This window comes from Pseudoalteromonas sp. APAL1 (genome assembly GCF_021532475.1).
In the GTDB taxonomy this organism is placed as follows: Bacteria; Pseudomonadota; Gammaproteobacteria; order Enterobacterales; family Alteromonadaceae; genus Pseudoalteromonas; species Pseudoalteromonas lipolytica_C.
Genome location: NZ_JAKGAW010000002.1, coordinates 57,672 through 115,342 on the forward strand (window position 1 = coordinate 57,672; position 57,671 = coordinate 115,342).

Here is a 57,671-nt window from a genome sequence, read left to right on the forward strand (position 1 = left end):
ATTTTAGCTGCCGTTGAAGAATGGCCACATATCCCAGTTGTAATGCATCAAGACCACGGTACATCACCGGGTGTATGTCAGCGTTCAATCCAATTAGGCTTTTCATCAGTAATGATGGATGGCTCATTAATGTCTGATGGTAAAACCCCTTCAAGCTACGAATATAATGTTGATGTAACACGTCAAACAGTTGAAATGGCGCATGCTTGTGGTGTGTCTGTTGAAGGCGAGTTAGGTGTTTTAGGTTCACTTGAAACAGGTGAAGCAGGTGAAGAAGATGGCGTTGGTGCAGAAGGTAAACTGTCTACGGATCAAATGCTAACAGATCCAGAAGAAGCGGCTGACTTCGTTCGTAAAACGAAAGTGGATGCACTGGCTATCGCTTGTGGTACATCACATGGTGCGTACAAATTCACTCGTCCACCAACAGACGATATCTTAGCGATTGATCGCATCAAAGAGATCCATGCCCGTATTCCTAACACTCACTTAGTAATGCATGGTTCGTCTTCAGTGCCACAAGAGTGGTTAGAAGTGATCAACCAATACGGTGGTGAAATCCCTGAGACTTATGGTGTGCCAGTAGAGCAGATCATCGAAGGTATTAAGTACGGTGTTCGTAAAGTAAATATCGATACCGATCTTCGTTTAGCATCAACAGGTGCAATTCGTCGTCACTTAGCTTTAAACCCTGCTAACTTCGATCCACGTAAATACTTAGCAGAAGCAACGAAAGCAATGACTGAGATCTGTGTTGCTCGTTACGAGGCCTTTGGTACTGCGGGTCAAGCGGCTAAGATCAAGCCTATTTCTTTAGATGATATGCACCTTAAATACTTATCGGGTGAACTTGATCCACAAATCAAGTAATTGATAATAAGTTGAAAAAGCCGGCTTTTGCCGGTTTTTTTATACCAATTCGTTTAATTAAGTGGTCTATTTTGAGGCAATAAAACCTCGTTGATAACAAGGCAAAAATTTCGCTATTTAGTTGTTCTAAATGAGAAATTTTTAACGCAGGTAGCGACAGGTTTTATCCTTCAAAATGATTAAGTATTATTGTGGATTGGTATTACCGCCTTGATCAAGGCGGATCAGCGATTTACTTACTCATGCACCTCAGGATCAGTGTTTTACTAACCTTGGCTTTCACGGATCATTATTTTACTAGTTGTAGACTGATCAGGGGCTTTTCTTTGTTCACCTTTTAAACAATGTGCTGATCGCCCTAACATTAAATCAACAAGTTAACGTACTCTCTAAGTAAAAAACTGATCTGTGATTGATCAACTTAGTAAAAACCTGATCCTGATCTGATTTAGTTGGTAGATCAGTGATCCGTGATTTTTATTTGAAATATTCTCTCCTTGCCTTGACCAAAAGCCCTTTATGTTCGATTTTTAAGTTACTGCTTAAATTAAGGATCGCTACCATGAAAAAACCTGCCATGATGTTGTCGAGCTTTGCTATGTGCTTTATTTCCTTTCATAGTGCTGCCGAAGCAGTAGATGTATATGGACGGGCTCATTTAGGGATTGCTAACAGCGACACTGGAAATGGCAGTGAAACTTCCATAGAGAGCTACAACTCACGAATGGGGATCAAAGGTAGTGGTGATATAAGTGATGGTTTAAAAGCCGTATATAAATTTGAATTTGCGGTTAATGCCGCTGATCAAGACAGCGATGGTAAAACTGAAGAGAATATTACCGCACGTAATCAATATGTAGGTTTACAAGGCAGTTATGGGCAAATTGTGATAGGCCGTCATGATACTGCGTTGAAGGTCGCACAAGGCAAAGTTGATTTAATGAATGACTTTAATGGTGATATTAAGGCTTTGTTTAATGGTGAAAACCGTCTTGGTGATGTGCTGCATTATAACTCACCAATAGTTGGTAATATGCAGTTTGTAGTGACCTATATTGCTGAAGATAACTCCAAACAAAATGATGAAACAGGTATTTCTGCAGCGATAACATATGGTGATAGCAAGCTTAAAAAAGCGCCTTATTTTGTAAGTGTTGCCCACGACAGTAAAGTAGCAGGTTACGATACAACACGGTTTACTGCGCAAGGTAAATTAGGTGAGCTAACCTTAGGCGGTATGTATCAACAAAGTGAAAAAGTATCGGGTTCAAACAAAGAAGATGGCTTTTTAGTCAGTGCCTCTTATAAAATTGATAAATATAAATTACTCGCACAATATCAAGACTCTGATGGTGACTTTGGCAAGCTCAAAGATTCAGGCAGTGGTACCTCAGTCGGTGTGGAGCGAAGCCTGTCAAAACAAGCACGTATGTATATGTGGTATACGCAATTTTCACTAGATAATAATTCTGATGAAGATCATTTAGCAGTCACTTTAAGGTATGATTTTTAGCCTGAAAAGGCTGTTTTTTCCTTAAAATTGCTTATTTTTACGCTGATTTTTTTGAAGTTTTTGAATTACTCGTTAGACTTTCATAAAAATGTCATACTTAGTCATAATAATGAAACCAGTTCGCTAACGTAAGAGATAAATTGGAATGTCACGTAAAGTACTAGTCGTCGATGACGAAGCGCCTATCAGAGAGATGCTGGTTTTTGTTTTAGAACAAAATGGTTTTCAAGCAATTGAAGCAGAAGATTATGACTCTGCTATTGAAGCGATGGTTGAGCCATACCCAGATATGGTTTTATTAGATTGGATGTTACCTGGTGGTAGCGGAATCCAAATCGCTAAAAAGTTCAAGCAAAATGAATATACTCGTCAAATCCCTATCATAATGCTGACAGCGCGCGGTGAAGAAGAAGATAAAGTGCGCGGATTAGAAGTAGGTGCTGATGACTACGTAACAAAACCTTTCTCACCAAAAGAATTAATGGCGCGTATTAAAGCGGTTATTCGCCGTGTTTCACCTACTTCATTAGAAGAAGCTATTGAAGTTCATGGTTTACGCCTTGACCCAATTTCACACCGTGTAACATCAGAAGGTAGTGAATTAGATATGGGACCAACAGAATTTAGACTACTGCATTTTTTCATGACTCATCCTGAACGTGTTTACAGCCGTGAACAATTACTTGATCATGTATGGGGAACAAATGTATACGTAGAAGACCGTACTGTTGATGTGCATATTCGTCGTCTACGTAAAGCGATTGCACCATTGGGGCATGACCGTTTAGTGCAAACCGTTCGTGGTGCAGGCTATCGTTTTTCAAGTAAATTATAAGTGTCATAGGAATGACCTTAACAAGCTAATTTACATACTTAAGGTAAAGTGAGTGTATGTATCGAGTAGTGAATAAACAGGCGTTAGCAAAACGCCTGTTTATGTATTTCTTACCCTTGTTATTAGTTGGCGTACTTGTAGGTGCGCCTTTTTTGCTTTTATTTTTAGGCTCTTTTGCACTTCTAATTTGGCATTATCATCAATTATATCGCCTCAGCGATTGGCTCCTTAATCAACGTAGTTTTAACCCACCTGAAGGGGAGGGAGCGTGGGAGCAAGTCTTTGAAGGGATTTATCATTTACAACATCGTAACCGTAAAAAACGCAATGAACTGGCAGATTTAATACGCCGTTTTCGAGATGGTGCTGAAGCGGTACCTGATGCCGTTGTGGTACTACAAAAAGATCTCAGTATTATATGGTGTAACCAGCTAGCACTTAAAGTGTTAGGGCTACAATGGCCGACCGATCATGGGCAACGCTTAGATAATCTTATTCGCGATCCCAAATTTGCTAAGTATATGCACAAAGCCTGTTTCGATGAACCGCTCGAGCTTGATGGTGGCCACAGCTACGATCAAACTCTAGAGTTTCGTGTTATGCCTTATGCAAGTTCGCAGTTGATGATGGTAGTGCGTGATGTCACGCGCTTAAAGCAACTAGAACAAATGCGAAAAGATTTTGTGGCTAATGTGTCTCATGAGCTAAGAACACCGCTTACGGTGGTAACCGGTTACTTAGAAATGCTTGATTCAGAAAGCCTGCCACCTCCTGCAATGTGGCACAAAGCGCAAACGACTATGCTCGAGCAATGTAAGCGAATGGACAGCTTGGTTAATCAATTGCTGTCGCTGTCGCGGATTGAAGGGGCGCGTCGTCAAGATAACGACAAGCCTGTCAATGTACCGCAGCTGCTTACCTATATTCAAACTGAGGCACAGTCACTAAATCAAGATAAAGGTCATGAACTGATTTTTAACATTGATGCCAGCCTCGATATAAAAGGTGCTGAAGATGAATTGCGTAGTGCCTTTTCTAACCTTGTTTTTAATGCCATTCATTACACCAAGCCTGGCGGCAAAATCGTGGTTGATTGGCAGCGTAAAAATGACCAAGCTTTATTTAGTGTGACCGATAATGGCGATGGCATTGCCGCAGAGCACATAAACCGCTTAACGGAACGTTTTTATCGTGTAGACAAGGCTCGTAGCCGCACTACTGGTGGTTCTGGCTTAGGTTTAGCTATTACAAAACATGTACTTACACGTCATGACAGCCGTTTAGATATTCGCAGTCAATTAGGAAAGGGTTCAACTTTTTCGTTCGCATTTGGTAATGAAAAAATCGTATCGATAGTAGAAAAAATTGAAAAAACTGCAAAGTCATAAAAATGTCATTTTAGAGTAATCTAACTGTCATCTAGTGTCATTAGAGTAGACCGCAGTTAGGAAATGGGACGAACAAATCGGAGTAACCCCTATGAAATTCAAAAATCTCGTTGCCGCAATGGGTGTGGCTGTAACAACATTTGTATCAGCACAAGCAGCTGCAGTAGATAAAGATATGCCTGAGTACACAAAAACAAGTGGTATCTCTGGTAACTTCTCATCTGTAGGTTCTGACACGCTTGCAAACATGATGACGTTCTGGGCAGAAGAGTACAAACGCTTCTATCCAAACGTGAACATCCAAATTCAAGCAGCGGGTTCTTCAACGGCTCCACCTGCATTAACTGAAGGTACAGCAAACTTCGGCCCTATGAGCCGTCGTATGAAGTCAAAAGAAATTGAAGCATTCGAAAAACGTTACGGCTATAAGCCAACTGAAGTACGCGTTGCAATCGATGCACTTGCTGTATTCGTACACAAAGACAATCCAATCAAAGGTTTACGTATTGACCAAGTTGACGCGATTTTCTCTTCTACACGTAAATGTGGTGCTGAAGCAGAAGTTAACCGTTGGAGCGATGTTGGTCTAGAAGGCGATTGGGCTGCAAAAGATATTCAGCTTTACGGTCGTAACTCAGTATCGGGTACTTACGGTTACTTTAAGAAAAAAGCACTTTGTAAAGGTGACTTCCGTAATAACGTAAACGAACAGCCTGGTTCTGCATCTGTAGTACAGTCAATCTCTTCGTCAGTGAACGCGATTGGTTACTCAGGTATCGGTTATAAAACATCAGGTGTACGTACAGTACCACTTGCTAAGAAAGGCGATAACTTTGTTGATGCAACATTAGAAAACGTAGCAACAGGTAAATACCCACTATCTCGTTTCTTATATGTTTACGTGAACAAGCACCCTAACAAGCCTCTTGCACCAATTGATGCAGAGTTCTTAAAAATGGTGTTATCTGTAGATGGTCAAAAAATTGTTGAGAAAGATGGTTATGTGCCACTTTCAGGCAAAATGGCAATGGCTGAACTTAAAAAGCTAGGCCTTCTGTAACAACCATACAGACATAGCTAAGAAAACCGCTCATTGAGCGGTTTTTTTTCGTTTAGCTTTTGGCAAAGAGCTTGGCTTTAATACGTTGCTGAGCAATACGTACTTGCTTACGCTTTTTACCCGAAGGTGCCTTAAAGCTTTGAATTGGCATTACCGTAGGGTATTCATTCGGTAATGCAGGAACACTAAAGTCAGCATGTTCATCTTTTGGTAAACCAATTTCTTGTTGGTGTACACGAAGTGCCGCTAAAGTATCATCGTTTTCAACTTCACTTGGGCATAAAAATAAACCCATTTTACGCATTTTAACACCTAAGCCGATGCTACTTGAGTAGCGTACAATCGGTGCAGCCAAAATAAGACCCACTAAAATAGGTGATAACCACCAAAAGAAGGTTGGTGTGAAGTAGTAAGCGACGCCTCCCCAAATAATTGCGGTAATAGTCGAAAATAACGTATAACCAATCGCTTCTTTCCAAGGCACCATGCGGCCTTCACGAGGCTGTGCATCCCAACTGACTTTTTTACCCAAAAATACGCATACTACAAAATAGCTATGAAATACCATCATTAGCGGTGCAATCACAATCGCAAAAATGGTTTCGATGACTGAACCTGCAATAAGCTTCATGGTGCCGCCAAAGGCTTTGTTACGGTGTACCAAAGTTACAATAACACCCATTAATTTTGGCAGTAACAACAGCACGGCAGTAATAAATAATAACGAATCAATTAAATCTGTTTTGGCAATTTGCCAAGTAGGGAAAAGCTGATAAGCATGGTTAAAATACACGTCACTATTCAGCGCACGAGTCACCGCATCTAAGGTACTTAATGCCAGCATAGATAACCAAATTAACGATGAGATATAGGCTGTGGCACCAAATAAAAAGTGCATTTTACTCATTAGCTTAAGGCCAGATTTAGGCAATAAACCTAAATGCTGGATATTACCTTGCACCCAACGTCTATCACGAATCGCATAATCAAGAATATTACTTGGTACTTCTTCGTAACTACCTTCAACATCGCTCAGCAGTAACACATCCCAGCCACTACGATGAAGAAGTGAAGCTTCGACGAAGTCATGACTTAAAATCTCACCACCAAATGGGGCATTGCCTTTTAAAACTGGCAGACCGCAGCATTTAGTGAATGCCTCAACGCGAATAATGGCGTTGTGACCCCAGTAGTTTGCTTGGTTTGTTTGCCAAAAAGCAGAACCGGTTGCTAGCATCGGGCTATATAAAATTGAGGCAAACTGTAAAAAGCGACCAAAAAACGTGTCTTGGCGAACTGGAATTGGAATAGTTTGGATTAAGCCTGATTTTGGATTACTGATCATGCTAGCAGTAAGCTCGAGCATACACTGACCCGTCATAATGCTATCGGCATCAAGTACAATCATGTGATCGTATTGGCTACCCCAACGTTCACAAAAGTCGGTTAAGTTACCTACTTTACGGTGTTTATTGTCTTCACGGCGACGATAAAAGGTATGCTTTGCTAAATCACCTAAGCGTTTAGTGAGTGCATTCCATGCTTTAAGTTCATTACGAGCAATTTCAGGGTCTTGCGTATCACTAAGCAAGTAAAAGTCGTAATGTGGCATCTGCCCTGTTTTTGCCAGCGAGCGAAGGCTAACTTCAAAACCAGCTATCACACGTTCTGTATCTTCATTGTAGATAGGCATAACAATGGCTGTTTTAGTTTGGCTTAAGGCATGCTGATCAATCTCGATTGGTTTTTGACGTTTTAAGGTCAACGGGTCAATACGAAATAATTGCAGGATGAAGCCCATACAGCCACTACAAAAGGCTGTAACAATCCACGCGAAGGTGACTGTAAATAATGCCAGTAAAGCGTACTCAAGCGGTGTCATGCCGTTAGAATTTAAAATATCGAACATGATCCACACGCCATAGGCGGTAATGGTGAGCGCTAGGCTCGAAAAAAGCCAAGCGCGTGTTTTTTTGAACGGCATTGCTGTTGCTTCTAATGCTTTACTATTGGACGTCGTTTGGATACCAGACATAGCTCCATACCTCGCTGATTTCTTTGTCACGTAGTTTTAACGATAAGCGCATATCTACAGGCTTATCTCCCTCTGGCGCCACTTTAAAGGCTACGCGCCATCCTTGATTATTTGGTAACTGCTGCACAGTTTTATCGCTCACTTGACCTGATGACAGGGTTAAATCGGCCATCATGGCAAAATTAGCTGAAAGTTGATTGATGTTTTCACCACTAAAATCTACGGTAAATTGACGATGACTTTTCGGTGGCGGATTCTTCTCACCCGGAAGTGCAGCACTACCAATTCGGGTTCTTAACACACTCGCTTTATCTTGAGTTGCAAGCGTGGCATTGAAAGTTGAAAGCTTGTAACTAAAGCTTAAGTTGTCACCGGCTTTCATTGGCTGCTCTGGCACCCAATAGCTAACAATATTGTCGTTGGTTTCTGTATCTGTTGGGATCTCAACTAACTCAACGCGTCCTTTACCCCACGCACCAAGTGGCTCAATCCACATGCTCGGACGATTATGGTAATGTGCCTCGGTATCAAGGTAGTTATTAAAGTCACGGTCTCGTTGCGCTAAACCAAAGCCTTTTGGATTATCGTAGCTAAACGAAGTAACGCTTAATTTTTTTGGGTTATTCAGTGCACGCCAAACCCATTGACCTTGTTCTGATTGCATCAAGAGACCATCAGAGTCATGCACTTCTGGGCGGTAATCATCAAGAAACTTGGTACTGTTTTCACCGTGATAGAACATGCTTGTTAAAGGGGCAATCCCAAGTTTTTTAATGTCTTTACGAGCAAAGATCTGCATCTCGGTTTTTACTTCAGTATTGGTAGAAGGTGTTAATTCAAAGCGATAAGCACCTGATACTGATGGGCTGTCTAATAGGGCATAAAGCACGATAGTGGTATCTTCGGGTGCTGGTTTTACTAACCAAAACTCTTTAAACACTGGGAACTCTTCACCTGAATTCAAGGCAGTATCAATAGCAAGACCGCGGGCTGAAAGACCATATACTTGATGCGGGCCTACTAAACGAAAATAAGAAGCACCTTGAAATACTGCAACTTCGTCTTTGTACTCATTATTATTGAGTGGAAAATGCAAGCGGAAACCTGCATGACCAAGTTGTGTATTGGCAATTGCTTTACTGATCTCTTGTTCTAATGGTGCAGCGGTTGCATCGTAACGATAGTAATCTGTTTTAAATGGTAAACTCTTTACTTCAGCATTTTGCTCAACAGTATTAATAGCAACCGGTGAACGGTATAAAAAGCCTGGGTGGAATAACTGCACTTCATACAGGCTTTGATCTTTCCAAATTGCTTTATCAGTACGAAAACGGATTGCACGATAATCTTGATAGCCGATGCTTGTTAATGCTTCAAGCTCTAAATCTTTTGGTGCAACATACGGTTCAGATGCTAATTTCTTTGCGCGAGCCTTGATGACTTCAAATAGCTTTTCTTGAGGAATCGTGATCATTGCAGGCTTAAGCTCAACAGCAGTATTATCCTTTACTTGCTGTTTTTCATTTTCGGTAGCTTGAACCTTGACGGCTGTTTGTTCTGTTTCAGTCGCTTTTGGCTGGTCTGGGTCTTCAATAGCGTAACTAGTACCTGCACTCATGGCTAATAATACGCCCAAGAAGGTCTTCTTTTTGACAGCGCTGAAGAGCTTAGTTCGGGTTTCTGGTCTCATTCAATTTTCCTTTAGCCGTAAATCACGTTAATTCATTCATATCTCTTAGCAATTACTGAACCCATAATAAAAACTAATATTCTCAATGGCTTTGAGTTCGTACAGTAAATGCGAGTTGGTAAAAATTTGAAATTAGTGAGAAACAATTACACGGTTGCAGTTGTTTATTCGTCACCAATATGGAGAAGTTTAATGAACGAAAGCTTGCCCTAATATGAATAGCTTAAAGGACGAACAAAAATATGAACAAAATTACCATAGGCTTAATTGTGAAAGCGAAATTGTAATCGAGGAGGGGAGTGCAGGCACTGAAGGTGTTTTCAGTGCCTCGAAAAATCAGCTTATTTAACTTCACCTAATTTTTCTGCATTGGCTTTACATTGGTTGTAAGCTTCAATGCACTTGTTGCTACAGACTTTATGAACTAAGCCATCAGCCGTGCTTTGTTGTTCACAGCTTGCTTCGCATTGATAGTTTTGCTGAGCACATTGCTGCATTTCTGGATTGTCAATTTTGTTTGAGCAGGCAGACAGTAATGTCATAGCAAACAATGTTGCTGCAATTGCTGGTAGTTTTTTCATGCTTATCCCTAGTTTATGTCTATTCTTTGCAATCCATCTTACCCAGATTGTTGCTATTTAATCCAGCTCAACTTGTAAATTGTCAATTAAACGCACTGTACCTAAATAGGCGGCAGCTAAAATAACAAGTTGTTTATCAGCCGCGGTGGCTGGTTTTAGTGTTGAGCGCTCTGCAATCGAATAATAGTCAGGTTTTAGTCCTGCCATTTCGAGCTGAGTTTTTGCATCAGCCTCAAGTGTTGCGATGTCTGCGTTACCTTGTTTGAGTGCTGTTGCTGTATTATTTAGCGTGGCAAACAGCACTTTTGCGGTGTCTTTTTGCTCATCAGATAAATAGCCATTACGAGAGCTCATGGCAAGCCCAGATATTTCGCGACAAGTAGGTACGCCAATAATTTCAACTGGAATAGATAAATCGCGCGTCATGGTTTTAATGACTTGTAGCTGCTGAAAATCTTTTTCACCAAAACAAGCAAAGTCAGGTTGAACCAAATTGAATAACTTAGTAACAACCGTCGCAACACCTTTAAAGTGACCAGGACGTGAGCCACCACAGTAACCCATAGACACACCCGGTACATCGACAAAACTTTGTTCGCCTAAACCATTCGGATAAATAGTCTCAACAGAAGGGGTAAACACAATGTCAGTACCAAGATCTGCTAAACCTTGCTTGTCTTCGTTCAACGTACGTGGGTAGCTATCAAGGTCTTCATTGGCACCGAACTGCATCGGGTTTACAAAAATACTTACAACGACTTTATCAGCCAGTGTTTTGGCTTTTTCAACAAGTGAAAAGTGGCCTTGATGTAAATTGCCCATGGTTGGCACAAGCGCAATGCTCAGGCCTGCTTGACGCCATGCTTTTACTTGGCTGCGTAACGATTTGATTTCAGTGATTGATTGCATTTATTTAAACTCGTGTTCGGCACTTGGGAAAGCACCACTTTTTACATCTTCACAATACTTTTGCACTGCTGCTGGCATATTGCCTGTCTCTAATAAAAAGTTTTTTGAGAACTTAGGAATATAGCCTGCTGAAATGCCAACTAAGTCGTGCATTACTAAAATTTGTCCATCAGTTTGATTGCCAGCACCAATACCAATAGTTGGAATGCTTAGTTCATCAGTAATACGCTTAGCAAGCTCACTTGGTATGCATTCTAATACGATAAGTTGCGCGCCGGCTGCTTCAAGGGCTTTTGCATCACTGACCATTTTATCAGCTTGAGACTGCTCGCGGCCTTGAATTTTAAAGCCACCAAAAACATGGACAGATTGCGGCGTTAACCCCAAATGACCGCAAACTGGAATACCTTGTTGCGTCATAGCCTTGATGCTGTCGTGCAGCCACTCACCGCCTTCAAGCTTGATCATATTAGCGCCTGCACGCATTAGCTCTGCAGCATTTTTACACGCATCAGTTGGGTTGGCATAGGTCATAAATGGTAAGTCAGCAATCACAAACAATTCACGGCTACCGGCACGTACGCAGCGTGTATGATAAGCAATCTCACTGTTGGTTACTGCTAATGTGTCATCACCACCTTGCAATACCATTCCTAAAGAGTCACCGACTAAAATCACCTCGACGCCATTATCATGAAACAATTTAGCAAAACTGGCATCGTAGGCTGTTAATGCGGTGATTTTTTGTTGTTCTTGTTTCATTTTATTGAGAGTTGAAACGGTGATTTTAGACATAATTTCCTCTAAGGCTTTGCCTTGGTTGATTACTGCTGAGGGAGTTGTTGTAAACCGTTTAAAGGCAACGTTTTTGTTATATCAGCAAGTGATTGATTGTTCGGTAAAATGAGTGATGGCGCGATTTCAAGTAGCGGATACACCACAAATTCTCGCTCTGTTAGGCCGTAATGAGGCACGGTTAGGCGAGGGGTGTCGATCACATCATTGGCGAACAATAAAATATCTATATCAAGGGTACGTGGACCCCAGCGTTCTTCTTTACGTACTCGACCATGTTCAAGTTCAATAGCTTGAGTTAAATCAAGTAGCTGTTCAGGTTGTAATGCTGTTTTAACACAGGCTACGGCATTTACATAGTCAGGTTGATCCTGTGGTCCCATAGGTTTACTTGCGTAATCGTGCGAGACACAGACAAACTCAACTTCCTTTAAGGCTTTTAACGCTTCAACGGCTGCATGAATTTGTTTACGTGGCGCATTTAAATTAGCGCCTAATCCTAAATAAACCGTGTTCATACTTAATCAGCTTTTTTCTTGCGAGGGCGGCGGCGACGCTTCGGCCCACCTTGATGGCCGAGGTTTTTAACCATTTCTTTTTGCCCGTTGATGTCTTGGCTTAGGTAGGTTGTCCACCAAGTTGCCAGCTCTTCGTGCTGCTCTTCACCAGCTTGAACTCGAAGTAGTAAGAAGTCATAAGCTGCTTTAAAACGTGGTTGTTGCGTTAGCCTGTAGGCGCGCTGACCACCTCGTTTATCAAGACGTTGCTGAATATGCCAAATATCACGAGCACCTAATGTAAAGCGTTTTGGTACTGCAACATGTTGCGCGTTCTCACTGAGTACTTTATTCATTGCTTGCGCAAATGCATCGTATTCTGACAGTTGGTCGCGCTGTTGTAGTTTCTTCGCAATATTAAGTAGTGGAAACCACAATATAGCGGCAAAAATAAAGGCCGGAGTGACTTTTTTATCGGCATTAATACGCTTATCTGTGTTTTTAAACATTTGCAGAATAAACGCATGCTCAATGCCATCTGGGTTAGCATCTAAGATTTTATCAAGCGCAGGAAAGAGCGCTTTGAATAACCCATATTGGCGGAGCATTAAATAGTTTTCTTCTGCTTTGCCGTTTAAGAACAGTTTAAGTGACTCTTCAAATAAACGCGCTGGCGGAATATGATCTAGTAAATTAGCAAGGCCTTTAATGGGTTTTTCTGTGGCAGGCGCTATGCTCATGCCCAACTTTGTTGCAAACCTAACCGCGCGTAACATACGCACAGGGTCTTCACGGTAACGGGTTTCTGGGTCGCCAATCAGCTCGATTTGCTTCGCTTTTATTGCGCTGATACCGTTAGCGTAATCATAAATGCAAAAGTCGTTAATCGAGTAGTACAGTGCATTTATTGAAAAGTCACGGCGTTCAGCATCTTCTTCAATACTGCCGTAGACATTATCGCGCAGGAGTTGCCCGTGTTCGCTTGATTGGCTTATTTGATTTTTACTTTCATCCGCTTCATGGTGACCACGCATGGTAGCAACTTCGATGATTTCGCGACCAAACACAATATGCGCTAGGCGAAAGCGACGGCCGATTAGTCGACAATTACGAAAGAGTTTTTTAATTTGCTCAGGCGTTGCATTAGTTACAACATCAAAATCTTTTGGTTGCTGGCCTAACAATATATCTCGAATACAACCACCTACTAGATAGGCATCAAACCCACCTTCTTTAAGGCGGTATAATACTTTGATTGCATTTGGGCTAAATTGTTTGCGTGAAATACCATGTTCACTGCGCTCGATCACCAAAGGTAACTCGCTCGTTTGTACAGCATTACTGGATGTCGTGGCATTTGGGCCAATAATCTGCCGACAAAATTGAAAAAGCTTGGAAATAATAATCTGTCTCCTACGACGCGGACTCTGCGACTCATCAAGTATAGCGCTTGTTTGTTACTTCGCCGATGAGAGATTGACTCGATAACGGAGTGTTTAATATGACGCTAAAGCAAGGTGTTGATGAATCGTACACTTTGGGTCGCTATCATATACCAGCGTGGCTGAAAAATTAAGTTACTCTACCTTTAAAATTGGCAATTTATTTTGTAATAGTAAGAAAGTCACAAAAAGCTGAGTTAGGATCCTCACTAACTTGGATTTCTAGGCTCTTAGGAACCAGTTCCATACGATAGGTTTTAATTGCCCACTCAAGCATTTGCTCAATGCTTAACGAGAGGATGGATGCCTCAGGCTGTAATCCTAAAAAGCGCAAGGCATCAAACAGTGCAGGTTTAGGATCTTTTTTAGAAATGGCCGGCGCATAATTTTGTTTTGACAATTTAAAACCCGGTTTTGCAACCGCAAGGGGTAAATGTGCATACTGCGGAGCCGGTTGATTAAGTTGCTTAAATAAGCTTAGCTGCCTAGCTGTGGGCTCAAGTAGATCCGCGCCGCGAACAACATGAGAAATACCTTGTGCAATATCATCAACAACCACAACCAGTTGATAGGCGAATAATCCATCACTGCGTTTAATTAGATAATCTTCTTGTGCAAGCTGGTTGTCTACATGGATCTCACCTTGAATTAAATCATCATAGTTGCTGGTAGCAAATTGCTGGGTTAAACGCAGCGCTGAATCAGCTAAAGAATGATTTTTATGTCGGCAATGACCTTGGTAAATGCCCCCGATAGCTTTAATTTCTTTACGGGTGCAATGGCATGCATAAACAAGGTTTTGAGAAATGAGTTCATCAACAATAGCTTGGTACTGTTCATGACGTTGGGTTTGGTAGATTACGCTTTCATCCCAGTGCAGGCCGTAAGCCTCTAGGGTGTGTAATATGTCGTCGCTAGCACCATTTACAACACGCGTTGTGTCGATATCTTCAATGCGTACTAACCATTTTCCTTGATTGGCTTTTGCATCAAGGAAGCTCCCCACAGCCGCTATAAGTGAACCAAAGTGCAATGGCCCCGAAGGGGATGGCGCAAAGCGGCCACGATATTCACGCTTTTGCGTATTAACGGCTGTGGTAGGCATGGGCTAATTAAGCAAATGGGTGTAATTAACCGCGTCCAGATTGTTTTTCTTTAATTTCCGCAAGCGTTTTACAGTCAACACATAAGTCTGCTGTAGGACGCGCTTCTAAGCGGCGGATACCAATTTCGATACAACATGATTCACAAAAACCAAAGTCATCTTCTTTGATTAGTTGAATCGTTTTTTCAATCTTTTTGATCAGTTTACGTTCACGGTCACGAGTACGAAGTTCTAATGAGAATTCTTCTTCTTGTGCTGCACGGTCTACTGGATCTGGAAAGTTAGCTGCCTCGTCTTGCATATGCGATTTAGTGCGGTCAACTTCGTTACGTAAATCATTACGCCAAGCTTCTAAAATTTTTTTGAAATGAGCACGTTGTGCTTCATTCATATACTCTTCACCTGGCTGTTCTTGGTATGGTTCCAACCCGGCCTGAGCCAATAACCCTAGTCTTTTTTGGTCTGGCATAACTTTCTCCTAAATCCTTAATATTTTGCCCAGCGTTAGCCGGCGGCTATAAATAGCAGAATCATTAGATTGAGGCAAATTTATTTTAGCTTAATTTATATGCCTCGACCCCTGATTGCATAAATTGCCATGAGTAGAGCCACTACTCATAATTTTAATAAATTTGCTAAGTTATATAGGCAAAAAAAAATAATACAACTTAAATCGTGTTTTTTATTGTCATTTTAGTAAAAGAGTTGGTTAGCTCAGAAAATCACATTTTTCTTGCAGTTTAATTTCTTCAGCAGAAATTTTTGCTTTGTAAGCAATGACTTCAACACCATTTTCTATTGCATCTGTTAAAAGCTGAGCGTATTTAGGATCGATATGTGCAGCCGCACTTACTTGGTTGATACCTTCATGTAAAACGGCAAAAAATAGCACTGCACGATACCCTTGCTGCGCCATCTCTATTAACTCTCGAAGATGTTTTTGGCCTCGCTCCGTTTTTGCATCCGGAAAATAACCTTGTCCAGATTCTGGTTCTGCTTGCGAAAGCAATGTCACTGATTTTACTTCTACGTAGCAGTGGGGTTTGTGTTCATCTGTTAATAAAAAATCGATACGACTATTTTCTTGGCCGTACTTTACTTCTGAGTTTAGGGTTTGATAGTCAGCAAGCTCTTTAATCACCCCATTTTGCACTGCCTCGTGGACAACTTGATTGGCAATAGCGGTATTGACACAGATAAGCTGATTAAACGTGTTTTCAGTTAATTGTAAAGAGTGGGGATACTTACGTTTAGTGTTGTCACTCGTTGAGTAATAAGCGTTAAAGCCGGGTTCTGCACAACCAGTCATTTTACCAGTGTTAGCGCAGTGAGCGGTAAACTCGTGACCACAAGGCGTTTTTAAATCAGCTAAGAAGCGCTTATAGCGCTTGAGTAAAGTGGCAGATTGTAATGGTGGCGTAAATTTCATGGCGTTATTGGATCGCTTTTAATTTTTGTATGTAATTCAATACATGGACTGAACCACGTCGATATTGGCTATTTATCGCAAGCAGTTGGGAACTGACGCGTGCTGTAGTAAACTCGAGCGACAATTTCTAGCGCAAAGAGTATTCTAACATGTCAGAAAAATTTTTAGTTCAACTTAGCGAGCACAGTGCTGCCGCACATTGGGGCGAAAAAGCCACTCTTTCTTTTACTGAACAAGGCGCAACTGTTCATTTAACTGAGCATGATACACTTAAAAGTGTTCAAAAAGCAGCACGCACGTTAGCTAATCAAGGTTTAAAAAACATCGCGTTAGTGGGTGACGTTTGGTGCACAGAAACACAGTGGGCCTTTTACCAAGGTTTCGTTTCACCAAAGAATTTAGATGCGATTGAATTTGTTGAGAACGCAAAAACAGACAGCAAAGAGCTAGCTTCATTAAAGCAAGCGGCTACATGGGCTCGCCAAATGATCAACGGCACAGCCGATGATATCTTCCCTGAAAGCCTAGCTGGTAAAGCGGCTGAGTTTATTCAGTCGTTAGCGCCTGAGCATGTAAGCTATCAAATCATCAAAGGCGATGCGTTGTTGGAGCAGCAATGGATTGGTATCCATGCAGTTGGTCGTGGTAGTGAGCGTCCGCCAGTTTTATTAGCACTAGATTATAATCCAACGGGTGATGAAAATGCGCCAGTTGCAGCAGCTTTAGTGGGCAAAGGTATTACGTTTGACTCAGGTGGTTATTCAATCAAACCAAGTGAAGGCATGCTAGGCATGAAGTGCGATATGGGTGGTGCTGCAACAGTAACAGCAGGCTTAGCGCTTGCTATCAGCCGTGGTATCAACAAGCGTATTAAATTGTTCTTATGTTGTGCAGAAAACCTTATTTCAGGTCATGCCTACAAACTTGGTGATATCTTAACTTACAAAAATGGCACCACAGTTGAAATCGTTAATACTGACGCTGAAGGCCGTTTAGTACTAGCTGATGGCTTAATGGCTGCGGGTGAGTCTGGCGCGCCATTAATTATTGATGCAGCAACGCTAACAGGCGCTGCACTTGTTGCTGTTGGTCAAGAGTACAACGCACTGTTTGGTCTTGATAAAGAGCTAGTACGTGACGTACAGGAATTTGCAGAGCAAGAAATGGAAGCGGCTTGGCCTCTACCTCTTGAAAAGTGGCATCAACAAAACTGCCCATCACCATATGCAGATACAGCAAATAGCCGTCCTCAAAAAGGGGGGGGCTTCGGTGGTGCTTCTAACGCGGCTGGTTTCTTATCACGCTTTGTGCCAAATGAAGGCAAAGGTTGGGTGCACATTGACCTTGCTGCAGCATTTAACATGGGTAGCACAAGCGAGTGGGCTGCAGGCGCTACAACACAAGGTATGCGTACCGTTGCAAGAACGTTACTAGAAAAAGCATAAGTAATTTCCTTGTAGCTAATTAAGCGCCTTAACTTTACCTAAAGTTAAGGCGCTTTTTTGATCTAAAGAGTAATTTTACAAACTGATACAAGCTTTTTTGAGTAAATTAGTATAAAATCCCGCCCCACATTTTCTCATCCTGTGGTTAGTTTTTATTAAATTAGCTACACTTGAATGATCATTCACACTGGGGTCTCTATTTATGTCAGATAAGTGCTATATCACAGCGCAGCAGCTTCTTGAAGATTCATTTCGTGTTGCGGCACAAGTTTATAAAGATGGTTTCCGTCCTGATTTCATCATTGGTATTTGGCGTGGTGGCGCACCAATCGGTATCGCAGTTCAAGAATATTACGATTACAAAGGCATTGAGACTGATCACATCGCGGTTCGTACTTCTTCGTATTACGGTATTAACCAACAATCAAAAGAAATCAAAGTTCACGGTTTGCATTACATCATTGAAAATGCCAATGCAGACAACTCATTATTAATCGTTGATGACGTGTTTGATTCTGGCCGCAGTATTTTTGCATTGAAAGAAAAGCTTTCTGAGCTAATGCGTTTGAACTTACCACGTGATATTCGCGTTGCATGTCCTTACTACAAGCCTAAGAACTCAAAGGTAGATATGGTACCTGATTATTACATTCATGAGTCTGATGAATGGCTAGTATTCCCGCATGAGCTGTCAGGATTAACACCGGATGAGATTATTGAAGGTAAGTCTGATTTAAAAAATATCCACGATATTTTGTTAGAAAAGTAATCCAAGTATTTCTTCGCAGTTATGCTGTCATAACTGCGAAAAACTCTCTACATAATCACTCAGTTTTTCAATATCAACAACTTGCAGGCCTTGATTACTGCGTTGTACTAAGCCTTTTTCAACAAGTTCTGTTACTACACGTCTATAAGCTCTTTCAGTTGTGGCAAAGCGCTCAGCTTCTGCATTAACCGTTGGATATGCACGCAGCAGAGTGGGATTGTTATTTTCTGCTCTCAGTAAACAATCTTTAGCTATGTTATAGCTAAGTGGTAAAAGTAATTTATCTAAATTTATTTTTTGATTTTCTTGGAATTTTGCAGCAATAGTTTGCGCTGTATATAAGCTCAGTTCAGGCTTTTCTAACAGTAGTGAACGCCAGTGCTTTAGTTCTATTAAGTTATAACTGACATCACTAAAGCAAGTTACTGTGTAAATACAGGGTAAGTTATTGAGCGCTTCAATTTCACCAATCAGGGTGTTGTTGCAATCAAGTTGACCTAATAAAAGGCGACGGCCATTACCCACATCATAGCTAAACGATACAGTGCCACTTCTCACTAAAACAAGTTTACTGAGTGGTTGATCTTGGTGAATAAGCACTTCTTTTTTAGCTTGCTGAAAACTACTGCCTGCAAATGTCAGTAGCTGGTCAACAAGGTAGCTTGAAAAATGATATTGAAACATTAACGCCGCTCTTCGGACAATTGTCCTATTTATTACATCTTAATGACGCTAGCATTAAGATTCAAAGAATTTATGCTAACTTACTAGTAAGGTGATACACGTTACTGATACCTTCATTTCCCGTGTAATGATTTTAAAGCTAAGATGATTTCTTAAGCTTTACAAGGTTTTTAGTAGGTTAGCTTTTTTATTTATTGTCAAAGTAGCACTGAGTGCGTCAAAAAAAATGACAAGCCCCAATGCTAACCTAAAGCCTAGGAGAGAACAATTGAGTTGGGAATATTTAGGCTATTTAGCATCTGCACTGTTAGTTGCTTCTTTGACGATGAGTGATGTGGTAAAGCTCCGCTGGTTCAACCTAGCAGGCTGTATTGCTTTTACCTTTTATGGTCTTGCAATTGGTGCAGTTCCGGTGGCCTTCACCAATGGCTTACTGGCATTTGTAAATATTTACCACATCATAAAGTTAAAGCGTCAGCAAAAAACTGACGCTAAAAACCCTTAATCCTCTTTTTTATATTTAAGCTCGCCTGCAATCCAAGTTTGAGTAACGCTAATATCGTGAATTTCTGATACAGGCACCTTGTAATAGTCTTTATCAATCATAATAAAGTCAGCCCATTTGCCTTGCTCTAAGCTACCAACTTTAAACTCTTGATGTGCGGCATAAGCACCACCTAAAGTAAAAGCACGCAGCGCTTCATCGCGAGATAATAATTCTTGAGGACGCCAGCCGCCTTCAGGCTGTTGATTGTGATCCATTCGTGTAATGGCTGAATATAAACCATCAAATGGGTCGGCAAGCTCTACAGGAAAATCAGAACCCGCTGCAATTACTGAACCTTGCGCTAAAAAGGTTTTCCAAGCGTAAGCCCCTTCAAGTTGTTTCTCAGTTAAACGCTGCTCAGCCATATGCATATCAGAGGTTGCATGAACGGGTTGCATTGATGGAATAATTTTTAGTGTCTTAAAGCGAGGAATGTCATCAGGGGCAACAATTTGTGCATGTTCAATGCGGTTACGCAGTAAAATGCCTCCTGATTTTTTAAACACATTTTCGTAAGCATCTAACACTACATGGTTGGCTTTATCACCAATGGCGTGGGTGTTCGCACTAAAGCCATGAGCAAAACTCAGGTTAAATAATTGTTCAAGTTTCTCTTGGGTTTCAAGCATTAAGCCATGATGATTTTTACGATCTGCATACTCTTCGATTAGAGCGGCACCCCGACTACCCAAGGCACCGTCAGCGTATACTTTGACACTGCGAATAGACAGCATGTCGTTCATATCTTTATAACGACCAGCTTTAAGCATGGCTTCTAGCTTAGGATCGGCGGCACTAAGCATGGCGACGATTCTAACTGGCAGGGTATTTTGCTCAGAACGCTGCTTATATACTTGCCATGTATCATAATCGATACCAGCATCATGGGTTGAGGTGATCCCCAAACTTAGTAAATGCTCACCAGCATTGTCTAATGCTGTATTAATGCTGGCATGGCTTACTTTTGGTACATGCTTTGTAATAAGCGTTTCGGCTTTATCAATAAATACGCCTGATGGCTCACCTGAAGTCAGTTTGATGATTTCTCCCCCAGCAGGTGAATCGGTGGCTGCAGATATCCCAGCTAATTCTATTGCTTTTGAGTTAACCCAGACCGCATGGCCGTCAACCCGAGAAAGTACCACGGGTTTATCTTTTACATATTTGTCTAAATCAGCAGCGGTTGGAAACTGTCCGCCGGGCCATTGTTCTTGGTTCCAGCCGCGGCCAATGATCCAGCCTTGTTTATCTTTAGCAAATTCAGCCAGCATTTTGCCAACCTCATCTGCTGAACGGGTATTTCTGACATCAAGTTGAGACAGATTATTACCTAAACCAATCACATGACCATGAGCATCGACTAAACCAGGTAAAAGAGTGGCTTGTTTGCCATCAATAGTGGTAGCGTCAGGGAAGCTTTTTTTAATTGAGTCATCGCCAGTTTTTACGACTTTACCGTCTTTAAAAACCAGTGCTGAAAAGTGTTGGGTTTCACCTTGGTAGGTTGGTGTATAACCATTTACATTGTAGATAACTGTGGTGTTGGCAAAACAACTCAGTGAAGCTGTTGCCAGTAGGCTGATGATAAGTTTCATAATCTTTTAATTATTTTTTTAATGTATGAAAACAGTATCAGAGTTGCAGTAAACTGCAACTCACAGAAGAAAATTTCGACTAAAAATAACGGCTATTTACTGGCATAAGCCTTGTATTCTGAGAGAGATAGCTTGTTATCTTTATTATTATCGTAATTACTAAACCGAGACCATAAAGCTGGATCTCGAGCAGATTCTGAGCGGCTCAAGAAGCCATCTTCATTACGGTCTAGTTGTTTAAATTTTTCACCAATACTATCTGCAGCGACACTGATTGTACTAAATACGCAACACATTGCGAGGCTGGCAAAGGTTAATTTTGACATTGCTTTAACTCTTATTTGTTAAGTAGTGTTTAAATTCAAGAAGCGATATTTGTTGATCTTTATTTTCATCCCACTGCGCCATATGCTTTTTTAAATGCGGTTGAGATGAAAGTTCTTCCAAAGATAAAAAGCCGTTTTTATCTTTATCTAGGTGATCAAAGCGCTGTTTTACATCCAATGCTAAGCTGTTGAAGCTTATAGTAATTAAGGTACATGAAGCAAGCCAGAAAATTCTCATAATTACTCTCCTTTATAAATAAAAGTGCTTGCCATAATTTAAGTCCCAAAATTTAAATCCGTTTACACATTCCCTCTGGGATTATGGCAAGCACTTTAAGCCGTTAAGGTTTGAATTTCTCAAACTCTTGTTCAGACAGAACTTGATCGCCGTTTTCATCCAGATCGGCAAATTGCTTAAGTAAGTTATCGTGTTTGGTTGCTTCAGTTAATGAAATTTCGCCATCGGCATTGGTATCAAATTTCGCAAAACGCACATCCATTTGCGATGCTAAAACGGTGGCACTGATAACTAAAAACATCAACGAGAATGCTGCAAAAAGTTGTTTCATCACACACTCCTAATTAATAAATGATTTAAACTCTGCAAATGAAATTTGACCATCTTGATTGCTATCAATTTGAGTGAAGTTTCCATGTAATAAAGCGTCTTCAGATGCTTCAGCATCACTCAAAAAACCATTGCTATCTTTATCTAATTCATTGAATGTATCTTTTAAATCAAATGCATTACTGCTCATTGAAATTACACTCAACAGCACGGCTAGTGTGTAGGTCCTCGTTTTCATTTGCTGTCCTAATAAACTTATTTGTAAGTGCTAATACAATAACAGTGCCAACTTTTATTCTTCTTTTTTATCAATAATTTATGTTATTTTACTGTTATTGGGTACGAAATAGTTACAGAGTAATGTGTCTTTTTTGCAACGTAATTATTGGTTTTTATTTTTTTATCTTAATTTTCAATTGGTTGTGTTGTTGCAAAATAGCAACGTTGCGCCTGATTTAGGCAGTAAGTTGTCTTTTTTCAGTTCGGATTCAGCGAGTGTCTAAGTTCATTCACGAATAATGAATGCCAGCGTTTCTTATGAGGGTAAGTATGCAAAGTAGCATAGTAATTAAGTGCAAACAGTGTTTAAGCTGGCGACCAAGCCTAATTGGTCAGTTTGTATGTAGTATTTTACTTTCCTTATTACCATTGTGTTTAGTGGTGATTTTGTTTTTAAACGCACTGAATAAACAGCTGGCTGTTACGCAAGAAATTGTGGGTGATAATGATGAAATCACTAAGGTATTTAACAATTTAAAGCAAGACTTAAATAGCCTTGAAAGAGCAACGCGGCAAAATTGGGTACTCAAGAGTGAATCTTTAGATACATTAATTGAAAATAAGTGGAGTTCATCAATTCAGCGTATTGATGAACTGATCTTTTTAAGTCCTACGGCTGATTATATTTTGCAGTGGCGTCAATTAGCTGAGGTTCTGCAATTTGCACAGCAGCATCTTTTATTTGAACAAAAGCAAGATGGTGAGTTATTTGCCCCCGCAAGTAAGTTAATTAGTGAGCAAACCAATTGGCTTAGAGAGCAAAACGAATTACGTATAACTAAAAACCAGCAACAATTAAAAGCATTGCAAACATCTTTTATTAACTGGTTAGTAGCACTTATTCCTTTGACTCTACTCGTAGGCGGAGGGTTTTTATGGCGGATCAGTGGTCGTTTACGAGAGCTAACGAGCGTGATTGATAAGCTAGGTCAAGGCCATTGGCAGCAAAAAATAAATGTCCGAGGCTCGTCTGAGTTAGTTGAACTTGGCAACAAACTAGAATGGGTTCAAGCTCAGCTGTATATGTTGGAGCAGCAAAAAGATACGTTTTTGCGTCATGTAACTCATGAATTAAAGACCCCACTTGCTTCAATGGTTGAAGGAACTGATCTATTAACAGATGAAATTGTTGGCCCTATTAATGATGAACAAAAAGCAGTCCTTGAGCTAATCACCCAAAGCATGGTGCGACTTAGAGCAATGATAGAAAGTTTACTTAGTTATAATGCGATTCGTACTAGTAAAGAGACAGTAACTGAGCTTAGTTTTGCCGCCATAAAAGATAAGATTGAGCGTCACTTTGAACATCGTCTAGTTGCACGTGAACAATCACTGTTATGGGTTGATGAGCTGCCTAAAAAAGCACTTTATATTTCAATTGAGTTACTAGAAATGATCTTGATCCAACTCACTTCTAATGCAATCAAGTTTTCGCCTGAACAAGGCTGTGTCACGATTAAAGCGAATTTCAAACATGGCAAACTTATTATCAGTGTTATTGATCAAGGACATGGAATTGATGATTCCGAAAAGGCCGCGGTATTTGGTGCGTTTTATCAAGGCAAAAATGCAAAACAGCAGAGCGAGATGGGCAGTGGCTTAGGTCTCACAATTGTTAAAGAAACCGTAGAGCAATTAAATGGCAAACTCTCTATTACAGATAACGAACCTCAAGGGTGTGTTTTTACCGCCGAATTACCAATTCAATTAACCCAAGGAGTTAACTGACATGGGCTTAGCACATAAAGCCAGTTTTATCCTCATTGCATGCTCGATGCTTATCACGGGCTGTACATTAACGCAAAAGAAGCCCGTAGCAGAGGTGAAGACAGAAAATAATCAGGTCGCATCGCAAGGAAAACCTAATCCAAAACCGCGCCCGAAAAGCGAGCCAAACTACCCGCCAGCAAGTACTGTGATTGCTTGGCATGCAGCACAGTGTGGTGGTTATAAAGCTAGTACGTCAAAGCTAAATTTTGTCGGTGAGAATGAATTGAAAAGCCTTTTTAAATCAATATGTTTGTTAAGTGCTACAGAACCTGAAAAAGCACTTGCTCAACTTGAAAAAAGCGATCACGCCTATTACTGGCCTGACGATATAAAGCAGTATCTTTGGTTGCAAAAGCAACATTTACAGCAAAGCTTAGCAGCAAAACAAGCAAAGCAAGCGCTAAGTGATGAAATGGAAAAAACCTTATCGTCGCTTGCGACTATCGAACAACAACTTCTGCTACGTGAAGAAACCAAGGAGCAGTAATCATGAGTGAAGAAACAAAACCACGGGTTTTATTAGTTGATGATGATGCCAGCTTATTAAAATTACTGGCTATTCGGATTGAATCTAAAGGCTATCAGGTAAGCACAGTCGAAAGTGGTATTGAGGCGTTACAAGCGTTAAAAAATCAAACCTATGATGCGGTGATCACCGACTTAAGAATGGATGAAATGGACGGCATGGCTTTGCACCGTCAGCTACAAAGTCGTTATCCTTCAATGCCAGTGATTATGATGACAGCACATGGTTCGATACCTGATGCAGTTGAGGCAACTAAACAAGGTATATTTGCTTTTATTACCAAGCCTGTAGATAAAGATGAGCTGTTCGACAGCCTTGCTAAAGCTATCGAAATTCATGGTGTACACGGCGATGAAACACCGACACAAACCAATATTGTCACCCGTAGCGGGGCGATGTTGCATTTACTTGAACAAGTTAAATTGCTTGGTCCAACGCAAGTGAATGTGTTGATCTCTGGTGCCAGCGGCACAGGTAAAGAGTTGCTTGCACAAGCAATACATCAACACAGCCATGTTAGTGACGGGCCATTTGTGGCAATTAACTGCGGTGCTGTGCCGGGGGAGCTTTTAGAGTCTGAATTATTTGGGCATAAAAAAGGCGCGTTTACAGGTGCAGTCAAAGACCATCAAGGTTTGTTTCAACAAGCACAAGGTGGTACCCTTTTTCTAGACGAAATTGGTGATATGCCGCTAAATTTACAAGTAAAACTGCTGAGGGTTTTACAAGAGAAAACCATTCGCCCTGTGGGCTTTCAAGAAGAGATCCCAATTGATGTGCGAGTGGTGTCGGCGACCCATAAGAACCTCCCAGAGGCAATCAATAATCAGCAGTTCCGTGAAGATTTATATTACCGATTAAACGTGGTGAACTTAAAACTGCCTCCGCTTTGTGAACGCCGAGAAGATATTAGTTTGCTAGCACAGCATTTTGCAGGTCTTATTGCTAAACGTATGGGGCAAGAGCAAAAGCAGTTTGCTAACGATGCGATGCATGCACTGGTTCGCTATGACTGGCCGGGTAATATTCGTCAATTACAGAATGTGATAGAGCAGGTAGCAGCCCTTACACCGGGTAAAGTGATTGCAGCTCAGTTGGTAGAGAGTGCATTAAACAGTAATATTAGTATTGCTGAACCGCTTTCGTTAAATGATGCAAAAAAAGAATTTGAGCGAGATTATTTAATTAATACGCTGAAGATGTCAGCAGGTAATGTTGCCGAAGCCGCAAAACTTGCGAAACGTAATCGCTCAGATTTTTATAAATTAATTAAAAAGCACAACATTAATGTTGAAAGCTTAATATAAGGAAAAACATGGCGCTTTTTTTAGTCTATCTGGGCGGTCGTATTCAAGGTTGCCACATTGAAATGCACGACGTTCGATTTGTCGTAGGCGATAACATTGAACAAACCTATTCAAAACTTAAAGCACAATGGGTGGGTGATAAAAGCAATGTGCACATGGATAGTTACATGCAAATTCAGCACATCGATGGCTATCAGGTCGAAGTGGTTGATACCCAGCATCACCAAGCTGAAAAACTGTATTTTGTAAATTTAGGTGCTTACCGAGCAGATAGTCTTGCTGAACAACATGATTTTGCATTGTACGTTGCGCGTAGCAGTGAAGAAGCTAAACAACGCGCTAAAGAGTCTTTATTGGCTGGAATGACTCATCTTCATAAAGATGATTTACATGATGTAGACGATTGTTTTGCGATTGATTTGTTAGATAGCAACTTATCAATCAAATTAACGCCAAGCGGGCAAGCACAAGCAATGAAGCCCGATTGGTTTGGCTATCACGTGCTATAAGCTATTCTTGGTTATCGTTTTTACTGGCAACTTTAAAGGCGATGATCACCAATCCAAATAAGGCAAATGGCAGTGCAGCGAGTAAATACTCAACGGTATGGCTGTCTTGGTAGTTGGGCTGGAGTAGGAAGTGACCTGCAACACAAAGTAAAATAGCCACGAACAAAACGGGCAGTAAAATCAGTTCTTTTTTAGGTGAGTGTTTTTTCATTACAAGGCGTGATATTCCAAAGGTGCGCCATTGTAATGAGCTACCCTTAGCTAGGTCAAATAAGTTGCTTTGTAGTTTGCTTTATATTGCGCTGTATCAACTTTTTTAGTGTCAGCTTTAACAGGCTGCTTTTTTGGAGCTGCTGGTTTATCGGTTGTTTCATTATAGCTAAATAGCCCCATAATGAATTCAATCTCTTCACGTTGTAATCCAGATCGCATGATGCCCTCCAAAAAATAATTTGCCGTTTGTATTACAAATATTACGTCCTGTAATCTGAATTATCGGTGAATATCGCGCCACTAAACTGTAATCATATGTAACGCAAATGTGCTTATTTAATAGGCAGTTCCACAGTAAACACAACACCTGTGCCATCATCTAAATTTTCTGCTAATACTTTACCGTGATGGTAATCGCAAATAAGCCTTACAATATAAAGACCTAAACCCAAGTGGGGCTGCTGCTGATGTTGCTGACTTCTCACTGAGACCATTGAGTCGAAAATATGTTCAACTAATCCATCAGGTAATAGAGGACCTTGGTTGCTAATTGTTAGTACTGCGTGTTGATCTTGCTTGGTTAAACTCACGGAAATTGTGCTTTGTGGGGTTTTAAACTCAAGAGCATTGTTGATGAGCTTATCGAGCAATTGGGCAATAAACTCCGGTGCACCGCTGACATTTAACGGCTCTTTATCAAGCGACAAAGTAAATAGACTTTCACCATAGGTTATTTGATAGCCCTGCATGCAGCCGGTGATCACCTTGGTCAGGTCAAACTCTTCAGCCTCGGCACTTTGAATACTTTGTTCAAGGCGCGTTGCTTCACTCATGGTGGTAATTATTTTGCCTAACCGCTCAACCCCTTCACTGGCACGGTCGAGGTATTTTTGACTCACTTCAGATTGCGGCTGCATTTGTAGGTTTTCAAGCGATGACCGCACAACAGCCACAGGCGTACGTAGTTCATGGGAGAGTCGTGATGACATATTTTCTAAGTAATCAGTATAACCACTTAAGCGACTAACAATGTTAGCAAAACTGCGAGAAAGGTCGCCAATTTCGTCATTCGAATCGGCATAAGTAATTTTGCCGGTGATGCGCCCTTGAGCATCAATAGCTTGCTCGGCATTGTCACGTAAGCGGCGAATACGGCTAGAAATTCTTGAAGCAAAAAAGAACAGTGTCACAGTGCCAACAAGCATCACCGCTAAAATGACATTAAAGAGCTTCTCTAACGATTTATTACGCAGAGTGCGCACGCCGTTGGTGGTTTCTTCTGCGATTACTGCACCAATGACTTTATCTTGGATCCAAATAGGGTAGGCCGCCGATAAAATAACGGCTTTGTTATCTGGGGTTAAGCGCCATGATGATGCGGGTTTACCATTTAAAGCACTGGCTATGTGAGTACCTTGCATCGCTGCGACATCATGTAAGGTATCAATAAACTCATTTTCTGGGCGAGTTAAAATTTTATAGTAAAGTGGGTGTAAGTAATCTTGCTCAAAGCGTTGCCACCAGGTTCTTGCTGGCTCCTCTTTTAGGCCGTCTGCCCACACGCCATCGGCATGATGAATTGAGCCTGATTGCGCAAGTACACGATGATGGTTATCGACGACCCAAATTCGACTACCACTGTGGCCCATGCCTTTCAAAATACGGTTAATTTCTGGCGAAGGCACCAAAACAGAGCCGATATCATTGGGATTTTGCAGGTTTGAAGTCGACATAAGCTGAGGCTCAACCTTGTCTTCATCCCAGTCTTCAATAGCAAAACCGAGCTTATTACCTAACATCGAAAGCGGAAAACGCAGCTCTATGTTGTAACCCGTGTCGGTGCTTTTAAAGTAGCCTTGGATTTTCGTGACCGGCTCTTGTGTTGTGGCATCAAAGGCATTAACCCAACCATCTTGACGGGCAGCCACCACATAACTTTTAAATTCACCTTCAGGTGTTTTTAACATTATCTGTAAGTGATCATTGCGGGTAAAGCTAAGCACATTTTTAGCACGATACACCAGTGAGCTGTCAGTGACTTTAAATGCCGCATAAAGGTAGTTTTCGTATTTGCCCACCATGTGATCAAAACTTAGATCGCTTGGTTGATGATCTTTGCTTAACCCCTGTAAATAGCGTTTGTCATAATGCCAAAATAAGCTTTGATAAGGTTGCCATTCCGACAATTTGCCATCAAGTTGAATCGGGTTATTAAGGTTATAGGCGTATAAATCTCGGCCTTTTACAACTTGATCTAAAAAGTTGGTTTGCGAGTCAAACAAAGCAGGGCGCTCATGTAATGCCGTTGCAAGTGCGCGGGTGGTGCCCACTAAGGTTTTTTCTTGTCCTTGCCTTAAGAACTTTTCCATTTCCCAAACATATTCATAGCCAAGCCAAGGCAATAAAAATAAAAAGCAGGATAAGAAAATAAACTTTGTTCTAAGCCCCAAACGCAGCATTAAGCTTGCTCCCAGCGGTAACCCATACCGTAAACGGTATCAATGCAGTCAAATGCATCATCTAAAGCAATAAACTTTTTACGAATACGTTTTACGTGTGAGGTAATAGTGCTGTCATCAACATAAATCTTCGCATCACTCATTAATTCGTTGCGGCTTTTAACATGGCCTGGACGCTGCGCAAGTGAATGCACCATCCAAAACTCTGTTACGGTTAAATCAACCAGTTGCTCTTGCCAAAACACCTGCATGCGCTGGGTATCTAAATTTAATGGGCCGCGATGCAAAAGAGCGGTTTGATCGGCGGGTTGATCGAAGGCATCAAGGCGTCTAAACAAGGCACCAATGCGAGCAGCAAGATGCGCCATACTGATGTCTTTGGTTAAGTAATCGTCAGCACCCATGCGCAGGCCACATACGGTATCAATTTCGCTATCACGGGCGGTTAAAAATATAATCGGTAAGGTTTTAGAAAGACTGCGTAATGTTTGGCAAAGTAAAAAACCACCATCCACTTCATGGCCAAGGCCAATATCAACAATGGCTAAATCTGGTAAAGATTGACTAAATGCCAGTTCAGCACTGGCTCTGTCAGCAAAGCCTACAACCTGATAACCCTGAGCGCTGAGCATTTCTGTGTAGTTTTCGCGGATTGCTGTTTCATCTTCAACGATTGCTATTTTCTTCATTGTTAATACTTACTTAAATTCTTTCTATAGCGAACTATACCTAATTTTTTGCCTTGCGTACTGGCAAAAACGCGATTGCCATTTTTCTGCCACAATTGCTCAGCAGTTTGCCTTTTTTGATCCCCTTTATTGCCATTTCGACTTGTTTTAATAGCTCCATACCAAGTTCGCAACACCAACCAATGTTGCCAAGCAATTAAGTAGAAAAAGGATTAAACCATGAAAAAATTAATTATTGCCGCTGTCATCACATCTGCTGTATCTGTAGCCCCTTTTGCAGACGCTGCGAGTAAAACAAAACAAGAAACACCAAAAGAAACAGCCATTGGCTTAGGTGCTGGCGCAGTTGTCGGTGGTTTGTTAGGAGGCCCAGTGGGCGCATTTGTTGGCGCGTTTGCAGGCGGTTTAATTGGCGAAAAAGAAGCGGCAGACAACACTATTGATGAACAAGCCCACGCATTAGTTGTAATGAAAGAGCAAACCGCAGATTACCAACAAGTGATTGCCGATAACGCAGCCCTAAGTGAGCAGCTTGAATTATTAGCTGACGAAAAAGAGCAGTTGCTACAAGCCCAATTGAACACCTTACTGGCTATGACGGTACAATTTAAAACCGGCTCTAGCGAAATAGCCCCGCATTTTGCTAATCAACTCGACAAAGTCGCGCAGTTACTGATTGCCCAGCCAAATCTGGCTATCGACTTAAATGGCTTTGCAGATCAACGTGGTGATGAATTGGCTAATTTAATGCTTTCAAAACAGCGTGTAAATGCTGTGCAAAGCTACTTAATTAAACAAGGCGTACCTCATACCCGCTTAACCGCAACCGCCTTTGGTGAGCAGCAAAGTGTTGCCGATTCAAATAACTACGAAGAAAACGTGTTTGATCGCCGCGTAACTTTAACGACACGCCCTGTGTCACAAAGCAGCTTACGCACAGCGCAAAGTAACCACTAATTCATCTGTCGATGGAGTGACATATTATGTTGAGTAACCGTACCAAAAGACTCCTTTATGGGAGTCTTTTTATCCTCTTTTTAGGTTATGCAGTTAACCCTGCATTTGCAGCCAATGCCAGTGCTGAACTGCGTTTTTATGATGACTCAAACAGCCAAGTGTCGTCGGGTTTATTAGTTAAAAACGATGTCACTATGACGCTCACTGGGCTTATCAATCATGTGGTTGTTAAACAACGTTATCAAAACCCGCACCCGTTTGCGGTAAATGCCCGTTATGTGTTTCCGTTACCTGATGAAAGTGCAGTTCATGCCATGCAAATGCAAATTGGTGAGCGCATTATCACCGGTAACATTGCCCTTAAACAGCAGGCTGAGCAGCAATTTGAGCAAGCTCAAAAACAGGGTAAACGGGCTGCTTTAGTTCGTCAGCAGCGCGCGAACATTTTCTCGACTGATGTGGCAAACCTTGGAGTTGGGGAAGAGATTGAAATTACCTTGCAATACCAAGAGATAATCGGTTTTCGAGATGGTGTGTTTTCACTGCGCTTTCCAACCACTATTACGCCGCGCTACGAACCTTTAACGGCAGAACTACAGCAAAAAGCGAATCTAGAAACAAAAGACACAGAACAACAGAGCGAAGCAACAGCTAATACAGCGCAAGTGGCATCAGCGTGGCTAAAGCCTGTTTTTCATCGTGCACAAAGCCAAGAGTCTGATGCGAGCCTAAACCTTGCAATTGCGATGGATATTGGCCTTGAACTCAGTGATATCAGCGCTAATTTAGTGGGTCTGCAAATTGATAATCCAAGTTTTGGTCGGTACCAGTTATCACTTAATCGTGATGTTCCAATGGATAGAGACTTTGAGCTTACATTTAAACCCCTTGATAAAGCCCACTCACAGGCTGCATTTTTTACCGAAACAGTAGCAGGGCAAGAATATGGTTTACTAATGTTAGTACCGCCAAGCGATCACTTTACCTCGCAAGCTCGTCTGCCTCGCGAAATGGTATTTGTTGTTGATACCTCCGGCTCAATGCATGGCCAATCAATGGAGCAGGCCAAACAAGCCTTGTTTTATGCTTTATCGTTATTAGATGAAAATGACAGTTTTAACATCATAGGCTTTGATAACGAAGTGTCGGTATTAAGTGATACGCCAATGATTGCCAATGACTTTAACATTCGCCGTGCAGAGCGCTTCATTTATGGCTTACAAGCCGATGGCGGCACCGAAATCGCAAAAGCACTGACTCAGGTACTAGATGGTAAACAGCATGATGGCTTTGTACGCCAAGTGGTGTTTTTAACCGATGGCAGTGTGGGTAACGAAACGCAGCTATTTAAACAAATTCAAACAGATTTAGGTGACAGCAGGCTCTTTACCGTCGGTATTGGTAGCGCGCCTAATAGCTTTTTTATGACCAGAGCTGCAGATATTGGCCGTGGTACATTCACTTTTATTAGTAGTACCAACCAAGTACAGCCCAAAATGCAGCAGCTCTTTGATAAGCTGGCGCATCCTGCGGTTACAGAGCTTGCTCTTGAAGGCGACAAAGCAGCCCTTGAATATTGGCCATCGCCATTACCTGACTTGTATTTTTCAGAGCCGGTTTTGGTTGCCGTAAAGCTTGATGGCAGTCAGCACTTAACGTTAAAAGGGCAAACAAACACAGGGCCACTCACCATTAATTTAGCAACCGCCAATGCTGCAAACGGCGAAGGTATCGCTAGACTCTGGGCCAGACAAAAAATTAAGTCGCTGCTGCTTTATAACGAAAAACAGGCGGTACGCGCAGAAGTCGAAGCATTAGCACTTCAGCATCATTTACTTAGCCCTTTTACAGCCTTTATTGCAGTTGATAACTACGCGGGTAATGAGGTTGCAGAGCGTTCAATGCAAGTGCGAAACAAACTTCCTAACGGCATGACGCTACCGCAAACCGACGGACAAAGCCGAGTGTTTATGCTACTTGGGTTGCTGCTGCTTACATTCTCATGGTTATGGCAATGGCGGCGCTAAAAAAAGCGCTGCCAGTTTGCAGCGCCTTACTTGGCATCGCATTGTTTGTTAATGGCGGATATATGCAGGCGAAAGCGTGGCTGGCACAGGCTCTGATTGAGTCTGCTTGGCAGCAAGCTTTGCAAAGTCCTAATGAGCAAGTAAGGCCTTGGTTTTACGCCGATGGTTATGTCACTGCACATATAAATTGGCCAAGTCAGCAGCAAGAATTGACTGTACTTGCTGGTGCATCGGGGCGAAACCTCGCGTTTGCCCCCGGGCATTTTTTACCAAGTGGTGAACTTGGCAGCACAAAAGGGGTGTTAATTGCGGGTCATAACGACACCCACTTTGCATTTTTAAAACATGTTGCAGTGGGTGAGCAGTTCTCTATGCAGTTGCAAAATGGCCAGATTGAACACTATCAAGTTCGTAGCATTGATGTTATTCATCAAAGCGAACAGGGCTTTTTAGCACAATCAGGCCTTTATTTATTAACCTGTTACCCTTTTGACTCGTTAGCTTCTGGAACTGAGTTTAGGCTATTAGTATCGGCTGATAAATTATCGTCGTCTACGTCAACTTTCAGCTCTTGATGACGTTGACTAACAATAACACCGGCGAATACCACTGCGATACTCACCCATTGCCAAAGTGTGAGTACTTCGCCAAGTAGAATGGCTGACAAAATTAACGCAAAAATTGGAATGAGGTTTGAGTAAGCAGCAGCGGTTAATACCGACACTTTACTGATGGCGTAGTTGTACATGCCATAGCCGCCTAAAGTGACACATGAGCCTAAATATAAAATACTCAATAGGGCACTTAAATCGTGCTGATTTTCGCTGGGTAGTTCGATGAAAAATAAAAAAGGCGCAAAGAACAAACTACCACTAAACCCTTGAATTGCTATTAAGGTCAGCGGTGAGTAACGAGCGACTAAGTGTTTTACGCTCACGGTATAAAACGCCGCGCACACCATCGCCATCAATTCTAAAAAGTTACCGAGCAGTGGGTTAGGGGCTTGCTCTGTGCTTGGTGATAATAGCGTTAATAAAATACTGCCACCAATACACAAGGTAAAACCAACGACGATGGCTTTACTGATGTACTCTTTTAATATTAAGAACGCCAAAATAGCGACGATAATTGGTAAACAAGAGACAATTACCCCAGCTTGCGATGCAGAAGTATATTCAAGAGCATGCCCTTCAAATAAATAATAAAAACAAGGCTCAGCCAGTGACATACCAATTAAATACTTCCAGTCACCTTGTTTGAACTCAAAGCGGATCACATAGCGCCATAAACATAAGCTAATCAATAATGTGGTTAGCATTCTTAAAAAAATGACTAATACGGGATCATAAACATTGATTGCATGCTTTAAAGCAATGTATGAGCTACCCCATAAAAAGGTCGCAATAATTAAGCATAAACTGGCTGGCATAGGTGTCGCTATTGAGTAAAAAAACGAGAGCGCGATCCTAGCATGAATTTTTTTAACTTGTTCAAAAACTGTTAGCTGTTATATATATACAAACTACCTCAAGATGCAGAATATAAGAATCAAATGCAAAGGCCACACGTCGTTGTTGTAAAGCTGGGCACAAGCGTGCTGACAGGCGGTACCGACAAATTAGATAAAGCACACATGGTTGAACTTGTTCGCCAATGTTGTGAATTAAAAAAACAGGGTTATCAGGTTGTTTTAGTATCAAGTGGCGCGGTTGCCGCAGGTCGCGAGCAACTTATTACTCCCTGTGGTCGTTCTTTGATTGAAAAACAAATGCTTGCCGCTATCGGCCAAGGGCAGCTTATTCATATTTGGCAGAGCTTGTTTGCTTTGTATGGAGTGAATGTTGGGCAAATGCTCTTGACCCGCGCCGATGTAGAAGACCGTGAACGTTACTTAAATGCCCGCGATACCTTAAATGCGCTACTCGCTCATAATGTGGTACCAATTATTAACGAGAACGACGCCGTGGCCACCGCCGAAATTAAAGTCGGCGATAACGATAACTTATCTGCTTTAGTCGCAATTTTAGCGAATGCAGAAAAGCTGTTACTGCTAACTGACCAAGAAGGTTTATTTACCGGTGATCCGCGCTCTGATGTGAATGCCACACTCATCAATGAAGTGACGCATATTAATGATGAACTCAGAGAGCTCGCTGGTGGCAGTGGCACAACCCTAGGTACCGGAGGTATGGCAACCAAACTGCAAGCGGCCGATATTGCACGTCGCGCCGGTGTTGAAGTCATTATTGCCAAAGGCGCTGGCAAAAATGTGATTTTAAATTGTATGGCCGATAAGCTCCCAGGTACACGATTTTTAAAACTCACCGCACCAAAAGATGGCCGTAAAAAGTGGCTTCTTGCTGGGCCTAAAAGTAGCGGACAATTGGTGATTGATGATGGCGCAAGCGCCGCGCTTAAAGAACGTGGCGCAAGCCTTTTGGCTAAAGGCGTAAAAACAGTGCGAGGGCAATTTGAACGTGGTGATGTGATTGAAGTAGTGACGAGTCAAGGGCAATGTATAGCAAAAGGCCTTGTTAATTTTAATCATCAAGAAATTGATCAAATTAAAGGTTGCCATTCATCGCAAATCACCCAGTTGCTTGCGTTTGCGCCGAGCAGTGAAGTTATTCACAGAGATGATATGATTTTGTTATAGTTTTTTAGTATTTCTGATAAAGTTAACTAAACTAAAGTTATATATAGTTTTGGGGACTTTATAGATGGCGTCTAACGCTTGCGGACATGACTGGGTTGTAGAAATTACGCAACAAGAAGAAGAGGCTGGACTTGACGAGGCGCTTATAAAATCTGTGAGCGAATTGGAAGAGTTTTCGCGCTATGCAATCTATATTAACAAAGTCTTCAAACCCGGTTTCCCAGCCCGTCTACTAAATAAAGACTCGTTGATAGAAGAGCTTACTGAGTCTGAAGTTAATGAACTTATTGATAAGGTTAGCCGTAACAAAATTCGTATAAGTCGAAACTATGGCTTTATTTCGACTCACATACCTGTTTATTACATGGGTAATGTGGTTGGCGTGCTTGTTGTTGAGTCAGAAAAAGAGCTGTCAGAGAGATGTGGTATGTTGGCAATTTATATGCTCAACATTTATGCCAACCAACTAGCGCTGCTTTATAAATCACAATTGGATCCCCTCACTGAGTTACTCAACAGGCAAACTTTTGATAAAAAAGTCATCGATATCGCATCAACTACTGTAAAAGGACAAAGCGAATTAGATCCCCATCATCGCCAATGGTATCTTGCTATTGTTGACATTGACCACTTTAAAAAAGTGAATGACAACTATGGTCATGTTATCGGTGACGAAGTGATTTTATTAGTCGCTCAACTGTTAAAAAATAACTTTCGTATTGAAGATTACGTGTTTCGTTACGGTGGTGAAGAGTTTGCAGTGCTATTTCAAGCAAGCGACGAGTTAGATGCACGTAATGCACTCAATCGTTTTCGCGGATGTGTTGCCGAATACCCGTTCCCGCAAGTGGGTAACTTAACCGTGAGTAGCGGTTTTATGCCGATTTATGAGTTTGAAATGGTTGCCAGTCTTGTGCAAAAAGCCGATCAAGCCTTGTATCACTCAAAAAACAAAGGCAGAAATTGTGTTACAGCCTATTCTGAATTAGATATCCCAGATTCTCAATGCAGTGATGACTCAATAGAGCTGTTTTAGCCTGTTGCAGCGTCTCTTGCTGTGTTAAAATTGGCCACTATTTTTAGAACCCTATGAGAAGGTGAGATGAAGTTTGTTCGTTGGTTGTTAGGCCGCATCATTTTGTTTTTTGATTTTGTATTCACGCCACGTAGTAAAAAGCGTCCGGCTGCTGAGCAAGCGGCGCTTGATTCAGTGACATCACAATTTAAGTTATATCAATTTAAGGCCTGCCCATTTTGTGTGAAAGTTCGTCGTGCAATTAAGCGTCAAGGTCTTTCAGTTGAAACTCGTGATGCCAAAAGTAACGAGCAATTTCGCCAAGAGCTTTTAGAGCAGGGCGGAAAAATCAAAGTGCCTTGTCTACGTATTGAAGAAAACGGCCAAGTAACTTGGCTGTATGAATCAAACGATATCATTGCTTATTTAGATAAAGTCGCTGCATAAAGCGGCTTTACACTTCGATTATAGCCCGTGCTGTGCTAGCATTTGGGCAAATTTTTTAATTGTCTTTTGAGAGATATAACCATGACAATTCGCACCCGTGTTGCTCCGTCACCGACAGGTGATCCGCACCTAGGTACAGCATACATCGCATTATTTAACTACTGTTTTGCTAAGCAGCAAGGCGGTGAGTTTGTGTTACGTATTGAAGATACAGACCAAGTTCGTAGTACGCCAGAATCAGAGCAAGCTATTATGGATAGCTTGAAATGGTTAGGCTTAAACTGGGATCACGGTCCCGATGTTGGCGGTGAGTTTGGTCCATACCGTCAGTCTGAGCGTAGCGATTTATATAAGAAATTCGCGCATCAGTTAGTTGAACAGGGTAAAGCTTTTTACTGTTTTGCTACGAGCGAAGAACTAGACCAAATGCGTGAAGAGCAAATGGCCGAAGGCCTACGCCCTAAATACGATGGTCGTGGTTTAAATCTTTCTGAAGATGAAATTAAAGCAAACCTTGAAGCGGGTAAACCTTACGTAATTCGTATGAAGATCCCAAGTGAAGGCACGTTTAAGTTTAACGACTACCTACGTGGCGACATTGAGATCCCATGGGAAAATGTAGACATGCAAGTGCTACTTAAGGCCGACGGTTTCCCAACTTACTTCCTTGCCAACGTTGTTGATGATCACCACATGCAAATTAGCCACATTTTCCGTGGTGAAGAGTGGATCAACTCAGCGCCTAAGCTATTAAAATTATATGAAGACTTTGGTTGGGAAGCGCCAGTACTTGGTCACTTACCGCTTCTTCGTAATCCAGATAAGTCAAAATTATCGAAGCGTAAAAACCCAACTTCAATCAACTACTATAAAGAAATGGGTTACCTACCAGAGGCACTATTAAACTATTTAGGCCGTATGGGTTGGTCAATGCCAGATGAGCGTGAAAAGTTCACTTTAGATGAGATGATTGAGCACTTCGATATGAAACGTGTGTCGCTTGGCGGCCCTATTTTCGACATCGATAAGCTTAGCTGGTTAAACGGTATGTGGATCCGTGAAAACTTATCTGATGCAGAACTAATGCAACGTTTTGTTGATTGGAAATTTAATACTGAGCTATTCGCCAAAGTATTGCCAGAAGCAAAAACGCGTATTAATACGCTTTCTGACATGGTTGACCTTGCCGGTCACTTCGTGGGTGGTATTCCAAGCTATGATCCCGCGCTATTAACAGCGGGTAAAGCTGATGAAGATGTAATCCGTCAAGCATTACAGTTCTTCATCTGGCAATTAGAAGGTTTACGCAGTTGGGAAAAACCAGCGATTTTTGCAATCGCAAAAGAAGTTGCGACTTTCCATGAGTTGAAGATTAAAGACTTCCTTGAGCCAATTTTCGTGGCTATCACAGGTAAGACATCTTCAACATCAGTACTTGATGCAATGGAAATTTTAGGTTCAGACCTTTCACGAGCTCGTTTACGTGTAGCATTAGCACATATTGGTGTGTCTAAAAAGCAAGCGAAAAACATCGAACGTGCCTATCGCGATTATCCGCAAGCTTAATCGTAATATAACTTTCAAAAACCGAGCTTTATGCTCGGTTTTTTTATGTTTGATTGACAGGTTAGATGGTTTTTAAGCAAGCTGAGTTAAATGTAATGCCTTTTACAAAACAGGTTTGGAAGTTAGCTCTCACATTTGGCTACTGAAATAACCAAAAACAATAACTAAAAACTGAAAACCAATGTAGCAAAATGTACATACTATTTTATATTTCATTCAATATGTTAGATTTAATTGATAGGGGATCATAAGCTATTTTTAACAGTGTAGACTGGAAAATAATTATACAAAAATGTAGGCAAACGATATGATCGCACCTGTAAGCGTTAAGAGTAGGCTATTGTTAGTATTATATAGTTGCCATAACTGTTTTTAATTATGGTATCGAGGTGAATCAAGTTAATGAATAAATTGTTTGGCTTAGTATGTTGTTTAACTGCATCAACTGCGTTTGCGCAGGCTGATGATAAACAGCCGCAATTAATTAAAAAGTCGACAATTCATGCCAGCATTACGCTGGGCTATGGGGGAATCGAAAACCCTGTTCTTGATGCTGATGATATTACTTCACCAATTTTACCTAGCTTTGCTTACTATGGTGATAATTGGTATTTCGACGATTTTTCTATAGGTTACAGCTTAATCGAAACAGAGAGTTTTTACGTTGATTTACTTGGTCGATTTAACGATGATGGCTTTTTCTTTGAATTAGATGGCATAGATAAGCTCTATGCTGTGGGTGTGATAAGATCAAACAGTGGCCGACCTACCATTCCTACCGCTTCACCTATAAATTTAACGCCAATTAAACGTGATCTATCATACATGGCGGGCTTATCATCTGCATTGAATGTATACGATAACATCTGGCTTAGCGCAGCATATGTGCATGATGTAACCGCTGTGCATAATGGCTACGAAATTTTGTTTAATGGTTATCAGGCATTTGAGCTGCTTTCAGGAGTCGCGGGTGTTGAAATGGGCCTTACTTATAAAAATGAAGAGCTCATTGATTACTACTACACAGTTGCACCTACAGAAAGTAAAACCCGTGTATTTGATTATGACTTACAAAGTGCCATCAATTATTACGTAAAAATTAGCTACGAATACCCAATTAACGATAGTCTAAGTTTAGATTTCAAATTAAAGCACACTTGGCTTGATAGTAACTTAGCTAATTCAACAATGATCCATAAAAATGGCTATTTTTCAGGTTTTACTGGGATTACTTACCACTTTTAGGCCAGCGAATAGTGATCCTCGCCCCGCCAGTTTCTGAGCTATTAGCTAAGCTAATTTTACCGCCATGCCAGCTAGCGATACGATGGACTATATAAAGTCCTAATCCATAACCACTGGCCAGCTTATCACCTTCACCTTGTTTAAAAGGCTCTATTAAGGCATCGGCATTTATTGGTAAGCCGGGGCCATCATCTGTAATGCTTATAGAGTAATGGGCTGCTTGTTCTTCACTACTTATTTGAATAGTGTTTTTTGCGTATTTTGTGGCGTTGATCAGTAAATTTTGCACTGCAATAGCCATAAAGCTCGCTTCACAATATGCAGTATCTATTTTTAACTTTGCAATAAATTGGAGCTCTTTATACAAATCGAACTTAGCAATTTCACAATTGATTAGCTTAGTTAAATCAACTTTATCTTGATTAAATACACTTTGTTGATGCTCTAAGCGAGCAAACGATAAATACTGCTCCAAACGCAGTTCAATCTCATCGATATCGCGTTCTATTTGGCTACTTTGCTCTGGTTCTACGTCAGCAATGGATAAAGCAAACCGCATACGTGTAAGGGGAGTGCGAATTTCATGCGAAATAATACGTGATAAATCATTATGAAGCTGAACGAATTTGTTAATGCGTTCAGACATGTGAGTAAAGGTACTAGCAAGCGGTGCAATCGACGAGTTAGGCTTAATATCAAGCTCGATCCGCTGCGGTTTTTTACTGAATTGGTACGCTGCGCGCTGTAACGAGCTTAAATCACGAAACACGGGGCGAATAAACACTAGGATCATAGCGCCGAGTAATAGGTAAAAAGCAAAGAACGCAAACCAGTCTGTTTTGGTCTGCGAAATCAAAGTGATCGGGCCTACTTTTTGAATAGTTCCATTGCTGCCTTTGAGATACACAAACTGTTGATTATTTTCGACCACACTAATAATGCCATCGTTTTCGAAAGTAGTTTGTAAAGAACTTGGTAACACTAACTCATTTTGGTTTAAGGTGCTGATCCGTGAATCTTTATGTTCGGCGATTTGTGTAAGCTCATGGACGCTGAGTTGTATACTCGGCTCATGCTCAGAAAAAAATTCATTATACAGCTGCCCAAACGCGAGAACTAAAGCGATTAGACTCACTGTGATGACTAAATATAATTTAAAAAACTGCTGCTTCATTAATGCGAGATATCCAAGCTGTAACCTTTACCTCTTACTGATTTTATATCAAGCGACTCTTTATGCTCGCTAATCGTTTCTTTTAGTTTCTTTCTTAAGCGGCTGATTTTAAGGTCAATAGCACGGTCTAACCCGTCGTATTCACGACCAATGACATGTTTAAATAAAACTTCACGGGAAACAGGTTGCGGACTGTTTTTAGCCAAATAAGCAATGATCTCGAATTCACTATCGTTTAGGTTGAGTGCTTTACCTTTAAAAAAGATATCTCTTTTCTTTGAGTCAATCCGAAGTAGGTCATACTCATTTGAAAAGCTATCTTGGCCGATGGTATGAGCTATGATTGTTTTTATTTTTGCCAGCAATAGCTCAGGTTTAATAGGCTTGACAAGATAGTCGTAGGCTCCGAGATCTAAGCCTTTAATTTGTGATTGCACAGAATCCAGTGCCGTTAGAAAAATGACAGGGCAACTGTACTTTTCTTTCAACTGAGAAATTAACTCAAAGCCATTGCCATCCGGTAGCATAACATCACATATGATGAGTGAAGGCATGAAGGTGATGTCGCTGTTGCGATAGGCCTCAGCAGTATTAAACACATCTATGGTGTAGCCATGTTTTAGTAAAAACTTTTGAATTAAACTTGCTAGTTTCACATCATCTTCAATTAAAAAAATATGCTGCATTATAAACTCCAGCCAAAACGCCGTTTTATGCGGTAATCTTTAGCTTCGTAATTTGCTATTGAAAGTAGTTGTTTTTTTACAATCTGATTGCTCAATGGGTTTACTAATTTAATAGTCAGTGGGTGCTTTGTTTTAATATTAAGCTGTTCAACAATTAGGCCATTTTGTGTGTAGCACTGGGTGTACTGAGGGCGTTGAGTTACTTCTAAACATAACTCATCAAAAGGGGCTATGCGAAAATGAACTTGTATTTTGAATTCACATGCTTTTTGTTTTGCTTCAGTGACACAAACGGTGGGAGATACTTTAAAAAAAGGCTGATTAGAAAACTCTTCACTCAAACACAGCGACGAAAAAAAGAAACACAAAAGCAGCAATGCCAAATATAATCGTTTGATCATTTACGCACATCTCTGATTTTTAATAGTCTTTTTTTCAAAGTAACATTAACCGTCGAACGTTGATGTAACCAACTAGCACTCATTTGAGTACTTATCTTTGCCGCTTATTATAATTATTATTTATACAACCTAAATGGTGATTACACGATAAAAAACACAATTATCATACCTTATTTATTCTTTGAGCTACAAATAGCGGGATCAACCTCTTTAGATGTATTCAGCTTGTCAGATTGAGTCATTTATTTTGATTCATTAGTGTGTTGTTTTATCAAGAGAAGTGAATGTTTATCTAGTTTAAGTTAATAGTTTTTCACTACAGGCTTGTGAGGGGAAGTCTTTATTATTCGCATGGATTTGTTAATCACTTGCTACAAATTGATACAATGTTGCAGTGCTAAAATTTGCTTTATTGTTTTCAGTAACTTTGCTTAATTTTAACAGATTCGACCTCTCTTTATTTTTTTTCTGGTAGTATAGGCAGGTTATAAGTAGTTTAAGCAGTGAACAAATATGTTAAGTCCTTATTATCAGCAACATGCTGATTATGTTTCAATCTCACGTGAGCAAGGCTGTCGTTTCGCCAAGTTAGTGGCTGATGATTTCAATCCATTACACGATAAAGACGCTAAAAAGTTTTGTGTACCGGGCGATTTACTTTTTTCGCTGGTTTTAAACCGTTATGGCATAAGTGAAAAAATGGAATTCACATTTGCTGGTATGGTTGATGAAAATTCAAAGCTCACTTTCCCTGAAGGTGCTGATGAGTTTGCCATTACTGATGGCGAAAAAGTCATGCTAAAAGTGAAACGAGAAGGGGCTGTTAGCCAGTGCCCTGAGTTAACAAATAGCTTAATTAAAAATTATGTTGAGTTTTCTGGCACCACTTTCCCGCATGTGATCATTCCACTAATGGGTAAGCAAGACGTGATGATTAACCCCGCGCGCCCAATGGTGATTTACGAGTCAATGCTAATCAACCTTGACCGCCTAGATATCAGCTCACCTGAACTGCAGTTTGCTGAGCCTGATTTTGAATTTACAGGTAAGCGCGGCAAAATTACGCTTCGCTTCAACTTGTTAGAAAATGGCGAGAAAGTAGGTTCAGGTGAAAAGCACATGCTTGTTTCTGGCATTCGTGACTATTGCCAAGCAACCGTTGATGATTTAATTAGTTTTTACAATCAGCGCAAAGAATCATTAAAACCAGTGTGATTTTTTCGGTTGATAGAAAAGGCGCTAATTGCGCCTTTTTTGTTTATTGTGTTAAGCGTACAATAGCGCTTTTATAGTAAACGTACCTCATATCATGTCAGCAGCGACCTTTTCAGAGTTAAATCTTGCACCAGCGCTTTTAGAAGCATTGCAAGCCGAAAATTATCACACCCCAACGGCTATTCAAGCGCAAACTATTCCTCTTATTTTGGCTAGTGCTGATGTAATGGGCAGCGCACAAACGGGTACTGGTAAAACAGCAGCATTTGTTTTGCCTTTATTAGATAAGCTATTGTCCTTAGAAGCGCTACCAAGTGCCGTCAAAGTGCTTATTCTTACGCCAACCCGCGAACTTGCCCAGCAAGTTTTTGCAAGCGTAGAGCGCTACGCTGCGCACACTGATATCAAAGCCGCGCTTGCTTATGGCGGAGCTAGTATTGGTCCGCAAATTAAAGCCATTAAAGGGGCGCAGGTTGTAGTTGCAACGCCGGGACGCTTACTTGATCACCTGATCAAAGGCAGTATTAAACTCTCAAGTATTAGCACCTTGGTATTTGATGAAGCTGATCGCATGCTTGATATGGGTTTTATTGATGAGATTAAACGCATCTTGCGTCATGTGCCAAAAGAGCGCCAAACCTTACTTTTTTCAGCCACATTTGATGACAGTGTTTTTAAACTCAGTAAGCAGTTATTGAATGATCCTAAATTAGTTGAAGTGAATAAGCGTAACTCAGCCGCTGTTGAAATTGAGCAGCTAGTTTATGCCGTTGATGAAGATCGTAAGCGAGAGTTAGTTTCTCATATGATTGGCATGAAAAATTGGCAGCAAGTACTGATCTTCACTCGCACTAAACAAACTGCTGATTTGCTCGCTAAAGAAATGTGTAAAGATGGCTTAAAAACAGAGTCTATCCATGGCGATAAAAGCCAAGGAGCGCGTGATAAAGCACTACAAAACTTTAAATCAGGTGCAACAAGGGTGCTGGTAGCCACGGATGTTGCGGCGCGTGGTCTTGACATTGCTTCACTAAAGTATGTGATTAACTATGAGTTGCCTTATGTAGCTGAGGATTACGTACATCGCATTGGTCGCACAGGGCGTGCAGGGCGTGCAGGCGAAAAAGGCGTTGCGATGTCATTAGTTAGCATAGATGAGCAGTGGTTACTGGACGAGATAGATATATTGCTCGACACAAGGCTCACGCCGCAGTGGTTACCAGGTTATGAGCCGGACTTAACAAAAGAGCCAAAACAGGTTCGTAAAAATACGAATAAAGCACGACGTTCCCGCGATAAAAAACGCATTTTAGGGCAAAAAAGTAGGAGACGTTCCTAAATTTGGCATATATTTATACTATCCTCTGGCTAAAGATGAGAGTTTAGTATGTTAGAAGAGAATAAATGGACGTTTCGCCGCGCAGATAAGCAATTCTCCTTAGCAAAGTGGCAGAAAACAATAGATCTCATGACTGAGCTGTTTTCTGCACCCGCGGGCTTTATAGTCCACAAAACTGATAATGTTTATCGCATTATCGTCTCCAGTGAGCAGCAAGAAAACCCCTATGAGGCGGGGGCCGAGTTAAGTGCTGACGATAATATTTTCTGTAAAAAAGTACTGCGTGATATGGCACCGCTGTATGTTGATCATGCTAGTCAAGACCAGCAATGGGATGACTGCCCGCTAGTAAAAGATGGCTTTGAGTCTTATCTTGGGGTGCCTATTAGCTGGCCAAGTGGCGATCCGTTTGGTACTTTTTGCGTAATGGATTTTAAACAAACCCATTATCAACAGAGCTTTTTAGAATTGATAGAACAGCTTCGCGATATGGTCGAAGATGACCTTGCGCTTTTAGACAACTTCACACAGATGCGTGAAATTGCCATGCTTGATTCACTCACTAATATTTATAACCGCCGTGCAATAGACCTACTTTGCCAACATAAATTGAATATATCGAAGCGTCTTGGTTTTGATATTAGTTGTTTATTTATCGATATAAATAGCTTTAAACCGCTCAATGACACTTACGGTCACGAAGTTGGTGACTTAGCTTTGATTTGTTTAGCCGACACCATGAAAGAGTGCCTACGAGAAACCGATATTATCGGCCGCTTAGGGGGCGATGAGTTTATTGCCTTATTGCAAATCCAGCCCGGTGATTGCATCGATAGTATAGCTGATAAGCTTAATACCGCTTTTCAGATAAATTTAGAAAAGCGGGGCATTCCTGTCACAAGTTTAAGTATTGGCTCAGGGGTAATAGCTCAGCCAAAAGAAAACTTTGCTGAGCTATTAAAGCGGGCAGATGAAGATATGTATGAGAAAAAGCAAGCCTCGAAGGCGGCACGCTAAGCTATTTGCTTCTCAGCTAGGTTTAATTCCATGATTGCTTTTAGTAAACGGTAAAGATTGATTGATGCATCAATTTCTTCTTTACGGTTAGTTAAGCTCTCAATATTTAAACCTAGCGGTACATCTAAATGTGCGCAGCTTTGTAAAATTAAGTCGAGATTTTCACGGCAGATGCGCACTGATTCGCTTAAAGTATTTGCAGCATCGAGCATACGGTACTTAGTTGCCTCAGGTACAGAAATACCCAACCATTCCATAAACTCTAAAGTTTTTTCACCACCACAAGGGGTAAACGTTAAAATAATGCGTTTTGGTATTGAGCCTTGTGCTTTACAGCTACGAGCATAACTGGTGATCAAGTCGATTGTCGCTTGGGCATTATAGACGGCTTGCGAAATAAAAAATTGACAGCCTTGCTGTGTTTTTTTAAGTAGTCTTTCATGTTCATTTCGCTTGCTCGCATGGCGCTCAGCAATCGTAACACCACCTAAAAATACATCACTATCTTGCTCTGCTAAGGTTTTGTATGCATCAGGTAGGCTTAATTTGATATCACCATCAGATGATGGACTACCGACTAGCACTAAGTTTTTTAACTCAAACTCATTACGAGTTTCGTTTAGCCATTCGGTAAATTCAGCTTCGCCACGCTGGGCAACACTTTTATAGGTGATAACATCTTGCTGAGATAAGTTACGTAATAACTTAGAATACTCACGCGGGTCGACAGTCTCTTTGAATGGGAAAGGGCGCGGAATCGCTGTACGGCTGCTTTCATCTTGAATGTCATAAATGATTACACCATCGTATTCAATTTCGTGTAAACGACCAAGAAGCTTCTGCGCAATAGTTTCTAATGTGGCTTTATCTGTGCCTGATTTTGGTGGTGTAGTACCAATTAGGTAGACGCCTTGATTGGTGTCTTCAATTTTCTCTTGTAGTGATAAAGCCATAATCCTCATTCCAGCTCGTGCTCATGTCTATGACAAACAATATAGCAGCCATTTAGACGTCTAGATAGATTTTTTTCATGAAAGTTTTTCAATGACTATGAATTTTACTCATATTGAAAGCCGAGCGTTTCGCTAAATTGACACACCTGTTTACATAAATTATTGCACTGGCTCTCATATTTTCTGGCACTTTGATGCATAATCAATCAGCAATGATCATGAAAAAAATAACTAACAAGGGAACATTATGAAATTTAGATTACTAGCAACCAGTGTTGCTGTAACGCTAGCACTAAGTGGCTGCGCGAGTAATTCACAGTCAACTATGGTTAAAGAAGTCGAAATTGAGCAGCTAGCAAGCCAAGACGATAGCCGTGTATTCAGCCAAGACTACCTTTTAGAAGAGCTTGATAATGGCCTTCGCGTGATGGTGGTAAAAACCGATTACCCAGATGTAGTTTCACTGCAAATTCCGGTATCGGTAGGTTCACGTAACGAAGTTGAAGCAGGTAAAACCGGTTTTGCACACTTCTTTGAGCATATGATGTTTAAAGGCTCTGAAAAATTCCCGCAAGATGTGTATTCAGATATTTTAAAGAATTCAGGTGTTGATAATCGCGCGTACACGACCAACGATTACACTAACTATCACTTAAACTTTTCAAAAGAGCACTTAGACAAAGTACTCGAAATCGAAGCCGATATTTTCCAAAACCTCACATACAGTGAAGAACAGTTCCGCACTGAAGCGCTTACTGTTAAAGGTGAGTATCTAAAGAATAATGCCAGCCCAATTCGCAAGTTACTTTCTGCTGTTCGTAACGAAGCATTCGAAAAGCACACGTATAAGCATACCACGATGGGCTTTTTTGAAGACATTGAAGCTATGCCTGATCAAATGGCCTATGGTAAAGAGTTTTTCGCTAAGTTTTATAAACCAGAGTATGTATCTTTAGTCATTGTTGGTGATGTTGATCCACAAGAAACCATGGCTATGGTGAAAAAGCATTGGGGTAACTGGAAAAAGGGCGATTACCAAGCTGATATTCCTGTTGAGCCAAAACAACAAGCTGCAAAATATGTACATGAAAAAAATGATGGTTTACCAGGTCACTGGTTGCTTGTGTCTTACAAAGGCACGGCATGGGATCCAACCCAAAAAGACCGTGCAGCCCTTGATTTAATCTCGCAGCTTTATTTCTCTAACAACTCGGCACTTTATCAAGAGCTTGTTGTTGATAAACAAATTGCTAGTCAAATGTTTACCTATAACCCAGATACTAAAGATCCGGGTTTATTACATGTGTTTGTAAAAGTCGAAAACGAAGCGGACCTTGCTAAAGCCCGTGATGCGATTAACCGTACTTATGCACAAGCACGTACTGAGTTAGTTGATGCACAAAAGTTAGCGGATTTGAAATCAAACCTAAAATACAGCTTTATTAATGGTCTTGATTCATCGCAGTCAATTGCGTCAACGCTTGCAAGCTACATGCATTTTGAGCGCGACCCTGAGGTTATTAACCAACTGTACGCAATTGCTGATAGCATCACTCCTGAAGATATCAAAGCGGTAGCAAACAAGTATTTTGTTGATTCAAGCCGCACTACTGTGACAATGTCGGCGCTTGATAAAGTGGCTGGTTTTGAACAAGAGGTTGATTTAAACGCGCTGGTTGCAAGTATTGAACAAGCCCCAACAGAACGTCACTTTAAAGTACTTGATAAAACCAATAGCTCACCTTTAGTTGATGTTAACTGGTTATTTAATACCGGTGCAGCAGCTGATCCACAAGGGAAAAAAGGTTTAGCTGCACTCACTGCTGCGATGTTAGCGCAAGGTGGCTCAGAAACTATGAGCTATAAAGATATTCAAAAAGCCTTATACCCATTGGCGGGAAGCTTTGGGTATCAAATCGATAAAGAAATGATTTCACTACGTGGTCGTGTGCACAAAGACAATGCAGCGAAGTGGTATGCACTTGTTAGCGATCAGATGTTAAACCCTGGCTTTAGAGAAGATGATTTCAAGCGTCTGAAAAAAGAGCTTATCGATAGCATTAAAGCAGGCCTTAAAGCATCAAATGACGAAGAGTTAGGTAAAGAAGTGCTTTATCATCAGCTTTATAAAGGTCACCCATACGAAAGCTATAACTATGGTGATTTATCAGACCTTGAAGCGTTGACACTTGACGATGTGAAAGCGTTTTATGCTAAGCAGTTTACTCAATCAAAATTAACGGTTGGTTTAATTGGTGCTATTCCAAGTGAAGTTAAATCAGCAATGATGAAAGATTTAACATCGCTTCCACAAGGTAAAGAAAGCCGCTTAATGATCCCAGATGCACCAGCGCTAAAGGGTCATCATGCGACTATTGTTGAAAAATCAGCGCAATCTACCGCTGTATCATTTGGTTTCCCAATCGATACTATTCGTAGCAGCGATGACTGGACAGCGCTTTGGTTAGTTCGCTCTTACTTTGGCGAACACCGCAGCTCAAACAGCTTCTTGTATCAGCGCATTCGTCAAACACGTGGTATGAACTATGGTGACTACGCGTATATTGAGTACTTCCCGCGTGGTATGTTCCAAACAAAACCTGATGCTAATTTAGGTCGTTCAGAGCAAATTTTCCAAGTATGGTTACGTCCGCTTCGTTCTAACAACGATGCGCACTTTGCAACGCGTACAGCGTTATTTGAGCTTGATAAGCTAATTAAAAATGGCATCAGCAAAGAAGATTTTGAAGCGACTCGTAACTTCTTAATTAACTTTGTGCCACAAATGGTTGCAAGCCAAGATCGCCAATTAGGCTATGCGCTTGATAGTGAGTTCTACAACACTGAGAGCTTTGTTGACTATGTGCGCGGCAAGCTTGAAAAGCTAACCCTTGATGATGTTAACCGTGTTATTCGCGATAACCTGCAAACTGAGAATATTCACTATGTGTTTATTACCGGTGATGGCAAAGACATGCAAAAACGCCTAGCCTCAGAGCAAACATCACCTATGGTGTATAACGCTGAAAAACCAGCAGAGCTTGTTGCTGAAGACAAACTGATTGCTGACTATAAACTTGCGATACCTGCAAAAAATATCAGCGTACTTGATGTTGAAAAGGTATTCCAATAACTGCTATTCAATGCCCCTAGTTAGGGGCATTTTGCTCACAATGTCAGTTTGTGTTTGTGCAACAACTAGCTTGTTTCGACCTGTTTCTTTTGCTTGATAAAGCGCTTTGTCAGCCATGTCAATTAACGTGGTCGCATTGTCTAAAAAACCAGGCACTAAAGTTGCTAAACCAATACTTACGGTTAGTTGTTGATTATGCAACTCTTCAATATGTAGCTCGGTTAATTGCGTCATAAACCGAGAGAGTAGTTGATAGGCCTGCTCGCTATGTGTGTTACCCAAAACTAATACAAATTCTTCTCCCCCGTATCTTGCACATAAATCACTGGGTCTGCGGGCAAATTGTGTAAGCAAGTTTGCTAGACTTTTTAAGCAAATATCGCCGACTAAATGGCCAAAGTTATCATTAAGCAACTTGAAATGGTCAAGATCAATCATGGCAATAGAAATGGGCTGTTTTAAACGTAAACAGCGACTCCATTCTTGTTCAAAGAAATTGTCGAAATGGCGACGATTCGCAAGTTGAGTAAGACCGTCAATGTGCGCGAGCATTTTTAATTGCTGTTCTGCTCGCATTCTTTCAGTAATGTTTAAGTGGCTAATAACGACATAGCGCTGTGATTGATATTCTAGTGGTACTGCACGCATCAAAAACCAGCGGCTTTCAGTATCACTGTGGCAAGGGTATTCTAAATAGTATTCTTGCTGTTGACTGTTGATGACTTTTTGTAGGCCTGCGAGTGCTTTTATACCAAATTCATCACCTTGTTTTGCAGCTGATTCACAAATTGCTAAATAGTTTTGTTGGCGCCACTGCACGTCACAACTGCAATTATTATCTTGGCCAAAAGTCTGCCAACTGCGATTAACAAAGATGATATCACCTAATTCATTGATAACTACGATATGCTCAGAGATGCTATCGAGTATTAATTTTAAGAATTCTTTTGACTCAACCACATTATTACCCAGCCAATACCACTTATGTAAGATTAGCAACAAATGATAAGTTTTCACTGTTATGATTGTAAAAAATAATCCTAAATAGCTAGCTTTTCTGTGCTGCTGCTTTTTAAGAATATATGGATACGTCTGATAATAGCGAGGAAGGTGGCAAAACGTATTTTAGAAATTACGTCGTTTTGGGATGCAGCTTCGTGTCAGAATCAAGCCCGAGGCTCAACTCTGACAGAGAACTTATTAAAATAAAGAGGCAATTTTCACGGCAATGCCGCACAATATTGCTACTTTCATGAAGGCTATAAGTGTTGCATAGCCACGTTGTTCCTTGGTCATTGGCTGCTCCTAAAAAATAACTAATACCGTCGCCATACCAAGAGCAAAACTAATAAACGAAGAAGCCGCTACGATTGCAGCGAGATTTTGCTTACTCACTGCGTGTGTTGCGCTTTGTTCAGATACATCGTCATCGAGTTTAATTAGCTCACCTTGGCGTACTTCAAACACTGCGCATAGGCTCATGGTGGTTTCTTTTGATGCCGCACCTTCTTTTTCAACTCGCTGAATGGTACGTAGGCTTACATCACAGGCATCGGCCAATTGCTGCTGCGTCCAATCGAATTTAAGTCTAAGCGTCTTGATTGTATTGGGATTCAGCTGCATCAGTTACTTCCCAAGAAACGGTTCAATGAAAGTAACGACTGCGTAACCAAATATTGCACCACCAATAAAACAGCCTAAGGTAACCATAGCCACTTGTTTTGGGTTATCAGTAAGCGCGGTTTGTGTGCTTTGTTTTACTAATTTACCAGCTTTGTAAAACGAACATTCAAGCTTGCCTGTGAGTATGTTTTGCATCTCAAAATCGACAGCATAAGCAGTATCTTGGTAGTTAAAGTCGTGATGACTTTTAAAGCCGAAGCTGCGCTTTTCACTAACCAATTCGTCGTTTACATATATTTGTTCTTTACCGCTCATGATGTGACCAAAGCATGCGATTTGGTTATCACCATCTTGAAAGTAAAATTTATAACCTAGTTTATGTGAGTTTAGTACGTCGTTTTTCATCATCGTTTCCTTGTTAAGTTGATGATGTAAATTTAATGATTATTTTTGTTTTTTACGCCGTCAGCGATATGCCAGTGCCTATTTTGGCATATGACAGGTAAGATGTCATATCTGTTTTGTTATTGAAATATAAGAAGTTTAATTTAACTGTTGGCTTCAGCTCTGAGTTTGCTTCTGTCATATGAGATAGCCTTAAAACTCCCTTAAAATGAGCAAAAAGTGGTTTTGCTACTCTGGTTATTAGATATAACCAGAACAAATAAACAACGGGTTAGTACATCTTGCTACAAATCCGTTAAACTTAAGCCTTAGCAGTTAGGTACAACCAGAAAGGCAATATTATGCGTCATGAAATTTGGCAAAAGCTCCGTGAAGAAGCAAACGAAGTCGTTTCCCGTGAACCGCTTTTAGCAAGTCACGTTTATTCGTGTGTGTTAAATCATGAATGTTTAGGTTCAGCGCTGAGTTTTATTGTTGCTAATAAACTCGCTGATGCGGTGGTTTCGGCGTTTACTATTCGTGAATTATTCGACCAAGCCTTTGTTAAATGTGACTTAATGCTAACGCATGTTGCTCATGACATAAAAGCAGTTAAAGATCGCGACCCTGCAGCCGATAGTTACTTAACTGTCATTCTTAATCTAAAAGGCTTCCATGCAATTCAGGCTCATCGACTCGCAAACTGCTTATGGCAACAAAACCGAAAAGAGCTTGCTCGCTTCATTCAAAGTAGAACCTCAGAGGTTTTTGGCGTTGATATCCATCCTGCTTGTAAAGTTGGCCATGGTATTATGTTTGACCATGCAACTGGGATTGTAATTGGTGAAACAGCGGTTATCGAAGATAACGTATCGATTCTTCAATCAGTAACCTTAGGTGGTACAGGTAACGAGCAAGGTGATCGCCACCCTAAAATTCGTGCCGGCGTATTAATTGGCGCGGGTGCAAAAGTACTGGGTAACATCGAAGTAGGTGAGGGGGCGCGTATTGGTGCCAATTCTGTGGTGCTGAGTGCGGTTCCAGCACACACTACGGTTGTTGGTGTACCAGCTAAAGTTGTGGGTAAACCAAGCTGCCCTTGCCCAGCAGAAAGCATGAACCAAAACTTTTTAGATGATGGTACGACTACCGCTAGTAATGCATCGCACACCAGTGCTATGTTGTAGTTTTACACCAATAAAGTGCAATGGAATTGTCTAAATTATCTTTTGTATTAGCTGTTATAGCGTCATTTATTTGTGGCGCTGTAGCCATGTCATTTTTTCAACCTGACCCACAACATCAGCCGCAAACTTATCAGCAAGAATTTGTTGAAATGCAAACAATGGAAGTCCCAGAGCAGCAAGCCACTGCTGTAGCGCCTGTTATTAAAAAACAAGTCGCTGAAGTTAATTCAGTAGCTGTTAGCAAAAGCGAGCTTGAGCAACAAGTCGCAGAGCTGAAGTTACAAGTCGAAAACCAACAAGCGGTGATTGCCAGTTACCGTTCAAGTGCGATACCTCCGCAGCAAATCAACTCACATCTAGAGGATCTTTATACTTTATTAGAAGAGCAATCTCGAGATGAGGCGTGGGCTTACCAAATTGAAACAGCCATGAGCGACTTTTTAATTATGGCAGACTTACCCGTGCAGCCAGAAATGAGTATCTCTAGATGCAAAAGCTCAGTTTGTCAGTTTAAACTGCTGCAACCTGAGGGGGTTGATGAGTTGCCAAGCCATTATTGGCGTAACATGACCGATAAAATGGTGGAGCAAAGCTGGTGGAAGCAATTTAAATTTACTTCCACCACCTCAAGTGACGATAGTCTAACCATTATTGCAAGCACGGAGTAATTTTATACAACTTTTGATTGCAGTTGACCATCGGCAAGTTCAGTAGTTATAAGCTCACCAGAACTTACATCGTTAACCGATTTCACCACCCCACCTTGTTGGTTTTTAGTAATGCTGTAACCACGCGCCAACACACTGAGCGGGCTCACAGAATCTAAACGACTCGCCTGTAATGAAAGCTTGTTTCGAGAACCTGAAAGCTGTTGTTGCATTGCCTGTGTAAGCCTAGCATGTAATTGCGCCAGCTGATGCTCGCTCTTAGCTAACTGCTTTTCAGGAGAACGTTGCATTAAGCGTGGTGTTAAGTTAGCAAGTACTCGCTCATATCGCTGAATTTTACTATTCATCGCGCCGTGTAAGGCTAAACTTAGCTCATCTAATTTTTGCGCTTGTTGATTGAGTTGATAACGCGGATGACAAAGCTGTAAGCGGTGCTCAAATTGCGTTGCGGTACTGCGTTTTACTGCCAATGAATGTTTAAAGGCATGATTTAAGTGTCTAACTAACTGCTTAACTTTGTTGTGCAGCTCTTCGCTGTTTGGGCTAACAAGCTCCGCAGCAGCTGAAGGAGTGGCTGCGCGAATATCGGCGACATAATCACTAATCGTGGTATCGACCTCGTGACCAACGGCGCTAACGATGGGTAAGTGACTTGCAAAAATGGCACGAGCCAATTGCTCATGGTTAAAGCACCACAAATCTTCGAGTGAGCCACCACCGCGACCTAATATAAGAACATCTACTTCGTTACGCTGGTTGGCGATGTTTATTTTTTCTATTAGTTGGCTATGGGCATCTGCACCTTGCACCATTGCTGGGTAAATCACGACTTCAAGCTGCGGAGCGCGGCGTTTTAATACAGTAAGAATATCGCGAATAGCAGCCCCTGTGGCAGAGGTGATCACCCCAACACGATTTATATTGGTTGGTAATGGCTTTTTGTGGGCTGAGCTAAATAGACCTTCTGCAGCTAAGCGCATTTTAAGGGCGTCAAATTCTTGTTTTAATAAGCCTTCACCGGCAGGGGCCATGTGTTCAACAATCAGCTGATAATCACCGCGGGGCTCATACAATGACACGCGAGCGCGAACGGTCACTTGTGCACCATTGCTCGGGCGGAACGTTTGACCGCGATTATTGCCACGCCACATCGCTGCTTTTACTTGTGCTCGGTCGTCTTTTAAAGTGAAGTACCAATGTCCTGAGGCTGGGGCAATAAAGTTAGAAATTTCGCCGTTTAATACCAGCGACGAAAAGCCTTGCTCTAAAACATGACGAATTTCTTTATTTAGTCGCGAGACTGTATAAACAGGCTGTGTTGATTGCGTGAAAGCCATTAAAAACCCCAGTAAAAAAATCTGTGTGTACTTTAACACAAATAAATGAATAATTTTATTTACTCGTGCCAACAACGCTGATAAAATTTGGCCGCAATTCCTTATACTCAGATCCACATGTGAGAAGTTGCACTATGCTAAGAATCGCTAAAGAAGCTCTTACCTTTGACGACGTACTTTTAGTACCAGGTCATTCTACTGTTTTGCCACACACGGCAAATATTTCAACTCGTTTAACGCGTGGTATCAATCTTAACTTGCCGCTAGTTTCAGCATCTATGGATACTGTTACAGAAGCTCGCTTAGCGATTGCTTTAGCGCAAGAAGGCGGGTTAGGTTTCATCCACAAAAACATGACAATTGAAGAGCAAGCTAAAAACGTACGCAAAGTAAAAACGTACGAAGCAGGTATTGTTTCTTTCCCTGTTACTGTGACTGCGGATCTTACAATTGCTGATGCTATCGCGCTTTCAGAAGAAAAAGGTTTTTCAGGTTTCCCTGTAACCGATGCTGACAATAACCTTGTAGGTATTGTTACAAGCCGTGATATGCGTTTTGAAACTAAGCTTGAACAGCCAGTTTCTACAGTAATGACGAAAAAAGAATCGTTAGTTACTGTAAAAGAAGGTGCAGACCGTGATGAGATTTTAGGTCTAATGCACGAGCACCGTATCGAAAAAATTCTTGTTGTTGATGATGCATTTAAATTAAAAGGCATGATCACTGTAAAAGATTACCAAAAAGCACAAGACAAGCCACACGCATGTAAAGACGATCAAGGTCGTCTTCGTGTAGGTGCCGCTGTTGGTGTTGGTCCAGGTACTGACGAGCGTATCGCAGCCCTTGTTGAAGCAGGTGTTGACGTATTACTTATCGATACATCACATGGCCACTCACAAGGTGTAATCGACCGTGTTGCTCAAACACGTCAAACATACCCAGATTTACAAATCGTAGCAGGTAACGTTGCAACAGCTGAAGGTGCGATTGCTCTTGCTGATGCAGGTGTTGACGCTGTTAAGGTAGGTATTGGCCCTGGTTCTATTTGTACTACTCGTATCGTAACAGGTTGTGGTGTACCACAAATTACGGCTATTTCTGACGCAGTTGAAGGCTTAAAAGGCCGCGATATTCCTGTTATCGCTGACGGTGGTATTCGTTTCTCTGGTGACATCGTAAAAGCACTTGTTGCCGGTGCATCATGTGTAATGGTGGGGTCAATGTTAGCGGGTACTGAAGAAGCACCGGGTGAAGTTGAGCTATACCAAGGTCGTTACTACAAGTCTTACCGTGGTATGGGTAGCCTTGGCGCTATGAACCAAAAAGAAGGTTCATCAGACCGTTACTTCCAAAAATCGAACGAAGCAGACAAGCTTGTTCCTGAAGGTATCGAAGGCCGTGTTGCTTATAAAGGTCCTATCGCGACAATCATTCACCAACAGGTGGGCGGTCTTCGCAGCGCAATGGGCTTAACGGGCTGTGCAACAATTGAAGAGTTAAATACTAAACCTCAATTTGTTCGCGTTACTTCAGCTGGTATGGGTGAGTCACACGTTCACGACGTGCAAATTACCAAAGAAGCGCCAAACTACCGCTTAGGTTAATTACCTTAAGGTATTGAAATTACATGGGCTAGCATTTGCTAGCCCTAATTTATTGATCATCTCCCTTTGGGGGAGCAGTTCCTGACTAACGAGATACTCCATGAGCAAAGACATTCACGATTCACGAATTCTCATTTTAGATTTTGGTTCGCAATACACACAGTTAATCGCACGTCGTATACGTGAGATTGGTGTTTACTGTGAGCTATGGGCATGGGATGTAACTGAAGAGCAAATCCGCGAATTTAATCCACAAGGTATTATTTTGTCGGGTGGCCCTGAGTCTACAACACTTGAAAACAGCCCACGTGCTCCTGAGTATGTATTTAACGCAGGCGTTCCAGTACTTGGTATCTGTTACGGTATGCAAACAATGGCAACGCAACTGGGTGGTAGCGTACACAGCTCTGATAAGAAAGAGTTTGGTTATGCGCAAGTTGAGAAAGTAGGTAACTGTGCGTTATTCGATGCTATCGAAGACCACATTACTGACGGCGGTGCTGGCGTACTAGACGTTTGGATGAGCCACGGCGATAAAGTAATGGAAATTCCAGATACTTTCAAAACTACTGCTAAAACATCAACATGTCCACATGCTGCAATGTCTTGGGAAGAAAAGCGTTTCTACGGCGTACAGTTCCACCCAGAAGTAACTCACACTCATCAAGGTCAACGTTTACTTGAGCGTTTTGCAATTGATATCTGTGGCTGTGAAAAGCTATGGACACCAGCTAAAATTATCGATGATGCTATCGAGCGTATTAAAGAAACTGTGGGTGATGACGAAGTTATCTTAGGCTTATCAGGTGGTGTTGATTCATCTGTTGTAGCTATGCTTATTCACCGTGCAATCGGCGACAAGTTAACGTGTGTATTCGTTGATAACGGTCTACTTCGTTTAAACGAAGGTCAGCAAGTTATGGACATGTTTGGCAACAAGTTTGGCCTAAACATTGTTAAAGTCGATGCTGAAGATCAATTCTTAGCAGACTTAGCTGGTAAGTCAGACCCAGAAGATAAGCGTAAAGCGATTGGTCATACTTTCATTAAAGTATTTGACGAGCAAGCTAAAAAGCTGAAAAGCGCTAAATGGTTAGGTCAAGGTACTATCTACCCAGACGTAATCGAATCTGCTGCATCAGCAACAGGCAAAGCACACGTAATCAAATCTCACCACAACGTAGGTGGTTTACCAGACGACA

General features: G+C 41.3%; 57 protein-coding genes (2 of these 57 cut by a window edge). 28 read left to right on the plus strand and 29 right to left on the minus strand.

From position 1 onward, the window contains the following. The 5 genes from fba to L1264_RS01480 all read left to right on the plus strand — a co-directional run. A protein-coding gene (gene fba / locus L1264_RS01460; protein ID WP_063703260.1) for a class II fructose-bisphosphate aldolase crosses the window boundary here: on the plus strand, nt 1–870 show its 3' portion. It extends 195 nt beyond the left edge of the window; the window shows 870 of its 1,065 coding nt (coding positions 196–1,065); the start codon falls outside the window, past its left edge; the stop codon is at nt 868–870. 562 nt (nt 871–1,432) lie between these two features. After that, complete coding sequence (locus L1264_RS01465) at nt 1,433–2,383, plus strand: porin (RefSeq protein WP_135925993.1); 951 nt, start codon at nt 1,433–1,435, stop codon at nt 2,381–2,383. A gap of 145 nt (nt 2,384–2,528) precedes the next feature. Further along, nucleotides 2,529–3,218 (plus strand): phosphate regulon transcriptional regulator PhoB, encoded by a 690-nt coding sequence (gene phoB, locus L1264_RS01470; protein ID WP_054551169.1) that lies wholly within the window; start codon nt 2,529–2,531, stop codon nt 3,216–3,218. 56 nt (nt 3,219–3,274) lie between these two features. Further along, nucleotides 3,275–4,606: a phosphate regulon sensor histidine kinase PhoR gene (gene phoR, locus L1264_RS01475; protein WP_135925992.1), complete on the plus strand. Its 1,332-nt coding sequence runs from the start codon at nt 3,275–3,277 to the stop codon at nt 4,604–4,606. 91 nt (nt 4,607–4,697) lie between these two features. After that, nucleotides 4,698–5,666 (plus strand): PstS family phosphate ABC transporter substrate-binding protein, encoded by a 969-nt coding sequence (locus L1264_RS01480; protein ID WP_135925991.1) that lies wholly within the window; start codon nt 4,698–4,700, stop codon nt 5,664–5,666. Nucleotides 5,667–5,718: 52 nt separating this feature from the next. Here the strand turns inward: L1264_RS01480 and mdoH are convergent, their stop codons facing one another. From mdoH to sfsA, 10 genes are all read right to left on the minus strand, one after another. Further along, nucleotides 5,719–7,701, minus strand: a complete 1,983-nt coding sequence (mdoH, locus tag L1264_RS01485; protein ID WP_135925990.1) for a glucans biosynthesis glucosyltransferase MdoH — start codon at nt 7,699–7,701, stop codon at nt 5,719–5,721. After that, nucleotides 7,673–9,391 carry a glucan biosynthesis protein gene (locus L1264_RS01490; protein WP_235403585.1) on the minus strand — a complete coding sequence of 573 codons (1,719 nt, stop codon included), beginning with the start codon at nt 9,389–9,391 and terminating at the stop codon, nt 7,673–7,675. Before L1264_RS01490 ends, mdoH begins: the two co-directional genes overlap by 29 nt. 341 nt (nt 9,392–9,732) lie before the next feature. Beyond that, on the minus strand, nt 9,733–9,933 hold the full coding sequence (locus tag L1264_RS01495) for a hypothetical protein (RefSeq protein ID WP_372799652.1): 201 nt from the start codon (nt 9,931–9,933) through the stop codon (nt 9,733–9,735). 96 nt (nt 9,934–10,029) lie between these two features. Further along, a complete protein-coding gene (panC, locus tag L1264_RS01500) occupies nt 10,030–10,881 on the minus strand; it encodes a pantoate--beta-alanine ligase (RefSeq protein WP_135925988.1) in 852 nt (283 codons plus the stop codon). After that, a complete protein-coding gene (gene panB, locus L1264_RS01505) occupies nt 10,882–11,676 on the minus strand; it encodes a 3-methyl-2-oxobutanoate hydroxymethyltransferase (protein WP_138558378.1) in 795 nt (264 codons plus the stop codon). A gap of 29 nt (nt 11,677–11,705) precedes the next feature. After that, on the minus strand, nt 11,706–12,194 hold the full coding sequence (gene folK / locus L1264_RS01510) for a 2-amino-4-hydroxy-6-hydroxymethyldihydropteridine diphosphokinase (protein ID WP_135925986.1): 489 nt from the start codon (nt 12,192–12,194) through the stop codon (nt 11,706–11,708). Nucleotides 12,195–12,196: 2 nt separating this feature from the next. Continuing rightward, on the minus strand, nt 12,197–13,483 hold the full coding sequence (gene pcnB / locus L1264_RS01515; RefSeq protein ID WP_235383261.1) for a polynucleotide adenylyltransferase PcnB: 1,287 nt from the start codon (nt 13,481–13,483) through the stop codon (nt 12,197–12,199). A gap of 292 nt (nt 13,484–13,775) precedes the next feature. Next, nucleotides 13,776–14,720 carry a tRNA glutamyl-Q(34) synthetase GluQRS gene (gluQRS, locus tag L1264_RS01520; RefSeq protein WP_235403586.1) on the minus strand — a complete coding sequence of 315 codons (945 nt, stop codon included), beginning with the start codon at nt 14,718–14,720 and terminating at the stop codon, nt 13,776–13,778. A gap of 25 nt (nt 14,721–14,745) precedes the next feature. Continuing rightward, nucleotides 14,746–15,189, minus strand: a complete 444-nt coding sequence (dksA, locus tag L1264_RS01525) for an RNA polymerase-binding protein DksA (RefSeq protein WP_235403587.1) — start codon at nt 15,187–15,189, stop codon at nt 14,746–14,748. A gap of 240 nt (nt 15,190–15,429) precedes the next feature. Further along, nucleotides 15,430–16,149, minus strand: coding sequence for a DNA/RNA nuclease SfsA (gene sfsA / locus L1264_RS01530; RefSeq protein WP_235383263.1), 720 nt, complete (start codon nt 16,147–16,149; stop codon nt 15,430–15,432). A 149-nt stretch (nt 16,150–16,298) separates the two neighbouring features. On the opposite strand from sfsA, the gene pepB reads away from it, so the two are divergent. Further along, complete coding sequence (pepB, locus tag L1264_RS01535; RefSeq protein ID WP_135925981.1) at nt 16,299–17,594, plus strand: aminopeptidase PepB; 1,296 nt, start codon at nt 16,299–16,301, stop codon at nt 17,592–17,594. Between the two features lie 202 nt (nt 17,595–17,796). Beyond that, nucleotides 17,797–18,363, plus strand: a complete 567-nt coding sequence (locus L1264_RS01540) for a phosphoribosyltransferase (RefSeq protein ID WP_138558375.1) — start codon at nt 17,797–17,799, stop codon at nt 18,361–18,363. 27 nt (nt 18,364–18,390) lie between these two features. Here the strand turns inward: L1264_RS01540 and L1264_RS01545 are convergent, their stop codons facing one another. Beyond that, nucleotides 18,391–19,047 carry a Crp/Fnr family transcriptional regulator gene (locus L1264_RS01545; RefSeq protein ID WP_135925979.1) on the minus strand — a complete coding sequence of 219 codons (657 nt, stop codon included), beginning with the start codon at nt 19,045–19,047 and terminating at the stop codon, nt 18,391–18,393. Nucleotides 19,048–19,315: 268 nt separating this feature from the next. Here L1264_RS01545 and L1264_RS01550 point away from each other — a divergent pair, with 268 nt between their 5' ends. Further along, nucleotides 19,316–19,552: a uroporphyrinogen decarboxylase gene (locus L1264_RS01550; protein WP_235383264.1), complete on the plus strand. Its 237-nt coding sequence runs from the start codon at nt 19,316–19,318 to the stop codon at nt 19,550–19,552. On the opposite strand, the gene L1264_RS01555 is transcribed toward L1264_RS01550, so the two are convergent. The 5 genes from L1264_RS01555 to L1264_RS01575 all read right to left on the minus strand — a co-directional run bounded on the left by L1264_RS01555 (nt 19,549) and on the right by L1264_RS01575 (nt 22,321). After that, nucleotides 19,549–21,189 carry an amidohydrolase gene (locus L1264_RS01555; protein WP_199526291.1) on the minus strand — a complete coding sequence of 547 codons (1,641 nt, stop codon included), beginning with the start codon at nt 21,187–21,189 and terminating at the stop codon, nt 19,549–19,551. The genes L1264_RS01550 and L1264_RS01555 overlap by 4 nt on opposite strands. A gap of 92 nt (nt 21,190–21,281) precedes the next feature. After that, nucleotides 21,282–21,515 carry an EF-hand domain-containing protein gene (locus tag L1264_RS01560; protein WP_135925976.1) on the minus strand — a complete coding sequence of 78 codons (234 nt, stop codon included), beginning with the start codon at nt 21,513–21,515 and terminating at the stop codon, nt 21,282–21,284. Nucleotides 21,516–21,519: 4 nt separating this feature from the next. Beyond that, nucleotides 21,520–21,753, minus strand: a complete 234-nt coding sequence (locus L1264_RS01565; protein ID WP_138558372.1) for an EF-hand domain-containing protein — start codon at nt 21,751–21,753, stop codon at nt 21,520–21,522. A 103-nt stretch (nt 21,754–21,856) separates the two neighbouring features. Continuing rightward, on the minus strand, nt 21,857–22,084 hold the full coding sequence (locus tag L1264_RS01570; RefSeq protein ID WP_135925974.1) for a hypothetical protein: 228 nt from the start codon (nt 22,082–22,084) through the stop codon (nt 21,857–21,859). Between the two features lie 9 nt (nt 22,085–22,093). Further along, nucleotides 22,094–22,321 (minus strand): EF-hand domain-containing protein, encoded by a 228-nt coding sequence (locus tag L1264_RS01575; RefSeq protein ID WP_135925973.1) that lies wholly within the window; start codon nt 22,319–22,321, stop codon nt 22,094–22,096. 311 nt (nt 22,322–22,632) lie between these two features. Here L1264_RS01575 and L1264_RS01580 point away from each other — a divergent pair, with 311 nt between their 5' ends. Genes L1264_RS01580 through L1264_RS01595 form a run of 4 tightly spaced genes read left to right on the plus strand, consistent with a single transcriptional unit; the run spans nt 22,633 to nt 26,474 of the window. Then, nucleotides 22,633–24,090 (plus strand): sensor histidine kinase, encoded by a 1,458-nt coding sequence (locus L1264_RS01580; protein ID WP_199526290.1) that lies wholly within the window; start codon nt 22,633–22,635, stop codon nt 24,088–24,090. A 1-nt stretch (nt 24,091) separates the two neighbouring features. Further along, complete coding sequence (locus L1264_RS01585) at nt 24,092–24,619, plus strand: hypothetical protein (protein WP_199526289.1); 528 nt, start codon at nt 24,092–24,094, stop codon at nt 24,617–24,619. A 2-nt stretch (nt 24,620–24,621) separates the two neighbouring features. Continuing rightward, the gene (locus L1264_RS01590) at nt 24,622–25,965 is read left to right on the plus strand and encodes a sigma 54-interacting transcriptional regulator (RefSeq protein WP_199526288.1); all 1,344 of its coding nucleotides are present in this window, start codon (nt 24,622–24,624) and stop codon (nt 25,963–25,965) included. 8 nt (nt 25,966–25,973) lie between these two features. Further along, nucleotides 25,974–26,474 carry a DUF1543 domain-containing protein gene (locus L1264_RS01595; RefSeq protein WP_199526287.1) on the plus strand — a complete coding sequence of 167 codons (501 nt, stop codon included), beginning with the start codon at nt 25,974–25,976 and terminating at the stop codon, nt 26,472–26,474. A 1-nt stretch (nt 26,475) separates the two neighbouring features. On the opposite strand, the gene L1264_RS01600 is transcribed toward L1264_RS01595, so the two are convergent. The 4 genes from L1264_RS01600 to pdsR all read right to left on the minus strand — a co-directional run bounded on the left by L1264_RS01600 (nt 26,476) and on the right by pdsR (nt 29,835). Further along, nucleotides 26,476–26,685, minus strand: a complete 210-nt coding sequence (locus L1264_RS01600) for a hypothetical protein (protein WP_054551195.1) — start codon at nt 26,683–26,685, stop codon at nt 26,476–26,478. A 50-nt stretch (nt 26,686–26,735) separates the two neighbouring features. After that, nucleotides 26,736–26,906, minus strand: coding sequence for a hypothetical protein (locus tag L1264_RS01605; protein WP_158685596.1), 171 nt, complete (start codon nt 26,904–26,906; stop codon nt 26,736–26,738). A gap of 113 nt (nt 26,907–27,019) precedes the next feature. Further along, nucleotides 27,020–29,146 (minus strand): proteobacterial dedicated sortase system histidine kinase, encoded by a 2,127-nt coding sequence (gene pdsS / locus L1264_RS01610; RefSeq protein ID WP_199526286.1) that lies wholly within the window; start codon nt 29,144–29,146, stop codon nt 27,020–27,022. Continuing rightward, complete coding sequence (gene pdsR / locus L1264_RS01615) at nt 29,146–29,835, minus strand: proteobacterial dedicated sortase system response regulator (RefSeq protein ID WP_199526285.1); 690 nt, start codon at nt 29,833–29,835, stop codon at nt 29,146–29,148. The genes pdsS and pdsR overlap by 1 nt, the downstream gene beginning before the upstream one ends. A gap of 219 nt (nt 29,836–30,054) precedes the next feature. On the opposite strand from pdsR, the gene pdsO reads away from it, so the two are divergent. The 3 genes from pdsO to L1264_RS01630 are packed head-to-tail and all read left to right on the plus strand — an operon-like array spanning nt 30,055 to nt 33,394. Next, nucleotides 30,055–30,792 (plus strand): sortase-associated OmpA-like protein PdsO, encoded by a 738-nt coding sequence (gene pdsO, locus L1264_RS01620; protein WP_199526284.1) that lies wholly within the window; start codon nt 30,055–30,057, stop codon nt 30,790–30,792. A gap of 26 nt (nt 30,793–30,818) precedes the next feature. Continuing rightward, entirely contained in the window at nt 30,819–32,819 is a 2,001-nt protein-coding gene (locus L1264_RS01625; RefSeq protein ID WP_199526283.1) for a marine proteobacterial sortase target protein, read from the plus strand. Next, nucleotides 32,807–33,394 carry a class GN sortase gene (locus tag L1264_RS01630; protein ID WP_199526282.1) on the plus strand — a complete coding sequence of 196 codons (588 nt, stop codon included), beginning with the start codon at nt 32,807–32,809 and terminating at the stop codon, nt 33,392–33,394. Before L1264_RS01625 ends, L1264_RS01630 begins: the two co-directional genes overlap by 13 nt. Here L1264_RS01630 and L1264_RS01635 read toward each other — a convergent pair. Then, on the minus strand, nt 33,301–34,248 hold the full coding sequence (locus tag L1264_RS01635; protein ID WP_199526281.1) for a DMT family transporter: 948 nt from the start codon (nt 34,246–34,248) through the stop codon (nt 33,301–33,303). The genes L1264_RS01630 and L1264_RS01635 overlap by 94 nt on opposite strands. Nucleotides 34,249–34,371: 123 nt before the next feature. Here L1264_RS01635 and proB point away from each other — a divergent pair, with 123 nt between their 5' ends. The 5 genes from proB (at nt 34,372) to L1264_RS01660 (ending at nt 39,748) form a co-directional block, all read left to right on the plus strand. Then, on the plus strand, nt 34,372–35,475 hold the full coding sequence (gene proB, locus L1264_RS01640; protein ID WP_135925964.1) for a glutamate 5-kinase: 1,104 nt from the start codon (nt 34,372–34,374) through the stop codon (nt 35,473–35,475). Between the two features lie 64 nt (nt 35,476–35,539). Then, a complete protein-coding gene (locus L1264_RS01645; protein WP_235403589.1) occupies nt 35,540–36,511 on the plus strand; it encodes a GGDEF domain-containing protein in 972 nt (323 codons plus the stop codon). 66 nt (nt 36,512–36,577) lie between these two features. Further along, entirely contained in the window at nt 36,578–36,937 is a 360-nt protein-coding gene (locus L1264_RS01650; protein WP_135925962.1) for a glutathione S-transferase N-terminal domain-containing protein, read from the plus strand. A gap of 81 nt (nt 36,938–37,018) precedes the next feature. Beyond that, nucleotides 37,019–38,503: a glutamate--tRNA ligase gene (gltX, locus tag L1264_RS01655; protein WP_135925961.1), complete on the plus strand. Its 1,485-nt coding sequence runs from the start codon at nt 37,019–37,021 to the stop codon at nt 38,501–38,503. 402 nt (nt 38,504–38,905) lie between these two features. Beyond that, the gene (locus tag L1264_RS01660) at nt 38,906–39,748 is read left to right on the plus strand and encodes a MipA/OmpV family protein (protein WP_199526280.1); all 843 of its coding nucleotides are present in this window, start codon (nt 38,906–38,908) and stop codon (nt 39,746–39,748) included. Here L1264_RS01660 and L1264_RS01665 read toward each other — a convergent pair. Genes L1264_RS01665 through L1264_RS01675 form a run of 3 tightly spaced genes read right to left on the minus strand, consistent with a single transcriptional unit; the run spans nt 39,732 to nt 42,009 of the window. Then, complete coding sequence (locus tag L1264_RS01665) at nt 39,732–40,922, minus strand: ATP-binding protein (RefSeq protein WP_235403590.1); 1,191 nt, start codon at nt 40,920–40,922, stop codon at nt 39,732–39,734. The two genes, L1264_RS01660 and L1264_RS01665, sit on opposite strands and share 17 nt — an antisense overlap. Continuing rightward, entirely contained in the window at nt 40,922–41,608 is a 687-nt protein-coding gene (locus tag L1264_RS01670) for a response regulator transcription factor (RefSeq protein WP_135925958.1), read from the minus strand. The genes L1264_RS01665 and L1264_RS01670 overlap by 1 nt, the downstream gene beginning before the upstream one ends. Continuing rightward, the gene (locus L1264_RS01675) at nt 41,608–42,009 is read right to left on the minus strand and encodes a DUF3019 domain-containing protein (RefSeq protein ID WP_135925957.1); all 402 of its coding nucleotides are present in this window, start codon (nt 42,007–42,009) and stop codon (nt 41,608–41,610) included. The genes L1264_RS01670 and L1264_RS01675 overlap by 1 nt, the downstream gene beginning before the upstream one ends. Before the next feature lie 513 nt (nt 42,010–42,522). Here L1264_RS01675 and L1264_RS01680 point away from each other — a divergent pair. The 3 genes from L1264_RS01680 to L1264_RS01690 all read left to right on the plus strand — a co-directional run bounded on the left by L1264_RS01680 (nt 42,523) and on the right by L1264_RS01690 (nt 45,580). Further along, nucleotides 42,523–43,224 carry a DUF3581 domain-containing protein gene (locus L1264_RS01680; RefSeq protein WP_135925956.1) on the plus strand — a complete coding sequence of 234 codons (702 nt, stop codon included), beginning with the start codon at nt 42,523–42,525 and terminating at the stop codon, nt 43,222–43,224. A gap of 94 nt (nt 43,225–43,318) precedes the next feature. Beyond that, nucleotides 43,319–44,563, plus strand: coding sequence for a DEAD/DEAH box helicase (locus L1264_RS01685; protein WP_235403591.1), 1,245 nt, complete (start codon nt 43,319–43,321; stop codon nt 44,561–44,563). Between the two features lie 48 nt (nt 44,564–44,611). Continuing rightward, a complete protein-coding gene (locus L1264_RS01690) occupies nt 44,612–45,580 on the plus strand; it encodes a sensor domain-containing diguanylate cyclase (protein ID WP_138558362.1) in 969 nt (322 codons plus the stop codon). Here L1264_RS01690 and L1264_RS01695 read toward each other — a convergent pair. Further along, the gene (locus tag L1264_RS01695) at nt 45,577–46,533 is read right to left on the minus strand and encodes a methylenetetrahydrofolate reductase (RefSeq protein ID WP_138558361.1); all 957 of its coding nucleotides are present in this window, start codon (nt 46,531–46,533) and stop codon (nt 45,577–45,579) included. The genes L1264_RS01690 and L1264_RS01695 overlap by 4 nt on opposite strands. 247 nt (nt 46,534–46,780) lie before the next feature. Between L1264_RS01695 and L1264_RS01700 the strand changes: the two genes are divergently transcribed. Next, nucleotides 46,781–49,666: a M16 family metallopeptidase gene (locus L1264_RS01700; protein ID WP_235403592.1), complete on the plus strand. Its 2,886-nt coding sequence runs from the start codon at nt 46,781–46,783 to the stop codon at nt 49,664–49,666. Nucleotides 49,667–49,669: 3 nt separating this feature from the next. On the opposite strand, the gene L1264_RS01705 is transcribed toward L1264_RS01700, so the two are convergent. The 3 genes from L1264_RS01705 to L1264_RS01715 form a co-directional block, all read right to left on the minus strand. After that, nucleotides 49,670–50,626: a sensor domain-containing diguanylate cyclase gene (locus tag L1264_RS01705; RefSeq protein WP_135926309.1), complete on the minus strand. Its 957-nt coding sequence runs from the start codon at nt 50,624–50,626 to the stop codon at nt 49,670–49,672. Nucleotides 50,627–50,971: 345 nt separating this feature from the next. After that, nucleotides 50,972–51,289 (minus strand): helix-turn-helix transcriptional regulator, encoded by a 318-nt coding sequence (locus L1264_RS01710; RefSeq protein WP_135925951.1) that lies wholly within the window; start codon nt 51,287–51,289, stop codon nt 50,972–50,974. 3 nt (nt 51,290–51,292) lie between these two features. Further along, nucleotides 51,293–51,697, minus strand: a complete 405-nt coding sequence (locus L1264_RS01715) for a hypothetical protein (protein ID WP_135925950.1) — start codon at nt 51,695–51,697, stop codon at nt 51,293–51,295. A 338-nt stretch (nt 51,698–52,035) separates the two neighbouring features. On the opposite strand from L1264_RS01715, the gene cysE reads away from it, so the two are divergent. Beyond that, entirely contained in the window at nt 52,036–52,860 is an 825-nt protein-coding gene (gene cysE / locus L1264_RS01720; RefSeq protein WP_135925949.1) for a serine O-acetyltransferase, read from the plus strand. A gap of 86 nt (nt 52,861–52,946) precedes the next feature. Further along, nucleotides 52,947–53,528 (plus strand): hypothetical protein, encoded by a 582-nt coding sequence (locus L1264_RS01725; protein WP_135925948.1) that lies wholly within the window; start codon nt 52,947–52,949, stop codon nt 53,526–53,528. A gap of 2 nt (nt 53,529–53,530) precedes the next feature. Here the strand turns inward: L1264_RS01725 and xseA are convergent, their stop codons facing one another. Further along, entirely contained in the window at nt 53,531–54,865 is a 1,335-nt protein-coding gene (gene xseA, locus L1264_RS01730; RefSeq protein WP_199526278.1) for an exodeoxyribonuclease VII large subunit, read from the minus strand. A 134-nt stretch (nt 54,866–54,999) separates the two neighbouring features. Here xseA and guaB point away from each other — a divergent pair, with 134 nt between their 5' ends. Both guaB and guaA read left to right on the plus strand, forming a co-directional pair. After that, nucleotides 55,000–56,469, plus strand: coding sequence for an IMP dehydrogenase (guaB, locus tag L1264_RS01735; RefSeq protein WP_135925946.1), 1,470 nt, complete (start codon nt 55,000–55,002; stop codon nt 56,467–56,469). A 100-nt stretch (nt 56,470–56,569) separates the two neighbouring features. Beyond that, nucleotides 56,570–57,671, plus strand: partial view of a glutamine-hydrolyzing GMP synthase gene (guaA, locus tag L1264_RS01740; RefSeq protein ID WP_135925945.1) — the 5' portion only. Its footprint extends 476 nt past the window's final position; only the first 1,102 of its 1,578 coding nucleotides appear in the window; it begins with the start codon at nt 56,570–56,572; the stop codon falls past the right edge of the window.

Excerpts from the sequence above, each read along its gene's own strand:
- L1264_RS01465 (WP_135925993.1), top strand. The coding sequence starts at position 1,433 with ATGAAAAAACCTGCCATGATGTTGTCGAGCTTTGCTATGTGCTTTATT.
- phoB (WP_054551169.1), top strand. The coding sequence starts at position 2,529 with ATGTCACGTAAAGTACTAGTCGTCGATGACGAAGCGCCTATCAGAGAG.
- phoR (WP_135925992.1), top strand. The coding sequence starts at position 3,275 with ATGTATCGAGTAGTGAATAAACAGGCGTTAGCAAAACGCCTGTTTATG.
- L1264_RS01480 (WP_135925991.1), top strand. The coding sequence starts at position 4,698 with ATGAAATTCAAAAATCTCGTTGCCGCAATGGGTGTGGCTGTAACAACA.
- mdoH (WP_135925990.1), bottom strand. The coding sequence starts at position 7,701 with ATGTCTGGTATCCAAACGACGTCCAATAGTAAAGCATTAGAAGCAACA.
- L1264_RS01490 (WP_235403585.1), bottom strand. The coding sequence starts at position 9,391 with ATGAGACCAGAAACCCGAACTAAGCTCTTCAGCGCTGTCAAAAAGAAG.
- L1264_RS01495 (WP_372799652.1), bottom strand. The coding sequence starts at position 9,933 with ATGACATTACTGTCTGCCTGCTCAAACAAAATTGACAATCCAGAAATG.
- panC (WP_135925988.1), bottom strand. The coding sequence starts at position 10,881 with ATGCAATCAATCACTGAAATCAAATCGTTACGCAGCCAAGTAAAAGCA.
- panB (WP_138558378.1), bottom strand. The coding sequence starts at position 11,676 with ATGTCTAAAATCACCGTTTCAACTCTCAATAAAATGAAACAAGAACAA.
- folK (WP_135925986.1), bottom strand. The coding sequence starts at position 12,194 with ATGAACACGGTTTATTTAGGATTAGGCGCTAATTTAAATGCGCCACGT.
- gluQRS (WP_235403586.1), bottom strand. The coding sequence starts at position 14,720 with ATGCCTACCACAGCCGTTAATACGCAAAAGCGTGAATATCGTGGCCGC.
- dksA (WP_235403587.1), bottom strand. The coding sequence starts at position 15,189 with ATGCCAGACCAAAAAAGACTAGGGTTATTGGCTCAGGCCGGGTTGGAA.
- sfsA (WP_235383263.1), bottom strand. The coding sequence starts at position 16,149 with ATGAAATTTACGCCACCATTACAATCTGCCACTTTACTCAAGCGCTAT.
- pepB (WP_135925981.1), top strand. The coding sequence starts at position 16,299 with ATGTCAGAAAAATTTTTAGTTCAACTTAGCGAGCACAGTGCTGCCGCA.
- L1264_RS01540 (WP_138558375.1), top strand. The coding sequence starts at position 17,797 with ATGTCAGATAAGTGCTATATCACAGCGCAGCAGCTTCTTGAAGATTCA.
- L1264_RS01545 (WP_135925979.1), bottom strand. The coding sequence starts at position 19,047 with ATGTTTCAATATCATTTTTCAAGCTACCTTGTTGACCAGCTACTGACA.
- L1264_RS01555 (WP_199526291.1), bottom strand. The coding sequence starts at position 21,189 with ATGAAACTTATCATCAGCCTACTGGCAACAGCTTCACTGAGTTGTTTT.
- L1264_RS01560 (WP_135925976.1), bottom strand. The coding sequence starts at position 21,515 with ATGTCAAAATTAACCTTTGCCAGCCTCGCAATGTGTTGCGTATTTAGT.
- L1264_RS01565 (WP_138558372.1), bottom strand. The coding sequence starts at position 21,753 with ATGAGAATTTTCTGGCTTGCTTCATGTACCTTAATTACTATAAGCTTC.
- L1264_RS01570 (WP_135925974.1), bottom strand. The coding sequence starts at position 22,084 with ATGAAACAACTTTTTGCAGCATTCTCGTTGATGTTTTTAGTTATCAGT.
- L1264_RS01575 (WP_135925973.1), bottom strand. The coding sequence starts at position 22,321 with ATGAAAACGAGGACCTACACACTAGCCGTGCTGTTGAGTGTAATTTCA.
- L1264_RS01580 (WP_199526290.1), top strand. The coding sequence starts at position 22,633 with ATGCAAAGTAGCATAGTAATTAAGTGCAAACAGTGTTTAAGCTGGCGA.
- L1264_RS01585 (WP_199526289.1), top strand. The coding sequence starts at position 24,092 with ATGGGCTTAGCACATAAAGCCAGTTTTATCCTCATTGCATGCTCGATG.
- L1264_RS01590 (WP_199526288.1), top strand. The coding sequence starts at position 24,622 with ATGAGTGAAGAAACAAAACCACGGGTTTTATTAGTTGATGATGATGCC.
- L1264_RS01595 (WP_199526287.1), top strand. The coding sequence starts at position 25,974 with ATGGCGCTTTTTTTAGTCTATCTGGGCGGTCGTATTCAAGGTTGCCAC.
- L1264_RS01600 (WP_054551195.1), bottom strand. The coding sequence starts at position 26,685 with ATGAAAAAACACTCACCTAAAAAAGAACTGATTTTACTGCCCGTTTTG.
- L1264_RS01605 (WP_158685596.1), bottom strand. The coding sequence starts at position 26,906 with ATGCGATCTGGATTACAACGTGAAGAGATTGAATTCATTATGGGGCTA.
- pdsS (WP_199526286.1), bottom strand. The coding sequence starts at position 29,146 with ATGCTGCGTTTGGGGCTTAGAACAAAGTTTATTTTCTTATCCTGCTTT.
- pdsR (WP_199526285.1), bottom strand. The coding sequence starts at position 29,835 with ATGAAGAAAATAGCAATCGTTGAAGATGAAACAGCAATCCGCGAAAAC.
- pdsO (WP_199526284.1), top strand. The coding sequence starts at position 30,055 with ATGAAAAAATTAATTATTGCCGCTGTCATCACATCTGCTGTATCTGTA.
- L1264_RS01625 (WP_199526283.1), top strand. The coding sequence starts at position 30,819 with ATGTTGAGTAACCGTACCAAAAGACTCCTTTATGGGAGTCTTTTTATC.
- L1264_RS01630 (WP_199526282.1), top strand. The coding sequence starts at position 32,807 with ATGGCGGCGCTAAAAAAAGCGCTGCCAGTTTGCAGCGCCTTACTTGGC.
- L1264_RS01635 (WP_199526281.1), bottom strand. The coding sequence starts at position 34,248 with ATGCCAGCCAGTTTATGCTTAATTATTGCGACCTTTTTATGGGGTAGC.
- proB (WP_135925964.1), top strand. The coding sequence starts at position 34,372 with ATGCAAAGGCCACACGTCGTTGTTGTAAAGCTGGGCACAAGCGTGCTG.
- L1264_RS01645 (WP_235403589.1), top strand. The coding sequence starts at position 35,540 with ATGGCGTCTAACGCTTGCGGACATGACTGGGTTGTAGAAATTACGCAA.
- L1264_RS01650 (WP_135925962.1), top strand. The coding sequence starts at position 36,578 with ATGAAGTTTGTTCGTTGGTTGTTAGGCCGCATCATTTTGTTTTTTGAT.
- gltX (WP_135925961.1), top strand. The coding sequence starts at position 37,019 with ATGACAATTCGCACCCGTGTTGCTCCGTCACCGACAGGTGATCCGCAC.
- L1264_RS01660 (WP_199526280.1), top strand. The coding sequence starts at position 38,906 with ATGAATAAATTGTTTGGCTTAGTATGTTGTTTAACTGCATCAACTGCG.
- L1264_RS01665 (WP_235403590.1), bottom strand. The coding sequence starts at position 40,922 with ATGAAGCAGCAGTTTTTTAAATTATATTTAGTCATCACAGTGAGTCTA.
- L1264_RS01670 (WP_135925958.1), bottom strand. The coding sequence starts at position 41,608 with ATGCAGCATATTTTTTTAATTGAAGATGATGTGAAACTAGCAAGTTTA.
- L1264_RS01675 (WP_135925957.1), bottom strand. The coding sequence starts at position 42,009 with ATGATCAAACGATTATATTTGGCATTGCTGCTTTTGTGTTTCTTTTTT.
- L1264_RS01680 (WP_135925956.1), top strand. The coding sequence starts at position 42,523 with ATGTTAAGTCCTTATTATCAGCAACATGCTGATTATGTTTCAATCTCA.
- L1264_RS01685 (WP_235403591.1), top strand. The coding sequence starts at position 43,319 with ATGTCAGCAGCGACCTTTTCAGAGTTAAATCTTGCACCAGCGCTTTTA.
- L1264_RS01690 (WP_138558362.1), top strand. The coding sequence starts at position 44,612 with ATGTTAGAAGAGAATAAATGGACGTTTCGCCGCGCAGATAAGCAATTC.
- L1264_RS01695 (WP_138558361.1), bottom strand. The coding sequence starts at position 46,533 with ATGGCTTTATCACTACAAGAGAAAATTGAAGACACCAATCAAGGCGTC.
- L1264_RS01700 (WP_235403592.1), top strand. The coding sequence starts at position 46,781 with ATGAAATTTAGATTACTAGCAACCAGTGTTGCTGTAACGCTAGCACTA.
- L1264_RS01710 (WP_135925951.1), bottom strand. The coding sequence starts at position 51,289 with ATGCAGCTGAATCCCAATACAATCAAGACGCTTAGACTTAAATTCGAT.
- L1264_RS01715 (WP_135925950.1), bottom strand. The coding sequence starts at position 51,697 with ATGATGAAAAACGACGTACTAAACTCACATAAACTAGGTTATAAATTT.
- cysE (WP_135925949.1), top strand. The coding sequence starts at position 52,036 with ATGCGTCATGAAATTTGGCAAAAGCTCCGTGAAGAAGCAAACGAAGTC.
- L1264_RS01725 (WP_135925948.1), top strand. The coding sequence starts at position 52,947 with ATGTCATTTTTTCAACCTGACCCACAACATCAGCCGCAAACTTATCAG.
- xseA (WP_199526278.1), bottom strand. The coding sequence starts at position 54,865 with ATGGCTTTCACGCAATCAACACAGCCTGTTTATACAGTCTCGCGACTA.
- guaB (WP_135925946.1), top strand. The coding sequence starts at position 55,000 with ATGCTAAGAATCGCTAAAGAAGCTCTTACCTTTGACGACGTACTTTTA.